This is a genomic window from Rhodococcus sp. MS16, assembly GCF_013277795.1.
Taxonomy (GTDB): domain Bacteria; phylum Actinomycetota; class Actinomycetes; order Mycobacteriales; family Mycobacteriaceae; genus Rhodococcus_F; species Rhodococcus_F globerula.
Genome location: NZ_VBTM01000026.1, coordinates 1 through 57,671 on the forward strand (window position 1 = coordinate 1; position 57,671 = coordinate 57,671).

Here is a 57,671-nt window from a genome sequence, read left to right on the forward strand (position 1 = left end):
CACCACATTCCGCCGGCGAGAGGAGACTGATATCCCCCACTCGGGTTGACGGCGCAGTCACGATGTCCTCGAGGATGCGTACAAATCGATCCGCAAAGCCCTGCACGGTATCCCGGTCGAGAATGTCGACGGCAAAACCGAAGGACGCAGACATCCCGGCGGGAGAACCGTCGCCGGGATCGAAGTCCTCGGCGAGACTCAAGTGCAGGTCGTACCGGGCGACCTCGACGTCCACGTCGAGAAGTTCGACGGTCAATTCCGGGAGCGCCAGTTCCGGTAACGCGGCATTCCTGAACTCGAGCATCACTTGAAACAACGGTGAGTGTGCGGTCGAGCGGACCGGATCGATTGCCTCGACCACTTGCTCGAACGGGGTCTGGGCGTGTGCGAACGCCCCCAGATCGCTCTCTCGAACCGTCGCCAGCACCTCCCCGAACGACGACCCGGATGTTACTGCCGTCCGCAACACCACTGTGTTGACGAACATGCCCACCATATCGTCGAGTGCAGCCTCACCACGCCCGGCTACCGGAGTACCCACCACAATGTCGCCGCTCCCACTCAACCGGCTGAGCAGGATGGCCAGCGCCGCATGCATGGTCATGAATATCGTCGAATCATGCTTGCGCGCAAGCAGTTGCAGCGCGCGATGCAACTGCGCACCGATCTCGAAGTGCACTGCGCTTCCTCGCATCTGCCGCCACGTCGGGCGGGCTCGATCCGTCGGCAACGGCAGGACGGCCGGTAACCCGGACAGCGCCTGTTGCCAGTACGTGAGCTCCTCGCCGGCAAGTGAACCCGGATCGGATTCGACGCCGAGCAGGCGGCGCTGCCACAAGGTGTAATCGGCATAGGTCACCGCAAGCGCCGCCCAATCCGGGATTCGCCGGTTCGCCCGCGCAGTGTACGCGGTCATCACATCGCGGGCCAGCGGCGGCATCGACGAACCGTCGGCAGCGATGTGGTGCACCACAATCACCAATACGTGCTGCTCTGGGCCAACCCTGAACAACGCTATCCGTACTGGAACTTCGTCGGTGACATCAAATCCGGACGACGCAAGCCGCTCGATGCGCCCGAGCAATTCGCTCTCACCTGCCACGTCGACCGGACTGAAATCCCGAAGCACTTGCCCTGTCGGAACAACCACCTGGTGCGGACCGTCCGACGATCCGGGGTACACCGTGCGAAGGGTGTCATGACGCTCGACGACGTCTGTCAGCGCCGCTCGGAAGGCGTCGGTATCCAGTTCTCCGGTCAGGCGGAGCGCGATGGGAATGTTGTACGCGGGCGACGATGTGTCCAATTGATTGACCAGCCACATACGATGCTGGGCAAGGGACACCGGAACTCTCTCGGGTCGCACACCTGCCGTCAAAGCGGGCCCCGCGGACGTCCGTCCGTCGGTGCGCTCGATCCAGCCTGCGAGCGCCGTCACGGTAGGTTCGTCGAACAGGTCCCGCACGCCCACTCCCTCGTTGAGCGCTGAATTGATCCGCGCCACAGCTTTGGTCGCGCTCAAAGAATTGCCGCCGAGGTCGAAGAAGTGTGCATCGGCGCCGAGGTGCTCGATGCCCAGCACCTCGCCGAACACACCGGCGATGGTCTCTTCGATGGGGGTTCGAGGCTGCCGGAACTCGGTTCTTGATGCCCCGACATCGGGTTCTGGCAGGGCACCGCGATCGAGCTTGCCGACCGGGGTCAGAGGGATAGCGTCGAGCACGGTGATTGTTGCCGGCACCATGTAGTCGGGCAGCAATCCCCGGACATGGGTTCGTAATTCAGCCGGGTCGACGTTGTTGTCACCGGTGGGAAGCACATACGATGCCAAGCTGGTGTTTGCAGTGGGTTCGGTGTTTCCAGTGGGTTCGGTGTGTCCGAGTGTAACCGCAAATGCCACGCTCGGATGTTCGGTCAATGCCGCATCGATCTCGCCGAGTTCTATCCGGAAACCGCGGATTTTCACTTGAAAATCGTTGCGGCCCAAGTACTCGATTGTCAGACGTCCCTCCTGATCGTGGCGCCATCGCACCATGTCCCCGGTGCGATACATACGGCGCCCCGGAGGCCCGAACGGATCGGCAACAAACCTCGACGCTGTTGTTCCCGTCTGGTTCCGATAGCCGCGCGCCAAGCCGACGCCGCCCAGATATAACTCCCCGACCACTCCGACCGGCACCGGTCGCAGTCGATCGTCGAGGACTACTTCGGCGAGACCGCGGATCGGACCTCCCAGTGTCAGTAGCTCACTACCCGACTCGATCGCCCCGACATTTGCCATGACCGTCGACTCGGTCGGGCCGTAGGCGTCGAACATCAACCGGCCGGCTGACCACCGACCCGCCAATTCCGGCGAACATGCCTCCCCGGCAACAACAAGGCACTGCAGCGAGGTTCGCCCCCGCGGGTCCAGTGATGCCAGCGCGGAAGGTGTGAGGACGGCATGTGTGATCTTCTCGCGATCGAGCAGCGCCGTGAGTTCGTCACCGCCGTATGTGGTTGGCGGCGTGATCACCAATCGGGCTCCCGACCCCAAGGCCCACATCAATTCGAACACCGACGCGTCGAAACTCGGAGATGCACAGTGCAATATTCGCGCGTGCGGCCCCGTCTCGAATCGTGTGCACTGCTCCGTCATCAGGTCGAGCAACCCTCGGTGCGGCACCACCACCCCTTTCGGAATCCCGGTCGACCCGGATGTGTAGATCACGTATGCCGGGTGGTCGATGTCGAGAGTCGCTGTCCGTTCCCCGTCGGTCACCGGCGCAGCGGAGGAACCCACGATCTCGGTAGCGGTGTCCTGGTCGTCGAGCACCAGCCACGGAACCGTCTGAGGCAGTTTTCGGGCATAGCTGGTGTTCGCCACACCGAGTACCGCCCCGGAATCGACGAGCATGTGTTCGAGTCGCGCCGACGGGTATCCCGGATCCACCGGAACAAACGCCGCACCGCTCTTCGTGACGGCCAATAGCGCCATCACCGAATCGATCGACCGCGGCAGTCCGATAGCCACCACCGACTCGGGTCCTATCTCATGGCCGATCAGATAGTGGGCCAGGCGATTCGATCGGCGATCCAGCTCTTCGTACGTCAGTGTGCAATCGCCGCCCACAAGAGCAATCGCGGTCGGATCGGCAGCGACAGCCTCTGCAAAAAGCAGCGGCAAACTCCGTGGTGGCAGTGCGGCCCCACCCCGTACCGGTGTCAGGTATTCATGCTCCGACGGCAAAAGCAGATCCATCTCGTAGATCCGAACCTCAGGATTCGCGACGCCACACTCGAGCACACGCACCAGACGCTCGGCGAGAATATCGATTGTTTCCGGGTCGTACACGTCGGTGGCAAACCCGAGATCCACCTGTACGCCCGAACGTCGACCGGTATCGGTAAACCTCTCGGCTACTGTGATATTCAGGTCGCAGTTCCAGGATGAACGCCATCCGTCGGGCGCGGTGAGAGCCACATCCGCCGCCGTGGTCGGCTCACAGCCACGGACGCCCAGCATTACGTGGAAGAGAGTCGAACCTACAGCCTCCGCGACCCGTTCCGCTGGTACCTGGGCATGAGCGAATGCATCACGCTCGCATCGGTTTACCTGATCTATCAGGTCGGCAAAGGAGATGTCCGGATCGACTCGAGTCCGCAGGACAACCGCGTCGACGACTGGGTCAGCTGCCTCATTCCGCCTGCGAACCGGCGCTCCCACCGAGATGTCGGCGGCGGCAGCCAGGCGAGCCAGCAGTACAGCCAGACCTGCGTGCATCACCGCAAATACTGTCGAACCGCGCTCGCGGGCAATGGATTCAAGCTGGCGATGCAACTCGGCACCCAGTTCGACCTGGCGCGATTCCAACAGCGGGGACCTGTCGGTCGAGCGACGCCGATCCGTCGGCAGGTCCAACCGCGCCGGGAGACCTGCCAGGCTGCGCCGCCAATAGTCCAGGTGCTGCACTGTTTCCATCCGGCGCTTGCCCACCACCGCGCTAGCAGCATGGATTGTGGAAATCGGTGTCGCCGGGCCTGCCGCGGCGAACTCCTCGACAACTGCGACGCAGCCGCGATGATGGCATTGCAACTCGCCTTCCGTATAGCGACCCGGATTTCCCCGGAACTCGACGAATGTTCTTACTGGAGTGCCACTTTGATAGATATTCACCAGCAGATCGTCGATCGGACCTGACGTCAGCACGTGGAACTCACCGCACACCGATCCGAAGTTGATCTCTTGACGGAACAGCATCACGTTGACGATCGGCCCGGTGGCCATGGAACGCCGCGCACCGGCACTCAAGCCACGGGCGATCTCTTCGAGATTGCCGCGCTGATGGCGCAGTGCACCGGTCAACTCGAGTCGGACACGATCGACCAGTTCGCCAACAGTGTCGCCGGGGCGGATATCAATCCGCAGTGGAACGATGTTGACGAGCATTCCGCCTGATCGGCGGAGCACAGCGGTTGTCCGGCCGGAAACGGGGATCTGCACGCAGACATCGGTGTGCCCCGTCATCCGGGAGAGGTAGCAGGCAAACCCGGCAATGATGGTGGCCGCCGACGTTCCGCTCGCGTGTCTTTCCGAATCCATCAGACGCGCAACAGTATTCTCCTCCAACGACGACGCCACCAGCGTGTCGGTGGCGACCGGAATCGCATACCGCTCGGCGAGACTCGAGCCTTCAGTCATGCCCCCCAGTCGCTCGGTCCAGTAGGCGCGATCGGACTCGAAGCGGCTTGAAGCACGGTAAGCGCAGTCGAGTTCGTACAAGGTGCGCAGGTCTACTGTCGGGTTGGGCGGCGGTTCACGCCCCTCCACAGCAGCTGTGTAGATCACGCCCATGCGATTGACCATCGTCACCGCGGCATAGGCGTCGAGCGCTACATGGTGAGCCCGGCCGTACCAGAGGTAGTGAGCATCGCCGACTTGCAGCAGCGAGGACGCGATCAAACGCTCACGCATGGGATCCGTCGGCGTTGTGTATTCGTCGCGCATCCAGGCTTGTGCTGCCGCTACCGGATCGTGCTCACCACGAAAGTCGACAAATCCCAGTTCCTTGTCCTGACTGGGATCAAGCATTTGGCGGGGCTCGCCATCGACCTCGATCAGTCGGAGGAACGCCCACTGGACCTCTCGTCCAGCGGTTACCGCCACCGAGCGGAACAGCGCAAGATCAAGTTCTCCGTGGAACTCGACGTATTCGGCGATGCAGTGCGGCAGTTCCGGAACGAGTTGCTGCGCAAGCCACACACCGTATTGAGCAGACGACAGCGGAAACGGATCTGAGGGTGGATCGGCGGGAGTAAGTTCGGGATCCGCGTTCGATTCGGGAACGCGGGCGTCGTTGCTACTGAGTCGAATCTCATCCATCAGTTATCTCCACATTCTGTCCATCGCACGCTTCGGCAAGATCCCACGGACTCAGCTCGACCTCGACGCCGACGTTCCCGCCGCCAACCACGACAGTGGAGTGGGCCATCAGAGATGTGTCGATGACAACCACAATGTCGCGCGGCAATCCGAGCGGTGACACTCCGAGACGTTGATATCCACATTTCTTCGAGACGCTGTCCTCACCCGCCACTTCCAGCCGACCCAACCCCAGATGACGGGAAATCGACGCCATGTCGATCCGCCGATCGATCGGGCACACCGCAAGGACAAGACGGGTTCCGGACTTTTGTTGCAACAGGATCGATTTCGTGATCCGACCCAGCGGAATCCCGAGTGTCCTCGAAACATCTTTCGGCGATAAAACTGGAAGATCGAAAGTGGAGTGGTCATGAACAATGACCGGGAATTTGAATTCTTCGACCGCCGCAGCAACTTGATCGTGCAATTCATTCACGGTGCACTCCTGCCCATTGTTCGAACTCCAGCGCGTCGTGCTAAGACTCCAGTTTCGAGACGATGTAGGCGCGGGCAGGCGGCGGAACAGTTGGCGCAAACCGCTTCAAATACGCAGCCATCCATTCGGAACGTTCGGTCAGGAACGGGTAGTCCGTGCTGACCATGTGCCTCACCGCCAGCATCGGAAGCGGTGCATCCAGTGGTTTGAAGTCGTCGTTCCATAAACCGGGCCTGGTACACCCTGGATAGAACTGTCCCAGCATCAGGCCTTTGTTGATGAAAGTGGACTTTCCATACGACTGAACCGCATCAATGATCGAGAAATCAGTCAGATCCGGAAATATCGCCAGAATCGCCTTGAATATTGCATCTTTCCCGTCACTGGGACTCAGCTCCGGAAATATGTCGGCCATGTCCTGCGCGATCTTTGTCATCAAGGAAAAATCTATGTTGTCACCTTGGACGATTCCTGCCCAGAAAAGGCGTCGTTCCAGCGATGGACCGGTAAATGGGCACACCGGACCTGCTCGCCCCAAATCCTGGTGTGGCTCAGTGAGATACCGGCGTGCCCAGTTTCGAAGAATTCCCATAGTCCGATCCGGACTATCGAATTCTTCCTCGTCCAAGATATTGAGGAATTCTATGTGCGATCTGGTACCTACAATCCGTTGATACGCCATTCGATTCGTCATTGTCGCAATCCTTATCACTGGCGAGGCTCCGCTTGTCGATAACGAAACTGTGCCTCCTGAGGAAGAACGTCGCGATCACGAGAGACCAATCTTCCGACCACGACCGTCACGCCTGTCGGTAGTGCGCTGACGGCACAGGTGCTCCTTGCAATGTGGTCATGTTGCCTCCCGAAATTACTTCTGACTCCCAGAATCGTCGGCACACGTACCGATGTCGTCACCGCTGACGCCCATCTGCGCTACCGACTGCCCCCACTGCCGCCATTCCCGCTACCTTCAATGCCATCACCGAGTCGCCCCGGAGCAACATCGCTGTCCTCGCGTATACCTGCAGACCGCAACTCGGTAGGCTCGAAGTTGATCGGCCCGGCGACGTTTGGGTGAACACCCAGTCATGGACCGGGAGTCTCGGAGTCGACGATGACAGATTTCAGTTTCGTTGCACCACATCGAGATAGAGACAGCAACGGCCGCAGCGCAGTCCGGGTGGTGCTGGCCGAGGACGACGTCCTACTCCGCGAAGGTCTCGCAAGCCTGCTGACCCGCTCGGGCGTCGACGTTGTGGGTCAGGCCGGCGATGCGGAGCAATTGCTGGATTCGGTCCGGGAAATGTCGCCGGATCTTGTGGTGGTCGACATCCGAATGCCACCGACTCATACGACCGAAGGACTCGACGCGGCCAAGGTGATCCGCGACGAACTCCCGGAAACCGGCATTCTGGTCCTGTCGGCGCACGCCGACGTCGAGCAGGCAATGGAGTTGCTCGCAAGCGGTCAAGGGATTGGCTACCTGCTCAAGAGCCGCATCACCGACGTGGACGATTTTGTCGAGACCCTCCAGCGAATCGCCAAGGGCGCGGCAGTTATCGACCCTGCCTTGGTTCGGGAGTTGGTGACGGCTCGCCGACGCAACGACCCACTTGCCGCCCTCAGCACGCGCGAACGAGAAGTGCTGGCATTGATGGCTGAAGGACGTTCGAACGTGGGTATCGCCCACAGGCTGTGTGTCACGCCGGGCACCGTCGAGAAACACGTCCGCAGCATTCTCACCAAACTGGAACTCACCGAGACCGGTGAAAACCACCGCCGAGTACTCGCTGTTGTCACCTACCTCCAAGCATGCTGACTGCTCGAGTCTCCAAGCGCACGCGCGATGGCTTAGTCACCTGCCGTCGCCGTAGACTGAAGCAGGAAACCGATGCCTCGTCAGCGCTGGGCGGTATGGCCGCGGCAATTTTTGTCGCAACGGGTTACTCATGGATATTTTTCGGACGAGAATCGCCCCGGGTGAGACGGTCGGATTGTTGGGCCGCCTGACGGAGTTGCTGCGCTCGACTCGTGATCGCAAATCGAGCGATCACGCATCCGCGGTCGGCGTCGACGATCTCGAGAAGTTCTTCGATCTTTCGTCCGATCTGCTCTGCATCGGCGGCATCGACGGTTTCTGCAAGCGAGTGAACCCGGCGTTCGAGAAGGCACTCGGGTACACGTCACAGGAAATGTTGAAGCGACCCTTCCTGGATCTTGTCCATCCTGCCGACAGAGCACGAACCATCGAGGCTCTCGACGATCTGGCCCGAGGTCTTCCAGTTGCACAATTCGAATCCCGACTCGTCTGCCAAGACGGCTCCGCGCGATGGATCGAATGGAACACCGTCCCGGCGCGCGATTCGCTCTATGCGGCCGGCCGCGACGTGACGGAGCGCCGCGTGGCCCAACAGATGATCGAAGCGAGCCATGCGGAGCTCAGGGCTCTCGTAGAGCAACAGGCCGCACTCCGACGCGTTGCGACCCTGATTGCGCACGGCACTTCCCCGTCGGACGTATGCGCTTCCGTCGCAGCGGAATTGACCCGAATACTGGGCAATCGATCGACCGGTTTGTATTGCTTCAGTCCTGACGGTATGTCCATGTTGGTGGCCTCCAACACAGAACCGGTCGGTGGGTCTGCGCGGGGCGCACCCCACCCCGTCGACGGCGAAAGTATTGCGGCACGAGTCTTCCGTTCCGGCCACTGCGCTCGGATCGACTCGGCGCAGAACTCGGAGGTCGGCGTGCCGATCGTCGTCGACGGCAACCTGTGGGGCGCGGCGGTGGTCGGGTCAACCGGCCCCGATCCCCTGCCGCCAGACACCGAAGCACGCGTCGGCGACTTCACTGATCTGTTGGCAACCGCAATCGCCAACGCTCAAGCCCACACACAACTGACCGCGTCGCGCGCCCGGATCGTCGCCGCCGCCGACGACGCACGGCACAGACTCGAACGCGATCTGCACGACGGTGCACAACAGCGCCTCGTCTCGCTTGGACTCGCGCTCCGGTCCGCTGAAGCGTCGGCGGATACCGAACCGGCCGCGCTCAAGGAACAGATCTCCGACATCGTGGCAGGACTCAACGATGTCTCCGCCGATCTCCGAGAAATCTCACGCGGAATCTATCCTGCAATCCGGTCCAAGGGAGGTCTCGGCCCAGCACTGAAAGCCCTTGCCCGCCGCTCCGCGATTCCCGTCGATCTGGATCTGCACCTCGACCCGCGAGTGCCGGAATCCACGGAAGTAGCGGCGTACTACGTCGCAGCGGAAGCCCTGACAAACGCAGCTAAACATGCCCGCGCGTCGGGGGTGCACCTGCAGGCCAGAACAACCGGCACCCACCTCGAACTCTCGGTCCGCGACGACGGGTCCGGAGGTGCCGACCCCGCCAAAGGGTCCGGACTGACCGGAATCAGGGATCGCGTCGAGGCCCTCGGCGGCCAGTTGGAAATCATTTCTCGAGCCGGCAGCGGTACCGCACTTCTTGCCGACATACCGATGGACGCCCCGTGACTGGTCTATACCAATCGTTAACCTGTTGTTCGTTTCGATGATCCTTGCTGGTCTAGACCAAAGGTCATGATCGCTTCATGCAAATTTTGATTGTCGGTGGCGGGATACTCGGAACGACGCACGCCGACGAGGCCATCCGCCGCGGACACGACGTCATCCATCTCGAACGTGAACCCGAAGCCCGTGGTGCAACGGTACGAAACTTCGGATTGGTCTGGGTATCCGGGCGAGCGCCTCACGAACTCGAGGCCACTCTCCGATCGCGAGAACTATGGGCCGATCTAGCCGTTCGCGTCCCGGGAATCGGATACCGCGCGGCCGGCTCCATCACCCTGATGCGCACGGAGGAGGAAGTTGCGGTAGCCGAGGAAGCGTTTGGGCGAGAAGACGCCGAGAACCGCGGCTTTTCGCTTCTCGACGCCGACGCAGTTCGCGTCATCAACCCCGCACTCCAAGGCAAGTTCCTCGGCGGCTTGCACTGCACTCTCGACGCAGCCGTTGAATCGCGCCAAGCGCTCCCGGCAATCCGCGGCTACCTCGGCGCCACCGGAAGATACACATTCCACGCCGGCACGGAAGCCCGCGAGATCACCACCACCGAATCCGGCGTTCACATTCGCGACGACCACGGACGCAGCTACGACGCAGACCTGGTAATCGTCTGCCCCGGAGCCACATTGGGCGGGTTGGCCCGCGACCTGGCCGGAGACCTTCCCCTTCGCCGAGTGCGCCTGCAGATGATGCAGACAGCGCCGCTCGGCGAAAAGCTCACCACCGCAATCGCCGACGGTGACAGCTTCCGGTACTACCCCGGCTTTGCGGGACCCGCACTGGATACCCTCCACAAAGTCCAGCCTCAAGAGCCGACTGCCGAACAGCACCGCATGCAACTCCTGTGCGTCCAGCGCCTGCACGGCGGGCTCACGATCGGCGACACCCACGAGTACGAGGAGCCCTTCAACTTCGACGTGGACGAGGAGCCATATCGTCACCTGTCCGGCGTCGTGGAAACCCTTCTCGGACGCGATCTTCCACCGATCGTCAAGCGTTGGGCCGGCGTGTACAGCCAATGCCTCGATCCCAGACAGCTGGTTCACCGCGCGCAAGCTGCCGACAACATCTGGGTGGTTGCCGGTCCCGGCGGGCGCGGAATGACGCTCGGCCCTGCCCTGGCCGAACAAACTGCTGATCAACTCGGACTCTGAAAACCTGCTGTGCGCCTTTGTCAACCGCCCGCGGTTAACAAAGGCGCACAGTGGGATTACCCCTTACGTAAGATGTACCGCTGGACCTTGCCACTCGGAGTCTTGGGCAGGCTCGGAACGAAGTGCACCGTACGCGGGTAGGCGTGAGCGGCAAACTTCTTCTTCACCAGGGTCTGCAGTTCCTTCTCCAAATCGTCGTCACCATCGACGCCTTCGCGCAGAACGACAAACGCCTCGAGAACTTCTCCGCGCAACTCGTCCGGCATACCCACAACCGCAGCCTCGATGACGTGCTCGTGCATGACCAGCACGCTTTCCACGTCGAAGGGGCCGATGCGGTAGCCCGCCATGATGATGACGTCGTCGTCACGCGAGGAGAAGAAGTAGAAACCCTCCTCGTCCGTCATGCCCGCGTCGCCGGTGATGTACCAGCGTCCGTCTTCGGTGAAGCGCTGCTTCGTCTTCTCCGGTGCGTCGACGTACCCGGTGAACCACATGAGTGGACTGTTGTGGGTATCGATCGCCACCCGGCCCGGTGTCCCGGCCGGAGCAATGTCGTCGGAATTGTCTTCCAGCACAGCGGTGGACCAGCCCGGCAATGGCAGACCCATCGAACCGGGGCGTACGTCCTCACGCAGACCGTCGGCCCACGCGTTGACGATGAACATGCCGTGCTCGGTCTGCCCGTAGTGATCCCGAACCTCGACGCCCAGCGAATCCTTGGACCACGCAACAACATCCGGCGTCAGCGGCTCACCTGCGGACGACGCGCGCCGTAGGGAGATACCGGCGGGGACAGGTGTCTTGTCAGCACGCAGGCTGCGGTACACCGTCGGTGCTGCGGCAAAATTGGTGACACCGAACTTCTCGATGATCTGCCACGTCAACGGCGCGGAGAAACCGGCGTGCAGTAGCAGGCTTCGAGTGCCTGCGGCCAACGGTCCGAGCAACGCGTAGTACAGGCCGTACGCCCAGCCCGGATCAGCGGCGTTCCAGAACACGTCGTCGCCGCGGACGTCGAGACCGAACTCCTGATACGCGTGGAACGACGCCAGCGCACGCACCGGAACCGGCACGCCCTTGGGCGTTCCCGTGGTGCCACTCGTGAACAACTGCACCATCGGGCCGTTGCCGCCGACAGCCTGAGCAGCGCCCTTCGGATCCTCGGCGTCCTGCGCCGCGACCAGGGTGCCGAAGTCCAACTCGTCGCCGACAGCGCCACCCGCAACGATGATCCGCCACGGGGCGTCGGCGGGAATGTCTTCACCCGGTGCCAACTTCTCCAGCTGATTCGCGTCGGAAATGACGACCTTCGCGCCGCTGGCAGTCAAGCGGAACGCAATTGCCGGAGCGGCAAACGCGGTGAACAACGGCACGTGAACTGCGCCGCGGCGCCAGATACCGAGCAGCGCGACCACCAGATCGGCGGACTTGCCCATGAGCGTCGCGACGTGGTCACCCGGTTCGACTCCGAGGTCCGACAGTGCCGCGGCAAACCGGGCGGACTGCTCACGTAGGTACCCGTACGTGAGGTCCACTGAGCTAAGGTCTGCCTCGACAACGGTGAAGGCAACGCCGTCCGCGGGGTGCCGGTCGCAGAGCAGTTCTGCGGCGCTGGCCTCGGGGGTGTCGTACTGATCCAAAAGCTCACGCACCCGCGCCGTGGGATCGGTGCTCATCAACATGCTCCTTTTTCATGGTCGTATTGTGGGTCGGCGGGTTTGATCACCGACTCGTCATACGCAGTGTCCACCACTTATGATCAAGCTCACAAGGAAACTTCACTACCCCCGGAAAGGGGTGCGGCGTGACCCGAAGTTCATCGTCACTTCTACGCCCCCGAGACGGGGACGCCATGCGGAGCGAACTCCGTTCGATCGCCGCTCAGGGCGTTGTTCCCGTGCTGTTCGGCGGTGAAGTACAGGACGAGACCCTGCACCTCACCGAATTTGTCGGCACGCGCACCAACAACCTCAAGGGCCTCGCCATCCCGCCGCGCTCCGGCATGGGTGGCCGCGCCGTCGCGCAGCGAGCACCGATCCTGGTTCACGACTACGGCAACTCCCAATCCATCACTCATCACTTCGATCGACCGGTGCTGAGCGAGGGATTGCACTCCATCATTGCCGTTCCGGTCATGGTTGCCGGCAAATCTCGGGCTGTGCTGTATGCCGCAATCCGTGAGAGCGCCCCACTCGGCGACCGCGCCGGCGACGTCATGGTGTCCGCCTCCCGTCGACTGGGGATGGAATTCGCGATCCGCGACGAAGTCGACCGCCGCCTCCAGCTCCTGCAAGCCGCGTCCGCCGCAAGCAGCGACGGCATGTCCACCGAAGAGATCCGCGACGTGCACGCCGAACTGCGCAGTGTCGCAAACAGCGTCACGGATACCGATCTGCAGATCAAACTCCGCGGACTCTCGCAACGTCTCGCATCGATCCTTAGCCCCGCTGACCGCGACATGGCCTCGGCCGTGACCCTGACGCCACGCGAAATCGACGTCCTCTCACAGGTCGCCCTTGGATGTACCAACATCGAAGCAGCACAGCGTCTCTCAGTCAGCGCGGAAACCGTCAAGAGCTACCTGAGAAGCGCAATGGGCAAGCTCGACGCAAGCTCGCGCCACGAAGCAGTAGTGACGGCACGACGATTGGGCATACTGCCGTAAAACTGGGCGCAGCCCAGGAGCATGTACGGCTGGATGGCCGAGAGCGCTCGCAACGAAGGGTGACGCTGATGTCGGAAACCATGGACAACAGGCAATCCTCGGAACAACCGAGCCTCAAACGCGTCATGGGCCCCGGCCTGCTTCTCCTGTTCATCGTCGGAGACATCCTGGGCACTGGTATCTACGCACTCACCGGGAAGGTCGCCAATCAAGTAGGCGGCGCAGTCTGGGTACCGTTCCTCGTCGCGTTCGTGATCGCGATGATCACCGCGTTCAGCTACCTCGAACTGGTGACCAAGTATCCCAAAGCCGCAGGCGCAGCACTGTATACACACAAAGCATTCGGCATCCACTTCCTGACGTACATGGTTGCCTTTGCCGTCATGTGCTCCGGGATCACATCCGCGTCCACCGCATCGCGGGCATTCGCAGCCAATTTTGTCGAGGCATTCGACCTCGACTTCACCACCGGAATAGGTATCACGCTGTTGGGTATCGCCTTCATGGCGGTAGTGGCGATCGTCAACTTCCGCGGTGTCAGCGAAAGCGTCAAGACAAACGTAGTGCTGACCTGCATCGAATTGTCCGGACTGTTGATCATCATCATGATCGGTCTGTGGGCACTCGGCGTCGGCGACGGCGATTTCGCGCGAGTCACCACATTCGACACCGGCGATCGCAGCACCCTCTCCGCGGTTATCGCCGGCACCGCGCTCGCGTTCTTTGCGATGGTCGGTTTCGAGGACTCGGTGAACATGGCCGAAGAATGCAAGGAACCGACCCGGATCTTCCCGAAGGTTCTCCTCACCGGGCTGGTGATCACCGGAATCATCTATATATTGGTCTCCATCACCGCAATTGCCTTGGTAAGCCCGAGCGAGCTCGGCGAAGGTGACACCCCACTCCTCAAAGTGGTCCAGGCCGGGGCACCCGGATTCCCCATTGGTATCTTCGCGTTCATCACGATGTTCGCCGTGGCAAACACGGCACTGATCAACATGCTGATGGCATCGCGACTCCTGTACGGAATCAGTCGCGAAGGCATACTTCCGTCGGCGTTCGGCAAAGTCCACCGCACCAGGCGCACACCCTATGTCGCCATCATCTTCACGACGCTTGTCGCATTCGGGTTGATCACCTTTGTCGGCGAGGTTCCGGAACTGGGCGGAACCACCGCACTACTGCTGCTGTGCGTCTTCACCATCGTCAACATCGCAGTTCTGGTGCTCCGCAGACATCCCGTGGAACACAAGCACTTCCGGGTTCCGACAATCTTTCCGATCCTCGGCGCCATCACCTCAGGCCTACTGGTCACACCTATCGCCGACCGTCCCGTCGTGCAATATCAGATCGCCGGGATTCTCCTCGGGATCGGAGCAGTTCTCTGGCTCGTCACCTACGCCGTGAACAAGCGATCCGGGCGAGGCGGCCCCGAGATCGACCCGGAGCATCTCGCAGAACGCTGAAAGTCAGTAACCTTCCGGGAGAGCTGCGAACATGTCCCGCGTTACGCCGACGGCATTGTCCGAACTTCCGCCGCGCACAACCAAAGTCGCAAAAGCCAAGTCACCCCGATACCCGACGAACCATGCATGCGAGCCGCCGTCGACCTCGGCCTCACCGGTCTTGCCGTACACCTCACCCTGATCCTCGACGCGCTCAGCCGTACCACTGGTAACCACCAAGCGCATCATGCCGCGCAAACCGTCGACCATCTCCGGACTGATGGGCGTGCGGTCACCGTCGATGACAGTTTCCCGACCCGAAATCAGTTGCGGCACCGGAGTGGACCCGTGGGCCACCGTCGCTGCAGCCAATGCCATACCGAACGGACTCACGACCACCAAACCCTGCCCGAAGCCGTCCTCGGTGCGCTGCACCAGATCCGGCGCGGGCGGGACCGAGCCGGAATCGGTCGGCAATCCCACGATGTTGTAATCGGGGCCGATACCGAACTGCGCTGCCGCAGTGGTCAATGCATCGGGTTCCATCTCACTGGCCAGTTTCGCGAAACTTGTGTTGCACGAACGGGCGAACGCCGTTGCCATCGGTACCGTCCCGAGTGAGAACTCGTTGTAGTTCGGGACACTTCGCTGACCGATCTCGATGCGACCGGGGCACGGTACCATCGTCTCCGGTGTCGCTTGCCCACCGGAAATTGCGGCACCCGCAGTCACGATCTTGAACGTGGAACCGGGCGGGTACAGGCCCGTCGTCGCGACCGGACCGTCGCGGTCCGCCGCCTTGTTCTGGGCTACCGCCAGGATCGCGCCGGTGGAAGCCTCGATCACCACCATCATCGCCTGATCCGCATTCACATTGACGGCACGTTGCGCGGCGATCTGAATATTGCGGTCGAGACTGATAGTGAACGACGGAACCGGTTGCGGCGCAGTCTCCGTCAAGATATCGGTATCGACGCCGTTCTGGTTGACCGTGACGACACTCCACCCGGCCTTGCCGTCCACCTCGTCGATGATCGTCTTCTTGATCTGCCCCAGCAAGTCCGGTGCAAACTCCGGATCGGTGGACACCAGATCCGATTCATCGGAGACGCTCACCCCGGAAATCCCGGCCAACTGCGCCGCTACCCGCTCGTAGTCGTCGCTACGCAAACGAGTGACCAGGTAGTCACCCTTCACAGCCGTCGACGACTCTGCGATCGACTGGCCCGACAGCGTGGAATCGAACTGAGCCAAGGTCGCGGCCAAGGCGTTTGCCGCACCGACGACGTCGGAACTCTTCGAGCGATCGAACTTGACCCGGTACACGATTCCCGGAACCAGAACATCGGTTCCCGAATGCTCGTTGACGCGAGCCCGGGGCGCCGGTTTCGACCGCAACGACATGGTCTGCTTGTCACCGAGTTTCGGGTGGACGTCGGTGGAACTCCAACGGACGGACCAGCCTCCGTCCTTGCGGCCCATCTGCATTTCACCGTCGTACGTCCAGACACGCTCCTTCGGGAGGTGCCAGACGTAGGTGTAGCCAACCGTCGCGGTATCGCCGTCGATCTTGACCTTGGTGGTCTCCGCCGTCATCGACTCGGCCTGCAACTCGTCCCACGTATCGTTCAGCACAGCCCCGGCCGCGTCAGGTCGATCCGTCAACCCCGCTGCTTCCTCGATATCCCGGTCTGCAAACGCACTCAAGAACTGCTGAGCCACAGGTTCCGGCCCCGCCGGCTTCGGAGTGCATGAGCTAACCCCCACCGCCAGCAAAACAGCAGTGCAGGACGCCAGGATTTGGGCGGAGCGGCTACGCGTGAAAGTCCGAGTGTTCATCGGACCCCATACTAAGTCGACACAAACTCGACGCAGCGGAGGCACGACTCAATCGAGGAGAACGGTCGCAAATGTTGCGACCTGCCGGAACCCGACCCGCGCGTACGTGGACCGTGCCACCGTGTTGAAGCTGTTGACGTACAGACTCGCGACCCTGCCGGTTGCCATGATCGATTCGGCGACTGCGGCCGTCCCCGTCACTCCGTATCCACGACCACGGAATTCGGGATTGACCCACACCCCTTGGATCTGACCGCACCGTGACGACACCGAACCCACCTCGGCCTTGAAGACAACCTGGCCGTCGTCGATTCTTGCCCACGCTCGGCCCGATGCGATCAAGCTCGCGACACGATGACGGTATCCACGTCCGCCGTCGTTCGTCCGGGGATCGATGCCCACTTCTTCGATGAACATGGCGACGGCAGCGGGTAGATAGATGTCGAGTTCGTCGGGCCGGACCTGCCGGACCAACGGATCGGACAAACATGAAAGGGGTTCGGACACCGCGAGCAAAGGTTGTTCGGCCCGCACCTCCCGCGCGCTCCCCCAATCCAACTCGAGCATCTCCCACAGCGGCAAGGCCAATTCGGCCCGGCCGACCACCGACGAACACATTCGCGGAATCCGGCACGCCCGATCCGCGAACGCGCGGATGCTGTCGATGTCTCCGCGAAGAGGCACAAGATTGGCGCCGGCAAAACACAACGACGACGACGGGCCGCCGCGGCTCCACAGTTCGCCGTGGATCATGCGAGGATCAACGCCGCATTCCTCGACGCGTGAAGCGATCATGCACGACGCAATGGGGTCGGCGTCGAGGACACGACGAACGTCGTCGAGATCGCGGCCCCCGACCGGCTTGGCTCCGAGGAGTTTCAGCATTGATTGACCCCTCCGCTCTCAGTGCGCCCGCGCCGTGCAGACTTGTGCACCCAGATTGCCACGAACCGGGAACTTGCGGGAAGGTTTCATCCGGCTATTGCTCAACTCACAGTGTCGACAGGTTCATCAGCTCACCGTGACAACCGGTGCGCCGTCGGGAGATTCACCTTCCATGGCTTCCGCGATCTTCATAGCCTCCTCGATGAGAGTCTCGACGATCATGGCTTCGGGCACCGTTTTGATGACCTCACCCTTCACGAAAATCTGGCCCTTGCCATTGCCGGACGCCACTCCGAGATCGGCTTCGCGGGCTTCTCCTGGACCGTTGACAACGCAGCCCATCACAGCCACGCGCAGCGGGATCTCCATGCCTTCGAGACCAGCAGACACCTGATCGGCCAACGTGTAGACGTCAACCTGTGCACGTCCGCAGGACGGGCACGACACGATTTCGAGCTTGCGCGGACGCAGATTCAAGGACTGCAGGATCTGGTTGCCGACCTTGATTTCCTCAGCCGGCGGCGCGGACAGTGACACACGAATGGTGTCGCCGATACCTTCTGCCAGCAAAGCGCCGAACGCCACTGCGGACTTGATGGTGCCCTGGAATGCCGGACCGGCTTCCGTAACACCGAGATGCAGCGGGTAGTCGCATTTTGCAGCGAGTTGACGGTAAGCCTCGACCATCACAACGGGGTCGTTGTGCTTGACGGAGATCTTGATGTCACCGAAACCGTGTTCCTCGAACAGCCCGGCTTCCCACAGCGCGGATTCGACGAGTGCTTCCGGAGTAGCCTTGCCGTACTTCGCCATCAATCGAGGATCCAACGAGCCTGCGTTGACGCCGATACGAATCGGGATTCCCGCGTCACCGGCAGCCTTGGCTACCTCTTTGACACGGCCGTCGAATTCCTTGATGTTGCCGGGGTTGACGCGGACGGCGGCGCATCCGGCGTCGATGGCGGCAAAGATGTAGCGCGGCTGGAAATGAATATCCGCGATGACCGGAATCTGACTCTTCTTCGCGATGGTCGCCAGAGCGTCCGCGTCTTCCTGGCGTGGACAGGCAACGCGCACGATGTCACAACCGGAAGCGGTCAGTTCGGCGATCTGCTGCAGCGTCGCGTTGATGTCGTGCGTCTTCGTGGTGCACATCGACTGCACCGAGATGGGGAAATCGCTACCCACACCCACGTTGCCGACCTTCAACTGACGGGTCTTGCGTCGCGGAGCGAGAATCGCTGCGGGTGCGGAGGGCATTCCCAAACCGATGGGGGTGGTCACGTCTGTGCCTACTTTCATAGCTTCACTGCAAGTTTAGCCGGGCCGTGGTTGTGCGAGCGCCTCGAAACGATTGCGCTGATCACACAGCCTTAGAAAATCTTGATCGGATTGACGATGTCAGCTGTGAGTGTCAGCAACATGAACGCGCCACCGATCACGATGAAGACGTAAGTGATCGGGAGAAGCTTGGTGTAGTCGACCGGTCCCCCGGCAATAAGTCCGCGCCGGGCCCGGAACCAGTCGCGAATCTTCTCGTAGAAAACCACTGCGATGTGTCCACCGTCGAGTGGCAGCAACGGGAGGATGTTGAAAACGCCGAGGAAGAAGTTGATCGACGCGAGCAGCAGGACAAATGTCGGCCACTCAGCGCGGTCCGCAGCTTCACCACCGATCACGCTCGCTCCCACGACACTGATCGGTGTGTCCTGCGCCCGCTCACCACCGGTGACCGACTCCCACAGCGCACCGACCTTGGACGGAATATCCGCCAACGCTTTCACCGACTCGACCATGATCGTGCCGGTGTAGTCGAAGGCCGCGGGAACGGCCGTGAACACGTTGTAGCTCTCCCGCGCCTGCTCGACTCCGACAATCCCGACGGCCCCGACCTTGGTGAGCTCAGGCGTCGTCTTACCTGCGCCCGTGACATAACGTTCGGCAGAGGTCACGGCAACCGGAATCTGAAGTATCTGGCCGTCACGTTCGACGGTGAGATCCACCGTGCCGGAGGTATCCCGGATTGCGGTTGACACTTCCTTGAACGTCTCGACCGGTGTTCCGTCGACCGCGGTTATGCGATCGCCAGGGGCAAGTCCGGCAGCTTCGGCAGGGCCGGTTCCTTCGCACGGCGCCAACGCCCAATTCTGGTCCTGGCCGTACTGCGTCGGCGCGACACACGAGAGCTTCTCGACAACAGCCGGAGCAGGATCCGTGGATTGCGTGCCCCAGCCGAGGAGCAAACCGTAGATCAGCAACAGTCCGAGAATGAAGTTCATCGCGATACCGCCGGACATGACAACGACGCGCTTCCACGCCGCTTTCTTGTACATGGCGTGCGGCTCTTCTTCTGGCGTCATCTCGTCGAGCGCCGTCATTCCGGCGATGTCGCAGAAACCGCCGAGCGGCAAGGCCTTGAGGCCGTACTCCGTCTCACCCCGACGGAAGGAGAAGATCTTGGGACCGAAGCCGATGTAGTAGCGGCGGACCTTCATGCCCAGCGCCTTTGCCGTCCACATGTGGCCGGCTTCGTGCAGGGCGATGGACACGCCGATTCCGAGGGCGAACAGGATGACGCCCAATGCAAAAACCATGGAAGCTCTAGCCCTCCTGCTTCACGAGCTGACGCGCGCGTGTGCGTGCCCAGCCGTCTGCGGCCAGAACGTCGTCTACGGTAGTCGGTTCTGCGGACCACTCCGACGCGTCGTCGAGAACTGCCGACACTGTCCGGACGATTGTGGGGAACGTGATGACGCCGTCGAGAAATGCCTGCGCGGCAACTTCGTTGGCGGCGTTGTAGATCGCGGTGAAACAGCCGCCCGCCTTGCCCGCGCTACGAGCCAACGCGACTGCGGGAAAGACCGTCTCGTCGAGGGGTTCGAACTCCCACGTGGATGCCTTCGTGAAATCGCACGCCGATGCCGCGCCGGCAATCCGATCGGGCCACCCCAGTGCCAGCGCAATGGGGAGTTTCATGTCCGGCGGGCTGGCCTGCGCCAAGGTGGAGCCGTCGAAGAACGTGACCATCGAGTGCACGATCGACTGCGGATGGACAGTGACGTCGATGCGGTCGTAGTCGATCCCGAACAGAAGGTTGGTCTCGATCAATTCGAGCCCCTTGTTCACCAACGTCGCCGAGTTGAGTGTGTTCATCGGGCCCATCGACCACGTGGGATGGGCACCGGCCTGCTCGGGTGTCACGGATTCAAGAGCATCGGCACTCCATCCACGGAACGGACCACCGGATGCGGTGAGAATCAGGCGAGACACCTCGTCTGCGGTGCCACCGCGAAGGCACTGTGCCAGTGCCGAATGTTCGGAGTCCACCGGAACGATCTGACCGGGTGCGGCGGCCTTGGTCACCAGTGCGCCGCCGGCAACCAGCGATTCTTTGTTGGCCAGCGCCAGTCGCGCGCCAGACTCCAAAGCGGCCAGCGTCGGTTCCAGACCTAGTGATCCCACCAACGCGTTGAGGACAACGTCGGCTCCACTGGCGCGAACCAGTTCCGCCGCGGCCGACGGGCCCGATCGAGCAGTTACGCCGTCGAGCGCGGCGGCGGCGTCCGGATTCGCCACCGCAACCTCGGTAACGCCGGTCGCCCTGATCTGCTCGGACAACAACTCGACGTTGTTGCCACCCGCAGCCAAGCCGACCACCTCGAACCGTTCGGGGTTGGCTGCGATGACTTCCAAGGCCTGCGTACCGATGGAACCGGTGCTGCCGAGGAGAAGGACGCGGGTGGGTGTGGTTTCCTGCACGCATCCATTGTTGCCGATAACACCTGAGAACAACCTTATCGACGCCCCACTACGTACGACGGTCGGTCGTATGTCACCATATTGAGCAGTAGTGCAACCTATTGAGCAGGAGGATCGACCGTGGCCGATACCCAGTTGGACGTCAAGTCCAGCGCCCCCGTCGTGGTCTCACATGTCGATGAGGCCGAGGTTCCCTCTGCCGCATGGGGGTGGAGTGGTGAAAGCCTCAAGACTTTCCGTATCGCCGGATGGTTCTTCACGGCATTCCTGCTCCTGATGATCATCGGCAATCACAGTGGCAAGGTCGAAGACCTGTGGCTGATCGGTACCGCCGCTTTGATGGCGATCGTCTTGATCCGTGACGTGATCGTCCGTCGCCACCCGCGATAACCAACGCAGACAAAAAACCTCCACGAACTTCGAGTTCGTGGAGGTTTTTTGTTGCGGTACTTCAGTTTTCAGCAGCCAACTGACCACAGGCGGCAGCGATTTCCTGGCCGCGGGTGTCGCGGACCGTGCAGGACACACCCTGCGCGATGACGCGGCGAACAAACTCCCGCTCGACGTCCTTCGGGCTCGCGTCCCATTCACTTCCCGGAGTCGGGTTCAGCGGAATCAGGTTGACGTGAACCAGTCCTCCGAGTGCCTTCTTGAGTTTCTTGCCGAGCATGTCCGCGCGCCACGGCTGATCATTGACGTTCTTGATCATCGCGTATTCGATCGACACACGGCGGCCGGTCTGATCTGCGTAGTACCGCGCAGCCTGCAGAACCTCAGCCACCGACCACCGGTTGTTGACCGGCACCAAGGTGTCGCGCAGTTCGTCGTCAGGAGTGTGCAAGGACACCGCCAGCGTGACGCTCAGGCCTTCGTCGGCGAGTTTGCGGATTGCCGGGGCCAGGCCGACCGTCGACACGGTGACGGATCGCTGAGACAGTCCGAGTCCGTCCGGTGCCGGTGACGTGATGCGACGCACGGCCGCGACAACACGCTTGTAGTTGGCCAGCGGTTCACCCATTCCCATGAAGACGACATTGGAGAGACGGCCGGGTCCGCCCGCAATTTCACCGTCGCGCATGGCAGCAGCGGCGTCGCGAACCTGGTCGACGATTTCCGCCGTCGACAGGTTGCGATCGAGGCCGCCCTGACCGGTGGCGCAGAACGGGCAGGCCATTCCGCAGCCGGCTTGGCTGGAGATGCACAGCGTCGCGCGATCCGGGTACCGCATGAGGACGCTCTCGAGAAGCGTGCCGTCGTGCGCCTTCCATAGCGTCTTGCGAGTATCGCCGGCATCGCACGCGAGATGCTTGACGGGTGTCAGCAACCTCGGGAAGAGCGAGTCCCCCACCTTCTCGCGCACCGCTGCGGGCAGATCCGTCATCTTCTCGGGATCAGCTTCGAGGCGGGCGTAGTACTGGCGGGCGATCTGATCGGCCCGGAATGCCGGTAACCCGAGCTCCTTGACCGCCTCTTTGCGCTCGTCGGAGTCGAGGTCAGCGAGGTGCCGAGGAGGCATTCCGCGCTTGGGTGCATTGAAAACGAGGGGAAGAGAGGCAGCCATAGTTACACCATTCTCCCATTGATTTGGCGTTCACCCCTACTTCGGCCCGATTGAGCGCCGAGAACCCGTGCATGTTCGTGCTTCTTGCGTGATGATCAACTCATGTCGAGCACACCAGAGGATCCCTCGAACGCACCCGTGTACGGACCCGCCGACGGGTTCGGATCCGACCCACAACTCCCCGCCACCGATGACACGGCGGCCGTGGAGAAACACGACCCGGCGCCGCCAGTAGAACCCACGCCGACTCCCACCGGAACTGCCGTCACCGACCGAACTCGCGCGGCAACAACGTGGGTTGGCCTGGTCATCGGTGCAATTGTGCTGATCCTGCTACTTGTCTTCATCCTGCAGAATCTCGAGAACGTGTCGGTCGAAATCCTGGCGTGGCAACTGGATTTCCCACTCGGGATCACCATCCTGCTGGCGGCGATTGCCGGCGCCCTCATCATGGCCCTTGCCGGCGGTGTCCGGATTGTTCAGATTCGCCGCGCGGCCAAACGTCAGCTGTGACTGAAATCTAGTTACGCAATTGGGTCGATCGGTGGTCTGCCAGGCATCATTGGTGTCGTACAAATCACCGGAAAGGACCTGCTGTGACCACTCACATGGAGAGACCTGTGACCATGCGGATCGCACCTGAACAAGCGCGATCCTGGCTACTTGTCCCCGCGTCCAAACCGGACACCTTCACCGCCGCGCTGAACAGCGCTGCAGATGCCGTGATTCTCGATGTCGAGGACGCGGTCGCCCCGGCACACAAGCCGAAGGCCCGAGAAGACGTCGTCGCGTTCCTGAGCGGGCATGCCCGTGCCTGGGTGCGTATCAACGACGCCACCACACCCTTCTGGGAAGAGGACCTCGCCGCGCTGTCCGGCCTCCAAGGGCTCGAAGGCGTCATGCTCGCGAAGACCGAAAGCGGTCAGCAGGTAGACGCCACCGCCGAACGCCTCCCAGAGGGCACGAAGATTCTTGCTCTCGTCGAATCGGCAGTCGGACTGGAGGCAGCACCGGAAATCGCTCGAACCGAGGGCACGTTCCGACTGGCATTCGGTAGTGGCGACTTCCGCCGCGACACCGGGATGGACGACTCCCCCACATCCATGTCCTATCCCCGCTCACGGCTCACCATCGCGAGCCGTGCCGCCCGGATCGCCGCTCCCATCGACGGCCCGACGTTGGGTACCGACCTTGATCTGCTGTCGCGCGATTGTGCGATCACGCTGTCACTCGGAATGGCAGGCAAGCTCTGCATGACGCCGGCACAAACAGAACCCGTCAACACAGGTTTGAGCCCCTCCGTTGCCGACGCCGCCTGGGCCCAGGACGTCATCGACGATCTCGGTGAGGACGGCTCACGCGTACGTGATGGCAGTGACCTGCCGCGGCTGGCCAAGGCAAAGAAGATTCACGCCCTGGCAACCCTCTTCCACATCCCGACTCAGAACTAATTTCGGCATAGTTCTGAATCGGTGCAGAATGCGTCAGGCGCTCATGCTCATGAAGAGCGCCTGACGTGCGACTTTCTGAAGAGATTCACAGCAATTCCAACGATCGCGGCTTGAATCGGACGTGCACGCGATAGCGCACCGGGAACGACAAACCCGACACCGACGAGAACGCGCGCGCTGCAGTTTTCTCGGTGAATTCGATCCCGAGAACCTTGCGCATATCGTCCCGATTCCGAAATTCCCATCGGGTGTCAGCCCGGCTCAGTGAAAATCCCTGAGCCACGAAGAATGCTTCCACTGCGGCCGGGTCGTACTTGGGCAGATCGGCCCGCATCCAGTCGCCGTACGGCGACGCACCGACATCGAGATCGACAATCACCAATGCGCCCCCGGGCCTGAGGATTCGCATCGCCTCGGCGATGCCCCGGCCACAGCCCTTCCCGAAGAAGTACGCCGTGCGCGCATGAACGACATCGACGGACGAATCCGCCAGACCGGTCGACTCGGCAGACCCGGCAACGACGTCGATCTTCGCGTCGTCGCGAGTTCGATCCTGGGCCAATCGCACCAAAGGCGTGTGCGGCTCGACCCCGACCACCCGGCGCGCAGTGCGCGCGAACTCCGGCAGATGAAAACCGGCCCCACAGCCGACGTCCACGACGTCACGATCCGCCCAGTCCACAGCCGCACACATCGCCGTCCAGATTGCGCCGTCGACGTCCTGCGCACGATTCTCCACCTCGTACACGTCGGGCCAATGCCAGATGTTCGGACTGGGAATCGGTGTCACGCTGCGTTCGATCACACGAGTGCGTACAGGATCAACCAGGTCACGAATGCGGACGGTAACAGCGAGTCCAGACGGTCCATGATGCCGCCGTGACCGGGCAGGAGCGTGCCCATGTCCTTGATTCCGAGTTCGCGCTTGACCTGCGACTCGATGAGGTCACCGACCGTGGCGACGATGACCAGAACAACGCCGAGCAGGACACCGATCATCGAATTGGCGTCGAGAATCAGCGTCACCGACAGCAGGCTGCCGATTACGCAGAAGATCATCGACCCCGCGAAACCCTCCCAGGATTTCTTCGGGCTGACCGCCGGGACCATGGGGTGCTTCCCGAACAGAACGCCTGCGGCGTAGCCACCGACGTCGGAACACACGACGCCGATCATGAGGACGAACACGCGACCGGGTCCGTCGTCTTCGAGAACCATCAGAGCGCCGAACGACGCCAAGAGCGGGATCCACGCCAACACGAACACCGTGATCGACGTGTCCCGCAGGAAGTTCTTCGGAGTGGCTTTGAGTCCGTGATCGAAAAGGCGCCACACCATGCACACCAGAACCGTGGCGGTAAAAGCGCCGATCACGCCAACCGGGCCCCATGGCCAGCCGAGCCAGATCGTTGCCTGACCGCCGACAAGCAACGGGATCCGTGGAACTTCGATGTCCGCTTCCCGAAGCCGTGTCGCAACTTCCCACGTCGCGATGAACATCGCAATCGCCACGACGGCAATCCAGCCCGGTGGCAGGAAGATCAATGTCCCGATGACCAATGCGCCGAGACCAACTCCGACGCCGATGGCGGCAGGAAGATTCCTGCCCGCCTTCGACTTCGGCTGCTGCGCGCCAACAGCGCCCCCCGTCGGCCCGTCCGTGACGGGACCGCCGGCGGTTCCCTCTTGTGCGTGCACCCAAACTCCCTGATCTGCTACCGACCGACAAACACGAAAGCGAGGAGGTCTAGACCTCCATCAACTCCGATTCCTTGTGCTTGACCAGTTCCTCGACAGTGTGCACGTACTTGGCCGTGGTCTTGTCGAGTTCCTTCTCTGCGCGGCCGACTTCGTCCTCGCCTGCATCGCCGTCCTTCTGGATCCGGCTGAGCTCGTCCATCGCCTTGCGACGAATGTTGCGGAGCGTGACCTTGGAATCCTCACCCTTCGACTTGGCCTGCTTCACGAGCTCGCGACGACGCTCTTCCGTGAGCTGCGGAACCGAAATGCGAATGATGCTGCCGTCGTTGGACGGGTTGACGCCGAGGTCCGAGTTGCGGATGGCCGTCTCGATGGCGTTCAGCTGTGAAGACTCGTACGGCTTCACGATCACCATGCGCGCCTCGGGAACGTTGATGCTCGCGAGCTGCGTGATCGGAGTGATCGAACCGTAGTAGTCGATCACGATACGAGAGAACATGCCCGGGTTAGCGCGGCCGGTGCGTACCGAGCCGAGATCGTCCTTGGCTACCGCGACAGCCTTTTCCATCTTTTCTTCGGCTTCGAAGAGCGCTTCATCAATCACGGCTGTTCCTCCATGTCGTTCTGATTCATGTCGTTCACTGTCGAATTTTCGAGCGGATCGTGGGAGTCGCTCACGACTTGACCAGTGTTCCGATCTTCTCACCGGACACCGCACGTGCGATATTGCCCTCGGTAAGAAGGTTGAACACCATGATCGGCATCGAGTTGTCCATGCACAGGCTGAACGCAGTGGCGTCGGCAACCTTGAGTTCCCGCTCGATGACCTCGCGGTGCGTGATCTGGTCGTACATCGTTGCCGTCGGATCGAGACGCGGGTCCGCGGTGAAAACGCCGTCGACGCCCTTTGCCATCAGAACAACCTCGGCACCGATTTCCAGAGCGCGCTGCGCGGCGGTGGTGTCGGTGGAGAAATACGGCATTCCCATACCCGCACCGAAGATGACAACGCGGCCCTTCTCGAGGTGCCTGCGTGCGCGCAGGGGCAGGTACGGCTCGGCAACCTGTCCCATCGTGATCGCGGTCTGCACTCGGGTGTCGACGCCTTCCTTCTCCAGGAAATCCTGCAGAGCCAGGCAGTTCATGACCGTGCCGAGCATGCCCATGTAATCGGAACGCGCGCGGTCGAGTCCGCGCTGCTGCAGTTCGGCGCCGCGGAAGAAGTTACCGCCGCCGATGACCACAGCTACCTGCACGCCTGATCGAACGACCTCCGCGATTTGTTCAGCCACCTTCGTGACCACGTCGGGGTCGAGTCCGACCTTGCCGCCTCCGAACATTTCGCCGCCGAGTTTGAGCAGGACCCGCTTGAATCCTGGACGTTCGTTGGCTGGTTCGGACATTGTTCTCCTCAGTTCGATACAAGACCCGTAGGCCATAAGTCCTTATTCGATCGCCGACTTGATCCGGCGACACAACAATCTTCCGGGACTGCTCCCGAAGGCACTCTTATCCTGCCTCATCGGAGGCCCCAGGTACACGTAGACCCCGCCGGATGAGCATTGCTCTTCTGGCGGGGTCCATGTGCACGGGCTCCGGATTAAGCGGAGGCGCCGACCTCGAAACGCACGAAGCGCTTGATGGTCACGCCGTTCTCGTCGAGGATCGCCTTGACGGTCTTCTTGGAATCCGTAACCGAAGACTGCTCGGTCAGCACGACGTCCTTGAAGAAACCGTTGACGCGGCCTTCGATGATCTTCGGCAGAGCCTGCTCGGGCTTGCCTTCTGCGCGGGCGGTCTCTTCGGCGATGTGACGCTCGGAAGCGACGATCTCCTCGGGAACCTCGTCACGCGTGACGTACTTGGCCTTGAGTGCTGCGACCTGCATTGCAGCGCCGCGAGCAGCCTCAGCAGCAGCGTCGCCTTCACCGGTGTACTCGACGAGAACGCCGACAGCGGGCGGCAAGTCGGAGCTGCGCTTGTGCAGGTACACGGCAACGGGGCCGTCGAATGTTGCGACGCGGCTCAGTTCGAGCTTCTCGCCGATCTTCGCGGACTGCTCGGCGATGACGGTCTCGATGGTCTTGCCGTCGAGCTCGAGTGCCTTGAGGGCTGCGAGGTCAGCAGGCTTACCTGCAGCGGCGACGGTCACGATCTCGTCGGCCAGCTTGATGAACTCTTCGTTCTTGGCAACGAAGTCGGTCTCGCAGTTGATCTCGATCATGACGCCGTCCTTGGCGACAACGAGACCCTCAGCCGTGGTGCGCTCTGCGCGCTTTCCGACATCCTTTGCACCCTTGATGCGCAACTGCTCGACAGCCTTGTCGAAATCGCCATCGGATTCTACGAGTGCGTTCTTGCACGCCATCATTCCGGAGCCGGTGAGCTCACGGAGCCGCTTGACGTCAGCGGCGGTGTAGTTCGCCATGGTTAGCGAGCCTCCTCATATGTCTGTTTCGGACCAGGGACTAAATATGAAGCACGGGCCTAACGGTGAAACGGCCCTGACCACAGGAACTCTGGTCAGGGCCGGTTTCGACGAATCAGGCCTCGGTGGCCGGTGCCTCTGCGGCGGGGGCCTCAGCCTCTGCAGCGGGGGCTTCAGCAGCCGGAGCTGCTTCTGCGGCCGGAGCTGCCTGTGAAAGCAGTTCCTGCTCCCACTCTGCGAGGGGCTCGCCAGCGCCGGTCTCGGGCTTCGCGTCCTTGTCGGCGCTCAGTCCGGCACGCGCCTGCAGGCCTTCGGCCACAGCGGAAGCGACAACCTTGGTGAGCAGCGCTGCGGAGCGAATCGCGTCGTCGTTGCCCGGGATCGGGTAGTCGACGAGGTCAGGATCGCAGTTGGTGTCCAGGATCGCGATGACCGGGATGTTCAGCTTGCGAGCCTCGGCAACTGCCAGGTGCTCCTTGTTGGTGTCGACAACCCACACAGCGGAAGGAACCTTGGCCATGTCGCGGATACCACCGAGGGTGCGATCCAGCTTGGTCATCTCACGCGTGAGCATGAGGATTTCCTTCTTGGTGCGACCTTCGAATCCACCGGTCTGCTCCATTGCCTCGAGCTCCTTGAGGCGGATGAGACGCTTGTGGACGGTGGTGAAGTTGGTGAGCATGCCGCCGAGCCAGCGCTGGTTGACGTAAGGCATCCCGACGCGGGTTGCCTCAGAAGCGATGGATTCCTGCGCCTGCTTCTTGGTGCCGACGAAGAGGACGGTGCCGCCGTGGGCAACGGTCTCCTTGACGAACTCGTACGCCTTGTCGATGTACGTCAGCGTCTGCTGGAGGTCGATGATGTAGATGCCGTTGCGGTCGGTCAAGATGAAACGCTTCATCTTCGGGTTCCAACGACGGGTCTGGTGCCCGAAGTGGGTACCGCTGTCAAGCATCTGTCGCATAGTTACAACAGGCATTGTTGTTCTCTCTTTCACATTCGGTTGCTGCGCGGTGCCGGTGGCACTGCGCCCTGGCGCCCACACGGCCGTCGGACCCGTATCCGGAAATACAGGACCAGCCGAAGGCCGAAAAAACGTGCGCGGGCGCGCGAAGTCGGACTGTGCGAACACAGACCGCTCGACAAGTGTACGTCCTTGCCTCGCAATGCCATAACCAGCACTACAACGCCAGTGCCGAATCAAACCTGTGGATGGAATCCGAACCTGTGGAAAACCATCCTGATCTGCACCTTCACTGCGGACGCGCACTGCAGGCTGAAGTGATGCCCCTAGTGAATTCCATCCGCCGGACAATCCTGGTGCTGTGCGGAGTTACTGCCGTGACGATCGGCGCCGGGCCGACTCTCGCCGACGCCGCAGACCGGTTCGATTGGCCACTCATGCCAAGGCCGCGAGTGGAAAGGACCTTCGACAACCCCGAAAAGAACTGGTTGCCCGGACATCGCGGGGTCGACCTGGCCGGTTCGACCGGACAGGCCGTAGTTGCCGCCGGACCCGGGGTTGTGGTGTTCGCCGGACAGGTTGCCGGCAAACCAGTGGTGTCCATCGACCACATCGGCGGATTGCGCACCACATACGAACCTGTCACCGCAGTGGTATCGGCGGGCGACCGCGTTGGCCTCGGGACGGTGATCGGCACTCTCGAGCCCGGGCACGAAGGCTGCGCTGTTGCCGCCTGTCTCCATTGGGGGCTACGACGCGATCGCACCTACCTGGATCCGCTCGGCCTTATCCATGACCGGCCGCTGCGACTCAAACCGCTGGGACGCTGACTCAAACCGCTGGGACGCTAGGGAACGCTCAGCGCCACTCGGCAACAGCGTGGCGGCCCGCTGCATCGGCAAAATCATCCGCCACCATCGCGGCCAGCTCCATGAAGGCCCGCTTGGTTGCCGGACGGAGCAGTTCCAGGTCCATGACCGACCCCTCGGCGAGATGCTCGTCGAATGGCACAACCGTCACCGCTCGGCACCGTCGCATGAAGTAGTCAGTGAGCGCGTCCATGTCGATGACGCTCGAACCCGGCCGAGCGGCGCTGATGACAACTACGGTTCGTTCCACCAAATGCCCGTATCCGTGTAGTTGCAGCCAGTCCAGAGTGGCGGCAGCACTTCTTGCACCGTCAACTGCGGGCGAGCTGACCAGGACCAGCGAGTTGGCCAGATCGAGCACCCCGGACATGGCCGAATGCATGATGCCGGTGCCGCAATCGGTGAGGATGATGTTGTAGTACACCTGCAGGATGTCGATGACCTGGCGATAGTCGTCCTCACTGAACGCCTCGGAGATCGCCGGATCCTGTTCACTCGCGAGAACTTCGAGCCGACTGGGCGCCTGGGAGGTGTGGGCGCGCACGTCCGAGTAGCTCTTGATATCCGGTCTCGATGCAATCAGATCGCGCACAGTTGAACGGGTTTGGAGCGGCACGCGCTGTCCCAGCGTTCCGAAATCCGGGTTGGCGTCGACGGCAACAACACAATCTCCGCGAAGAGAAGCAAAGGTCGATCCAAGACCCACGGTGACTGTCGTCTTTCCGACGCCGCCCTTGAGAGAAAGGAGTGCAATCCGGTAGTCGTTCCGTATCGGTTGTTCAATTCGCTCGACCAACGCGCGTTGACGCTGGTCCGAGGTGGACTCCCCCAGGTTGACGTATCCGCCGGTCGCGCGGTGAACACCACGTCGCCACCCGCCGCGAGGCGTTCGCCGGGACCGCTTCAGTAATGCTTCAGCTACCAAATCTTGATTGGTAACTTGCTGTTGGCTCATCTGGTTCGAAATCGGGGGCGGGGCCGACCAGGAGTCCTGCGGCCACACTCGCGCTTCGGGCGGCGCGGCGGGCGCAGCTACAACCGGAACTGCTTCGGCAATCCACGCCGGTTCCCCGGTCTGTGGCAGGTGTTCGACATCTGTGCGATTCACAATTCCCCCGGATATTGCGTAGCAACGAGCGGTGCAGCGCGATTGTGCCAACCGTGCCGATGGTCCGCCCTTCCGAGTCTCGACGCTACCAAATGGCTCGGAGGAACTCTCGTTCGACGAGCTTTTCAGGCTCGCGGATGCGCCTGATCGTGGACTGCGCGCAGACGCTCCACCGAGACGTGGGTGTACAACTGAGTAGTCGCCAGACTCGCGTGTCCCAGCAGCTCTTGTACGACACGCAGGTCAGCTCCACCTTCCAGCAAATGTGTCGCTGCCGAATGCCGCAAACCGTGCGGCGATAGATCAGGCGCTCCCGGAACAGCTGAGACGGTTTCGTGCACGACCGACCGCGCCTGGCGTTGATCGAGCCGCCCGCCGCGCTTTCCCAGCAGCAGCGCACTACCCGATTTTTCCGATGCCAACAGTGGCCTGCCAACCCCGAGCCATTGTTCGATGGCCGATTCGGCCGGCACGCCGTAGGGCACCGAACGCTCTTTGTTTCCCTTGCCGAGCACTCGCAACAATCGGCGGTTCGCATCTACCGATTCGATGTCGAGGCCGCACAGTTCTCCGACTCGAATTCCTGTGGAGTACAACAATTCCACGATGAGCCGGTCACGTAGAGCTATCGGATCATGTTGTTGCGCTCCACTTTCCGCCGCTTCCATCGCCTCGATCGCCTGATTCTGACGTAAGACGACTGGCAACGTTCGTCTAGCCGGTGGCGCAGCGAGTCGCACCCCGGGATCAACCTCGATGCGCGCGGTCCGCGCAAGCCACGCGGTGAATCCGCGCGCCGAAGACGCGCGGCGTGCCACCGTTGTCCGCGCGGTCCCGGCAGCGGACTGCTGTGCCAACCAGGAACGAAGCACCCGAAGGTCCAGAGCATCCAGATCGGTTCCAGTCGACTGCGCAGCAAGGTGTTCCAACAGCGAGCGTGCATCGCCGACGTACGCACGGATGGTGTGCTCCGACCGTCCACGCCCCAGCCTCAGATGCTCCGCATACGCGTCGAGGTGGATCGACAGCGCTCGCGGTAATTCGTCACTCATCTTCATAAGGTTGCCTGCCTCGCGTGAAACTTCAAGCACCCTCGCCGATAGGGTTGGCCGGTGAACCGAGCAATTCCCTTGAAAATGCTATGCATCCTTGCCCTGATTTCAGCAATAGCGCCACTGTCGACCGACATGTATCTGCCAGGACTTCCCATCATGGCCGAGTCACTCGATACATCCGCTGCCAGTGTCCAATTGACGCTGACAACATTCATGGCCGGACTGGGAATCGGCCAGCTCATCATCGGACCGATCTCCGACGGAATAGGGCGTCGACGCCTTCTGCTCGGCGCCGCGGCGATCACCACGCTGGCAAGCGCGGCATGCGCTCTAGCACCCAACATCGAATTCCTGATCGGTGCACGTCTGATCCAGGGCCTCAGTGGCGGGGCTGCGATCGTGCTCGCACGCGCGTGCATCGCCGATCGCGCCCGTGGCAACGGAGCGGCAAAACTGTTCAGCATCATGATGATCATCGGCGGCGTCGCTCCAGTCGTTGCCCCACTGCTCGGTGGAGTACTGCTCGGTCCGGTTGGTTGGCGAGGCATCTTCTGGGTGCTGACAGCCGCAGGCGCAGTCATGGTTGCCGGCGTGCTCACACTCGTTCCGGAAACATTGCCGCCAGAGCGTCGACACGGCGGCGGGTTGAAGGCGCTCGTCGCCAACCTAGGCTATGTCACCGGAAACCGTCGTTATCTCGGCTACGCACTGGCCTTCATATTCGGGTTCGGTGCCCTGTTCTCCTACATCGCCGCTTCACCGTTTGTCGTGCAGAACGTCCTGGGCTTGACCCCTTCACAGTTTTCGATGGTGTTTGCGGTGAACGCAGTGGGAATGGTCGCGGCGGCCACAATCACAGCGAGGTTGCTCGGCCGCCTGAGCGCACGCACCCTCTTGAACTTCGGAGTTGCTCTGCTGACAATCTCAGGAGCTGTATTATTTTGTACTGCAGCGCTTTTCAACTCAACCAACCCGGCCGCGTTACTCATTCCGCTGTTCGTTTCGGTATCCAGCATCGGATTTATCATGGGCAACGCGACAGCGCTCGCACAAGGCGAGGTCACTGCTGCAGCCGGAACCGGCTCGGCATTGATGGGCGCGGGTCAGTTCGGATTGGCTGCAGCAGTGTCACCACTAGTCGGTATCGCGGGCCCGGATACCGCCGTACCGATGGCCATCGCAATACCGACATTCGGGTTACTCGCGGCCCTCTCGTTGGCGCTGTTCGCCCGCAAGGCCGATGCTGCGAACTAACGTTCAACCGCTGCCAGTTCCGACTTCCACACCCGGAATCCCTCTTCCGTGCGCCCACGCCGCCAGTAGCCCGAGATCGACGCGGAACCTGCCGGCACTCCACGTTCCTTCCGGACGTAGGCGCGCAGATTATGCATGACAGCCTGCGCTTCGCCGTGAATGAATACCTGCGGATTTCCCGGCAACCATTCGAGGTTTCTCACTGCTGTGACAATCGGCGAATTGTCGCCTGCGGATTCATCGGAAACAGCGTCCGAGGACGCACCTCGATGGACCCACTTCACAGAAACACCATTCGGTGCATTGATAGCAATCTCGTCGTCGGCACTACCAACTTCGACGACTACATACCCGATCGCGTCGCCCGAAAGTCTCTCGACGGAAGCTGATATTGCCGGAATGGCGGTTTCATCGCCTGCATAGAGGTGCCAATCGGCTGATTCTGCCGGCGCGAAGGCACCGCCGGGCCCACGGATTGTTATCTTGGCGCCCGCTTCCACTGATGCGGCCCACGGTCCAGCGATCCCGATGTCCCCGTGAACAACAAAATCAATCGCGATCTCGCGAGCACTACTGTCGTAACTTCGGATGGTATAGGTCCGAAGAGCCTGACCTTCCGGTGTCTCGAATTCGATTTTCACATACGAATCACTGAACTCACTAGGTGCGAAGTTGTCGAATCCCGGACCTCCCAGGAACACGCGGACCATGTGTGGAGTCAGTTTCTGAGTTCGCAAAACTGTCAGGGTTGTCGTCGGCTTGGCCACAGCCACATCCTTCCAAAGTTAGTGTTACCTAAGTAGAGTACAGGATGGCGAGCGTGGCGGCCGAAAGCTGATTCCAAGACAACCCACGCCAGTGAGCGTCGCTCAGCGATACATACCGATTCCGATGACCTAATTAATCGACTGAAAACCGACCAACCCGAATGAAGAATCATTGCCAAAGAAAGGACAATTCCTCACTTCAGCGATCAACTCGCTCATTCGGAGGCACTGCCAGCAAAGAAAGAGTAAAAACAACTCTGGCACTCCACGGAATCCGTGAAGTGCCAGCGAAGGTCAATGTGCTCTAGTGAGCAGCATCGAATGCGTCGATAATCTCTGCCTTGATACGACCGCGCGGTGCGACCTCGTAACCGTTCTTTGCTGCCCAGTCACGAATAGCCTGCAAGGTCTCCTTGGAACGCCCAGAACCCGATGTAGCCTGCGTAGATGGGAGCTGCGCCTTCTTGCCGCGACGTGCAGATACCTTGGCTGCAGCATCAACGAACGGCTTGACTGCTGCGTCGAACTTCTCCGCATTGGTTGCCCGGAGGTCGATCACATAATCGGTTCCCTGGTACGAGAACTCAATTCGATCACCGAAACCATCGTCGATCGGCTTACCATCAAGGTCGTCAATGAGTTGCCGAATCAGCTTCTCAGCCATTGCACTCCTCTTTCAATGATCGATTTGCTTTCGCTTCACAATACACAGAATTCCATAGCAATAACAAAGATGCCCACAGAACCGAAAAACAAACCGAACAGACTCGGCGGTTTGCATTAACGATAAGTTGCGACATCGAGTTACCTCGATCCAGCGCTACAGCATTGGCGCGCAATCTATTTCGACCACCGGGCGCGACATGGAAACCCGCACCTTTCTGGACGATACTGACTAATCGGCAAATCAGCACATCAACCTGAGACATTCCTGAGACACGCGAGCGGCATTCGTAACCTACCGCACAGTCCGACCTGAACTGCCGCCCCTCTCATTCGGTGCAGCGCCCCACCGCACCGCTCTGACGTGCCGATAAACAGTCTTTCGAAGAACCAACCGACACGCTACACAACATTGTGCCAACGATCTGGCAAATGACCGATCACACCATCACGCCGAAAATAGACCCACTGCACAACGCCTATTTCGTACGAAACCACCCGCTTCCGTCAGAGTCGATAAAACCCTCCAACTCGAGCAGTGGAAGTGTTGCACGAACCTGGGAAATCAGCAGCCCAGATGCCTCGGACAACTCATTTGTGCTTCGTGAACCGCTTCCTGGTAATGCCTCGTACACGAGTCGAGAATTACCGGTCAACGAGTCGATGTCGCGAACCGCGGCAGCGTCCTGCTCTGAATTCAGAACACCGAACGGTCCGGAAACTTCTACGACGTCGACCGCGTTCGCAACAAGATATGCCTCTCCCTCACGAATCATTCTGTGACAGCCGGCAGACGACGATGATGTCACCGGTCCGGGCACTGCCATTACCGGGCGACCTAATTTCCGCGCCCAATTAGCCGTGTTCCTCGCACCACTTCGCCATCCCGCTTCAACCACGACCACCCCGTCGGACAGCGCAGCGACCAGTCGATTCCGGGCAAGGAATCTGAACTTGGCCGGAGTAGTCCCCGGCGGGTATTCGCTCACCACCGCTCCGGAACTCACGATCTGGCGCAGTAATCGAGCATGACCGGACGGGTAGGCGCGGTCCACTCCGCACGCCAACACAGCAACCGTGGTGCCACCTACTCCCATTGCTGCTCGATGCGCTGCGCCGTCAATACCAAAAGCTGCGCCCGACGTCACCGTCCATCCGTCCACTGCCAAGTCACCGGCTATCTCAGCGGTCACGTGCTCACCGTACGCCGTCGACGCCCTCGTTCCGACAATCGCGACAGATCTCTCCGTCAGTTCCGTCAGATCACGAGAACCCAAGACCCACAGAACAAATGGTGGGACTTCACCTGCTGCCACGTCGAGATCGTTGAACGGGAGAAGTCGCCATGACGGCCATTCCGGGGAATCCGGAGTTACCAACCTTCCTCCCATCGCCGCCATCAGGTCCAGATCGCGTTGCGCAGTGTCGATATGCGCCCGAGCCCGGGTCTTCTCCTCCAATGACGGCGGCAGATCCCTGGATTTCACGGCCCGTGCCGTCTCCTCGACGCCGAGGTGCTCGACCAACGCGGCCAAGTGAACGCTCGGCCCTTGTGCAACCGCGGACAAGTACGCCCAGGCGAGCTGTCGCGGATCATGTGTGCTCACTGAAATCCCCTGTCTCGGAAATCGAGTGCCGTTGCAACCTGATCGGGGCCCGGCGTTGATTCACCCGCCAAGTCGGAAACTGTCCAGGCAACACGCAGTGCAGCAACTTCACACATAACAGAAGAGACGGCTCCGACGAGGATTGCACTCCTCTAGCCAGAGCCTAAGCACAACCGGAATAGAGGTTCCGATATGCGCCTGACCCATACCTTAAACGCTCACGACAGAGTGGTCCACGAAGGCACGATCTTCATCGTCGACCAGGTTCGCACCGAGGGTATTGACCTCGTAGATGCAGCCACCGAGAAGCTTATAGTTTTCGTTCCCGCATCCGATGTTCACACACTAACGAACTTCGGAAGTCGCGAGGAGCGCCAGGTCCGACGCGGAAGACCCGCCGACTGGTACCTCATTTCAACCGGCACCGGCGACGCACAAGCCTCGCTCGGCGCAACTGAGTCCTACGAAACCGCACTTAGTTGGGTTCGTAACCACGCAGATCGGGCTGGCATTGGCCACGGCACCGTAACCCTGATCGCGTTCGACAGCGGATTCCACGCGGTTTACAGCAGCGGCCTCCAAGCCCTGTATTCGATTGAACCGCACTACGTCTCAAGGTAGCCAAACCTGATCGACGGAAGTCAATCCCCTGCCCGCCGTTCTCTCGAACAGGGCACAACCATCCACGCACCACGTCGTTATCTGCGCGAGCCCGACGTAAACCAGCCGCATCCTGTTGAAGTGCTGACAATCCCCGGAACCAGGTTCGAGGAGCTTCCCGGCTGACTGATCATCGACTAGGAGGTCAACGAACAGCTCCTCACGCTCTCAGGTGTGAGGGGCTACTCGTCGTGGAGCGGAACAACGGTCAGCGGAAATTTGGGAGGTCGTCTTGGGAGGTTCCGAGGCTATGGCGTTCACTCCGTTCGGAATCCCTGGAGATGTAGTAACCACTGTGACCTGCGTCAGGTGGAAATTGCGGCCCGCTCCCGTTCTGTCGCAGTCGTGACTCCTGAATTTCGGATGGCTTTCACGAGCGACTCAAGCGTGGTATGCACCGTAACCGGCTTATTCATCGCCATCTGGTACTGACGCAAATGCGTACCCGTCGCACCCTCCGCAACTACAAAATCGGCATACGCGGCTCCCGCAGAAAGATAAACCATGTCAATCAAATCGCCAGGATCGTTCCACATCCAATTACGGTCGATGTGCCGCACCATGTTGACGTGCGCATACGCATCGATCATCGGCATCGATCTCAGGAATTTCGAGACCGTCTTGGAGTCCGTCATGTTGAAATCCGACGCACTTGCCCCCAGAAGGCCCAAACCGGCCAACATCTCTTCTCGTAGGCTGATCAGCGTCCGCACACGCGAAACTATCTTCTTCTCCGCCTGTGAAGCCGGAGAAGAGGTCAGAGCTTCGGCAAAACTCTTGTTGTCAGCTAGCCATTGTTCAGGCTCGAAGCGCGGATCGGCTTTCGGATCTAGCAACGATTCCATAGTGATGCTGGACGAACTGATGGCCTGAAGGAAGAATGCGGGGTCATCTACTGGCAATGGTCCAGAATCCGGCTCGTTGTCGAGCAAGGCGTTGGGCTCCAGAGTAATCGCCTGTCTGTTCGCGAGCGAAGGAACCTGACGCCCCAACTCTCGCCCCAGCGCCTGCGCAAACTCGAACTTCCGAAGCGCGAGCGGATGTCGCATTTGCCAACCATTCGCGAGGTCCGCCATGACAAGGCCCAGGTTGTACCGCTTGTCGTCATACAACCTGCCTGTCTCCACAAGATGGCCTGCCGATAGTGGCAAAATCACCCCACCGTCGGCTGCCAACTCGATCAACTCTTCAGCCGGTCCAATCTCCGACCTCTTTGTCACACTATCTGGATCAACACGCACGAGAGCTAATGTGCTCCAATGGTTTTGATCTAGGTACACCGTGGTACGACCCTTTTTCGGATCATCTGGGATCGGGCTGTACACCTCAGCCGCCAGCCAATCGCCACGCAGAGTCAAGTTCCAAGTCCACCACTTCTCCCAGTCGAAAACTGTCATCGCCATCTGAGAATCGAGAATCCCGTCATCAGCTGGAATGTCACTCCACTGCTCCTCACCTGACCGAAGCACAACACCCCGTCGCCTTCGCTCCCGATCAATCTTCCAGTACTGGTAAGTCTCGTAGGACAGCTCAAAAGCGGGTCGCGTCTCATCGGCCATCCTGGGAGTATGAGGCACAGCACCGTCAGAATTCCGCATAAACCCCCAGAGCGGCCACTTTGCGAACAGAAGGCGGAGTAGCCCACCAGCAAGCTCGTAGATGCAACTCGACCCGATTACAAAACCGGACAGTCTGGTACAAATCACACATGAACCATAACCAGTCCGCAGTTATCACCGGTCTCTACACAGCAGCCGCCAGCATCATCCTCATCGCCTTGGGACTGCTCGTAGTTGACGGGTCGAATCGACCAGAGGTATGTAGCGGTATCTATTCCAGCCACTGCGAACAAGGACCCATGGATAAGCGCGGCCTCGTCCCACTCGCACTGGGCGGCATCATCCTCCTCAGCACCATCACCGCTCAAGCCCAACTGCCAAAGCGGGATATGTCCCCAACTCCCTAAGCGGGACATGCCCATTCCGCTCCCCAAGAATCCCAACCAGTTATTCTCGACAAATTCTCGACAGAATCTCGACAAATACTTCGACGCAGTGAGACCGGGGACACCGCAGGAATGACGCAGGAATGACGCAGGAATGACGCAGGAATGACGCAGGAATGCGGACAGTTTGTGGACAGTTTGTGGACAGAATGCGGATAGTTGGCCGTCAGAATGCGTCCAGTTTGCGTCCAGTTTGCGTCCAGAATGCGTCCAGGCTCAGGCAGTGGACCATTCACGCACTGATCCGAGAATTCCGTCCCAGGAATACCACTTCGCACAACTCGAGTTCCAGACCGGCAGATGCTAGAATAGATTCCTGACCTGCGAATATCACTTCAGTATCGCCTCCAAAAGGCCTTCCGACATGGCCTTCCCCGGCCCGAAAAATTTGTAGTGGTGTTTGAAATCTTGCGACCCACAGAGCAGTGCGGGGGAAAGAACACACCGGCCAGGGGGCTCCCTCCCCCACCACTCCCGAGCAGTGATGGCCGAGTTTGATCTGAGTTTATGAATCCCCAGCGATTCGAAACCGACGTTTGCGCTGAGCGGTTCGAAGCCCCAGACATATCGAGGTTTTTTGTTTTTCGACCATCCGACAATCGGACTGCAAGTATCAACACATGCAGAATGTGAGCGATCCTGACCTGACAGCCCTGATCGAGCAGGTCAACAATGAACAGGTACCGGCGTTACTCCAGTCCGGTGGACAGAGCGCATGGCTGGTGCCCAACGCCATCTGGAAAAAGATTCAATCGATCAGTTTGCTGGTGAGTGACCCTGAACTCGCCAAGGAACAGCGCGAGAAACGGTGTCAGGAGCTTCGCGACGAAGGTGAGCGACTGGCGAACGACCCCGAGGATCGCGCTGAAATCAAACGAATCCAGGAATACATGCATGGCAGCCGCGAGTAACTCGAGGTATCGGTAGTGCGGAGACAAGTGAACCCCCAACCCTGATGAACATCGCAACATCGGGGTTGGGGGTTTCTTGGAGCTGGGGCGGTCCATCGCCCTCGCTCAGATCATCGGCGCTCGAACATCGAGGGAGAATATGTCTCGATGTAATTGCTGGTGATCGTCACGTCACTTGTCCACCACAGACGATGTGACGTGAAGTTGTACTGATCGGTGCCGGTGAGGGGCTCCCCAGCCCTCGCATCTTGCGTCACCTCGTATCCGAGTCGCAGCAAGGTCGACACCGATCAATCATGTGAGTGTCAGGTACAGGAGATTCATGTCGCGCATAACAGCATGTCAACGCCTTACCTGACGGGATGCGACGGGCGGTGTCACGGGATAGCTTGGAGATGAAATCAGGCGGTCACATCATCGCGACATGTCGCAGATCACGGCGTTCTGCTAACTCGACGTGAACGCTTCACAGGCTCGGGATCGACAGCTTGCTCAGTGTTGTCGTCAACTTCTGGCAGTCGAACCCAGCCATTCCGAATCCAAATATCGACCATCGCCGGATGCACCAGTACTCGCTCTCCTCGACCGACCTGCTGCTTGCGTACTTGATCGTAGATAAGTCGTCCGGGTGCAACCTCTACCTCGATTGCATCACGTGGCTTCACGGGTCGGACGTATCGACTCACGGTGCACTCAACGTGATCTTCGCGATGGCGGCGGTGTGCGGGAAGCCCAGGCCTACGCGCATGATGCCACGAATCGCGGTGCGGTCTGAGGTGAAGAACGCACTGGTGTCACTCTCCACAGCCACATCCTTGCGCATACCAATTACTGCACGATCACCGGCGATTCCCCATACGGTGCCATCGGCAACTGATGGCGAAACATACAGTGGCACACCGGAAATCATGCGACGAGTCGGCATAGTCGGATCAACCGAAAGCAAATTCGAATTCGAACCTGTAGCTGTCTTCAGGACAGCAAGACTGAGCGCAGTGGTCGGGTTGACCACGAAAGCCGTGACGTTTGCACCAACGGTCTCGACCTTGGAGATCGCCGCCTCGAATGGGTCGAGGTTGGTGAACGCGGCACCTGCATCGACTGCCGCAACACCGGACTGCACACCAAGGCCAGCAGGTGAGTTTGCGACGGTTGCACCATCACGGAAGAATGCATCATCAAGTTTGCGTGCGATGTCGCGGGCCAAACCTTCACCTACAAGGGCAGAGGCTTCAGGTGAAGAGTCAGCGATCAGTTCATTGGAGACGACCGACAGACCTGCGAGTTTATGAAAGGCCACATTTACCTGGTCGACAACCATATCCGTGACGCCGATTTCAGTTCCCTCTGCGTACCAGCCCGCCGAAGGATCTTCATTCACGACGGGAAGTCGCAGCGAGGATGACTCGCAGGGAACAATACGGGCGACCTGTAGGGCAACTGACATTGCCATGACAGGCTTTACGAGAAGCTCATCGATCTGAGCAGGGGTAAGAATTGCGCCGCTATTGGCAGTAAACATCGACATGATAAGTCCTTGAAACGACAGAAGTAAAAGGGGATCGCTTTTGTCGTGAAAATCAACCTGGACCTAACACGCGCTCGCCCGGAGCGTCAAAGCTATGGATTAGTGCCGCGACTCCTGGTCGCGCTTCTATGCCACTACTTACATTTTCCCAGATAATTTCGGTTCCGCAAGGTGTTTGCTTTCCCTTGGATCCATTCTTTGCACGCTTGGAAGGACGCTTTCCATCAAAGAAAATTTATCGATATATTCGCAGATCAGACACCATTTCGTTAGCAGACAAAAGTATTTTCCCTCAAAACACCTTGTGCTCCGAGGCGCAGTGATGGATCATATGGAAAGCCGAACATCTCCGAGGCACTCAACCTCACATCCACAGAACGAGATAACAATCTTGAATAGCACCAACCTTATTTCCGCGCTCGAAGCATCACAGATGGCCGGGGTAACCAGGCGAACGATCTACTCCTGGATCGAGAACAAGCAGATTACGGCTTACCGCGTCGGCGGTGGCGAATGGCGCATCGAAGCCGAAACCGTACTCGCAATGTTCACCCGTAACCGCTAACAACAACACCGACATCACGACCTTCAGCTCGAGGCCGCACGTACCAACTGCCCCCGACTGAATTGCATCACCGCTGCCGATCGCTTAACCACTGCACAATCTCACGCCCTCGCTTGCGCCATCAGCCGAGCAGGGCAGTGCCATTGGAACGAATCGCAGTATAGGAACAACCGTGGCCCTCAGCCCCGAGACACTTGCCGCTGCCGAGAAGCTGGTCGCTTCCTCTCCGCCTATGACCCAGGCTCAGTTCGAGACCATCGCATCCGCTCTCTTTGCGGGTAAACCCTTGCACAACAAGGAATCTCAAAACGTCAACGAAGCTTCGTGACGGAACAAATAATGACCACCTTCACGTACGACAACAACGCCGCATCCCGTGCAGCCAAGGCCCGCGAAAAGCTGATGCTGCCCAGCTTTCGAAGGGCTCGGGAGACTTCACCTGACCAGAATCTCGCTACCTGCGAAATCTTCGATCTTATGGGCGAAGGCTTCATCTCGATGCGTGCATTCCAGCTTTACGTCACCTTCCTGAAACTTGTCGATGCCGGGACGTTGCAGGTCAGCGCCCCGCGCAAGGATTTAGCCAAGAAACTGGGGCTGCTCCACACTGCATCTGTCGATCGCTACATCCGCGAGTTGGAATATGTGGGCCTCCTCCGGGTGGAATACCAGTTCGGTAAATACGGCACTGGACACAAGGCCAATCTCTACACCATTGGCTTGGCGCCCTGCCCCGGACGTGATTGGGCGGCATGATGACGCTAGAGGATATTGAGGTTCTCGAATCCGCCATGAAAGATCGAATGCCCGAGTTTCGTGATCAGCTTGGGACGCGGAGAAAGATTCTTCTACAGCTTGAGGTGCTCGACTTGGTTGGATCAGGACAGCTATCAACGCAGGCCTTCTCGCTGTACTGCTGCATCCTTCGGCACGTGAAGGAAGACAGCCTGACTGCGCGGGTACGCCGGAAGACGCTTACCAAGGAAATGCATTTCATGCGAAGCCGCGCCCTGGAAATTCATCTCGATGCACTGGTACAAACTGGTCTGCTGAAAATCCGGGAGACTCGCTACGGCGGCGTACCGGGATTTGAGTACACCCTGGGTTTGATTCCACACCCAGGCCGCTGGGATTGACCCACAAACGCGAGTTGCCTCACCTGCGAACTCGAAAGTCTCGCAGATGAGGCAACTCGGTAATCGATCCCTCTGGAAAGGTCGACAAAGCCACATTCCACACTCGGGTGACAAGCCCGAGAGAGCTGAAGAATGTTGTCCCCACAATACACGGCGGAGAGACCTGCACACGAAAACGCCCCGACACGGTGATCAGATCCATGTCGGGGCAGTCCACAAAACGATTCGAATCATGTTGCCGCATGTATTCGAGGAAAGAACTAAGTGAATACCGACATTCTACCCGAGAATCGAAGCGAAGCGGAATGTGATTCCCGCAACAATATACCAAAACGATCCCTCGGTCATATTATGAAAGCAATTCGCACCGTCGCCCCGAAGATCAAGTCCCGCGAGTTTCATGCTTACGTGACCTGGATCGAAGGCACAGACGAGAATTGGTGCCGCATTGCGAATCTCGACACGCTTGCCAATGAAATCGGTGTGAGCAGATCCGTAGTCGACCGAACGATATCGACATTGAAGTCAACCGGGCTGATATCGGTTCAACCTCGAACTCGGGCCGGTTACGGGAAGATCGGCAACCTATACCAGTTCGCTCTCGATACTTGTCCCGAGTGGGATGCAGCGAACCCGGTGAAAACCTTCGTGAAGCCGAAAGATCGAAGTGAACATATCAACGATTGGACCGTCGACACGGACCACGAACGCAATCACGAGCGTTGGGGAATCGACATTGAGTTCGAAGTCCTGCTCGAAGCACTCCGTTCGGGCGCAGTGGAGAACGGGCAGGAGTTCCGGTCATCGTGGGATCAGACGTTCGGAGCGTTCCTCAAGGCAGTGCGCGATGACACGACAGATGATAATTCGTGGTGGTGGGTCACCATGCCAAACGATGACATTCAATGAAATACCAGTTCAGACCCATAACACCAGAACTGACGTACCCCACACACCAGAACTGACGTCCCCTATACACCAGTTCTGACGTGTATATAAAAGCTTTATCTTTTCGAAGAAGTATCTAGTAAGAGATTAAATACATATCCCTCATCGCTGCGCTAAATGAGGATGTGAGTGTGGCACTGAGAAGTCGATTCGGAGTGAACCGAGTCCAGTGGATCAACTCGAAGCGGAGAACCTTCACCGGGCTTTCCAGCAATTCACACTTCCACCTCATCCCAAGCCATCTTTTCACCACCGAATAGCCGACGGCAGTCCGCTTCGCTCACCGAAGATGAACCCCACCCCCCGCCCCTTTTCGTATCCCTCATCTCAATTCTGAGCTCCGAAACGGGTCAGATGTACACCGATATTCCAATTCCCGTTTACATCGACTCAGATGGCCGTACAGCCGCATATTACTTGCCGGCCACTTGCGGCTACGGCACACGACCACCATCACGCCCTGCGGAACTTCGCAGGACATCGAACACCACAGAAAGCCAATATCACCGCATGATCACAACCCCATCGATGCCCGAAATTCGCCCGAACGATCCTCGAGGTTGGCTCACGTTCAAGAATCCCCTCCCCGAGCCTTTCCAGTCCAGGGAGGACGCAACTCTCGCATGGGACGCTCAACTGCGCTCCCGTCGGCGTCCTGCGACCGAGACCGAACGCGACCTCCTACGCGATCACCTCGGCTTCGAACTTCCCCGCGACCTTCAAACCGTCGTGACTTTCACAACTAAATCGCTGCGCAATCGCACATGGCCGCAATTGGTCGAGCAACTCCCCAACATCGAAATCGAACTCTAGGAAACCCCATGACCACTCTGAATCCCGAAGCCCTCAGCACCGACAATGCTCCCACTGACGACACGGCACCTGATGCCGCCGACCCGGACACTAGCGCCACGGTAAGCGACGAAAACCCCACTTCTGCAACGGAAGTAGACGCGAATGCCGAACATGGCGAGGACGAGGACAAGCCGTCAAGCAACTCCGAAGCGGCGAAGTACCGAATTCAGCTCCGAGCCGCCGAGACTGCACTCACCGAAGCCAACACGCGCATTGAGAGCTACCAGAAGGCTGATGTTCTGCGAGCAGCCAAAGCCCTGGCTCAGCCCTCAGACCTCCTCGATGTCGGCGGACACGACCTCACCGCATTTCTCCACGCCGACGGCACTATCGATACCGATGCAGTCACCGAGAAGGTCGCGGAACTGCTCCAGTTGCGACCGGGACTCGCCAAGGGCGCACGCATTCCAGCGGGCCCCAAGTACCCGAACTTTGGACAAGGCGCACCTGCTACAAGCGGCCACGGAAGGCCTACGACCTGGGCCAATGCCTTGAATCCTCACCGGGCATAGCCACCGGATGAAAAAAGACGGTCGGCGCGCCCAGAATGGGATTGCGCCGACCCTCTCGTCACGAGGAAGCGTCTAGTGAGATTTCCACTCGATGGTCACGTGCTCTGGTCGAAATTCCCGAACCCCAGGACCAACAAGGTGAAGCGTGATCGTCATCATCGAGTCGACAATGGTCCGTTTACGTGCCGTCGAGAGATCCGCCCATGCGAGTTGAACGTTTTCCGACGCAAGCAGCGCTGTGACCGCATCGCTGCGCCCAGCTCTTGCGATCTCCACTTCGCACGCCGCGATCTTCTCCCGAAGACCATTTGTGATTGCCTTGATTTGATCTAGCTCGAGGTCACCTTCGACGAACTCGTTCGCGACACTCTCGAGTCGTTTGCGACAAGCGTTTCGTTGCTCGATGAGTGGCTGGACGTCCGAGGCTGTAACCTTCGCGAATCGTTCCAGCGCGTCAGATTTCAAGAGTCGCTTGAGTGCCACAGTCAGCACGTATTCATCCAGATCGCCTGCCTTACGAGAGACATGAGAACCGGAGCGGCAGCGGTACGCTGACTGCCCCCTACTGGAGGCTGAACCGTGAACAGTCATCCCGCACACGCCGCACAGAGCGACACCAGACAACAACTTCTTGCCACCCTTAACTGGATTCAATCGACTTGGGTCAGTTACCAAATCAACTGCGGCATACCATGTTTCCTCGCTGACGATCGGCTCCCAGATTGCTTTGCCGACAATTCCGAGGCGGGGATTCTGCCGAACCGACTTACGCCCATCTCCCTGCGTGCGATGCCGCATCAGACCAGCACAGCGCGGATTCACGAGCACATCGCGAACGTTGTTGTGGTTCCAGGTGTTGGGAGTGCCGTCACGCTTGAGCTGGGCAGTGTGAAACCCCGCCGCATTCCATGTCCTTGCGATGTCACCAAGGGAATGTCCGGCGAGAAGGTCTGCGTATGCCTGCCTGATTAGATCAGCCTCTCGTGGCCTGAGATCAATGCCGTTCGTTTCATACCCGAAGGCTCGTCTGCCTCCTGTCGGCCTACCCTGCTTTGCTGCCTGAACTTTCGCTGCTCGGTGCCGCGCGCTCTTGCGCTCCACTTCACCTTGCGCCACAGACCCAAGAAGACGAGCGACCAGCCGACCACCATCACTTGAGGTATCGATTCCATCGAGAGCCGAAACCACGGCCGTACCATGAGCCTCTGCCCTCGACAGGACACTCTCAAGGTCCGCCAGCCTGCGAGTCAGGCGGTCCAGATGCCTCACCACGATCACATCGATCTCACCCTGATCCACAGCCTGCATCATTTCTTCGAATTGCGGCCTCCGCTTGCCCGAACTCGCACTGACGTCGTTGTCCACGTACTCGCGAGCGATGACGAGTCCGCGCGTCTTCGCATACGTCTCGACAGCATCACGTTGCCGATCAATACCAAGCTCATCGCCTGATCTGTCTTGACTCTGACGAAGGTATGAGGCTACTGTCTTCATAATCAGTTATTGTACTGCACTACTCACTCTCAAAGCCCGATCAGCACCTCGCGCAGTGATCACGCCTTTGCGGAGCGCACGCTCGACGGGCGCCAGAGCGTCGCGTGAGAGTCGGAACTTCTGTCGCAGCGCTGGGCCCGGAACTTCGGCATTGGTCCGCCATCCGTAGTCACTCCAGCGTTCCGCCGCGGCATCCCGCGCCGCGGATACTCGGGTTCGGACGCTTTCGGTGCTCTCGCCTACTTCGTCGATCAACGCACCCGTTGCAACGGCCTGCATCCGCACCCGAATATCGACTCGATCGAGTAGTGGTCCCGACAGTTTGCCCAGATACCGTCGCCTCGCCGCGGGTGCACACACGCAGTCCGCGTCACGCGGCGGCGCACACGGACACGGATTTGCAGCCAAGATCAACTGGAAACGTGCCGGGTACCGAGCGACTCCGTCACGTCGAGCTATCCGAACTTCGCCGTCTTCCAACGGTGTTCGCAAGGCTTCGAGCACTTTGACGCCGATCTCCGCGCACTCGTCGAGGAAGAGCACCCCGCGGTGCGCCCTACTCACCGCGCCTGGCCTTGCCATGCCACTACCACCACCGACCAACGCACTCACCGACGAACTGTGATGCGGCGCAATGAACGGCGGCATGTCGATCAACGGATGCTCCGCCGTCAACACGCCAGCCACCGAATGAATCGCCGTCACCTCCAGAGCCTCGGACTCCGTCAGCGGCGGCAATATCCCCGGAAGCCGCGAAGCCAACATCGTCTTCCCGATTCCCGGCGGACCCGTCAACATCAAATGATGTGCACCGGCCGCAGCCACTTCGATAGCCCAGCGTGCATCCGCCTGCCCCACCACCTCACTGAGATCACGCACACCCACCTCCACCGCCCGCTCGAAAGGCTCCGGAACAGGCAGGAAAATCTCACCCCGCAACCACGAGAGCACCGAAGCCAGATCACCGGCACCGAGCACCTCGATCCCCTTGACCAACCCCGCCTCAGCCATCGCCTGACGCGGAACCACCACCGTCCCCCAACCCGCACGCTTCGCCGCCAGAACCGCAGGCAACACACCCCGCACCGACCGCAACCGGCCATCCAACGCCAACTCACCCAAAAAGATCGTCTCGCGTAACTCCTTGCGCGGCAATTTCTTTGCCGCATCCAACACCGCCAAGGAAAGAGCAAGATCGTACACACTTCCCACCTTTGGCAACGTCGCAGGAGACAACGCCAAAATTACTTTGCTGTCCGGCCACTCCTCCCCCGAATTCGTCACCGCCGCCCGAATCCGATCCCGCGACTCGTGCAACGCCGTATCCGGCAACCCCACCAACTGCACACCAGGCAAACCACGCCCGATATCCGCCTCGATCTCCACGATCTGACCGTCGACGCCACTGACCGCCACCGAATGCGCCCGCCCCAACGCCATCAGAACGCATCCACAAAATGCTCGACCACCGGATCTTGATCGCGGCGAATCAACACCGCCACCACATCAAAACGCACCTTCGACCACGACCGACCCGAATCACCGAGCCACTGCAACGCCAACACCCGAATCCGGCGGCGCTTCGCAAACGTCACAGCCTCCGCCGGCGACCCGTACCCCACCCCACTACGCGTCTTCACCTCGACAAAAACAATCCGATCATCAACCGTCGCAATAACATCCAACTCGCCGTACCGACACCGCCAATTCCGTTCGACAATCTCCAAACCCGCACCGATCAGGAACTCCGCAGCCACATCCTCGCCGCGCGCCCCCAACGCCATATTCCCCGCCATCACAGCCCCCACCGTTCCGGTCCCGCGCGCCCGCCCATGCAAAACGCGTCCCACCCGTCACAGTGCCCCACTAACCGCGCACCCCAACAAAAGAAAACCCACCTGTTGATAACTCGAGGCCTGTGGAATTCGGCAGAACAACGGGACCCGAGTAGTCAGAGAGCCTCAGGGACGGCGTTTGTAGAGAATCGTGGCCTGAGCTACCGCATCGACGTCGTCTGGCAGGTGCAGTGTGACAAAGCAGAACCGACCCTCACACTGAACCGTCAATTCGTCCCGTGATCTCAACAAGGAACTTATAACCAAACTCTGGATGCCACCATCGATGTCGAGCATAAATGAGCTACCGTCCAGGATCGGATCTGCGATGATTCGCCGACAATCGGCAACTGTGATTCCAAGGTTGGATACAAAGGTAGCCACGGGTCGAACTATAGCTTCCGAAATTGGAAGGTCCGTCTCGATCGAGGCTAATGCTTGTTCGACATTTGACAGCGCTGACGATCGTCGAATGGCAATCGGTGGCCAGCTGATCTGGCACAGGTCGCCCCTCACTGCACTAGTTTGATCCCCATGGTTCGTTACCCACTCATTCTCGCGATTGAGGACAAGCCCTATCGGATGCCGTCACCAGGGATCACGCGCCTCATGCTATCGACTGACCACGGCGAACTGAGTGTCAAAATGCAGGCAGTCGAGCTGAATTGGGGACCGAACATGATCCGTGTCGAAGGACTTGTCGACTACAACAACGAAGTCTGTCGAATCGTTGCGGCCTACCAAGTTGACATCGACCCCGCGCACGAAGCAGTTGGAACAGCGCAGCTTTACACCAGCGAAGAAGTCCCAGACTGATTCACGACTCTCAGCTTCACGACTCTCAGCGCGACCAGAAACGCCAAATCGACGAGAACTGCTGCATGGAATCACGCTAGCTCCGCCTACTCCCGGAGTTCGAAACCGCGAACAATTCATTCGCTCGGACAACAGTGCCTCATGTGCTAGTCACTCGGACAGCAGACTCCAGAGGATGAGCGACTGTATCGACACCGCCACTTCCCCGAGTAGCGATTCCCGACGATTGCGAATCTTCTGAGGGCCCGGCACTACCCATTTGCAGGTGGGCGATTAGCGACAAGTCCGGTTGCATACCGGCAATATTCCGATTCCCACCAAAACTGGACGTCGGTCCAGTAGAACTGGTTATAGTTTTTGCTCGAACCTACAAGACCGCTGCATTTCGCTGAATGGAGTTCTACATGTCACGCCGCTCACTACGCCACGCAGTAGCGACCACTACGTCTCTCGTCCTCCTTGCCGCCGGCGTCACTGTCGGACTCGGAGCATCGGTGGCACAAGCCGCACCCGCATGCGCGCTCAGCCAGTCGGTCACCGACAACTGGCCCGGCTCCGTCTGGACGGACTACACCGTCAGCAAGGAGGTTGTCGGCGACGGCACCGTCGCACCGGGTCAGACAGTCACCTACATCACCAAGGTGTCCGGCTCGGGAGCACTCGTCAACGAGATCCGCGATTTCCACCCGGCAGGATTCCAGTTGGTCAAGGCTCGCCTTAACGTCAAATGGCTTATCGGAAACCAACAGTGGGAAGATGTCACAGGCACAGCCGTCGTCAACGGTACTTCCGTAGTTGCCAAGGGCGGCGGGTGGACGACGGCCGGCGGCGGCGTCATCGCTCTGGAAACCACCTACAAGGTTCCCGATAATGCCACGGTCGGCAGTAAGCTCGACAGCGGCGCAGGCACCAACATCGTGCTCGCGGCCGGCGACTGGAACATCAACCCGATGGGCGTGTGCGTCACAATCCGGCAGCCGAATCCTGTCGAGGCCGGCGCCGGCAGCCTCGAAGACATGGGCTTCGGTTCAGTGAACACCGGATCGGGCCAGGTATTCGGCTCCCTCACCGATCCGCAGGGGTCGATGACCAACGTCATCGGCGGAGTCCTGGGCAATGTGATCGGCAATTTGAGCTAACTCAGTTCGGGGAAGGAAATGGGCAGAGCCGTCAGCGCACGCTGGTAGCTCTGCCCATTTCTACGTTGATGCCCATTTCGACATTGAACTGTGGCCTGGATTCGCCCGGTCATGTGCGGCGTCGCCCCTATTCTCGACAGATGACAAAACCGCGAATGCGCCATTTCGCCCAAGCTGCCGTCGTCGCAGCTTCAGTTGCAGCAGTTACCCTCGGCAGCACGGCGATCGCGCAGGCCCAGGACGAGTGGCCGCCGATTCCTCCGTACCCGAGCCCATCGGTACCGTTCGACAACTCGAATTTCCTCACTCCAGAGAATCCGAATTACTGGAATCCATTTGTTAATCAAGACCGCTCACGTCACCGTTCGGCACCAGCACACGCATTGTGTGCACGGCATTTCACGGAGTTCTGACCGGATGCTGGCAGGCCGATCAGTACGGTAATCCGCACAAATTGATTCGCCTCCAAGCCAATGTGCCCAACGTGTCCGGATCCGGTCTCCCCGGCGGTGGACCGGGCCACTTCGTATACCCGGGCTTCATCCCCGGCAGCTGACGACAAAACTCACCTTCGAATATCTGTTCGAAGAGTGCTAGCCTGGGACCAGGACGTATCGACGAGCACATCGAGGACCGCCATGGACGAAACAACGGACGCAACCTGCGAGTTGGCGCGGCTGGTCGAGGAGCTGGCGGTGCTCGATCAGCGCCGCGTCGACATCGGCGAATGCTTGGTCCATCTCGAGTACGTCTACACGCACGCGGGGGCAGAACATCAAGCTGCAGCGGCCCGAAAAGCCTTCCAGGAGAAGTACGTCGGCCGCATCTACGAGCTTGCCGACGGCCTTCGGACCTGAAAATCGGTTGCACACACCACCTCTCGACGCGCATGGTTGATCCCGCACACCACAAGGACCAGCAGGTCCTCGACGTGCACTATGTGGGAGAAAACTGATGGAGAAGATCACCGAAAGGCTGTGGAACTGGGCATCGATACTCGACGAGAAAACTCGCGAGCAAGCGTTGCGCACGTCCCAGATGCCTTTTGTCCGTCCACATCTGGCATTGATGCCTGATGCGCACCTCGGTGCGGGTGCGACGGTGGGTTCGGTCATCCCGACCGAAGGCGCGATCATGCCTGCCGCCGTCGGCGTGGATATCGGCTGCGGAATGATCGCAGTCAAAACCCACTACAACGCTCAGGATCTGACCGGTCGCGATCTGAGCGCGCTTCGCCACAGTATCGAACGCTCGGTCCCCCTGTCTGCCGGTGTCTACAACAAAACACTGACCGCAACGGCGCAAACCCGTATCGCAGAGCTCGAATCGATGGCCGGTGATCGACTGCCCTTCTACGACAAGTTCAAGAACAACTGGCGTTTCCAGTTGGGAACGCTGGGGTCGGGCAATCACTTCATCGAGGTCACCCTCGACGAAAATGACAACGTGTGGCTGTTCCTGCATTCGGGTAGCCGCGGTGTCGGCAACAAGATCGCACAGCACCACATCAAGGTCGCGCAGGATCTGTGCGCCCGTTGGCACATCGACCTCCCTGACCGGGATCTCGCCTACCTGGTCGAGAAGACACCCGAATTCGACTGTTACATCACCGATCTGAACTGGGCGCAGCATTTTGCTCTGTTGAACCGTGAGGAAATGATGGATCGGGTGGTGAAGGACTTCGCGTACTTCATGGGCGACGGCGGGCCGGCTGTCATCGAGGAACTCGAGAGGATCAACTGCCACCACAACTTCACCCAGAAGGAATTCCACATGGGTCGCGGTGTGTGGTTGAGCAGGAAGGGGGCGATCAAGGCCGACGTTGGCGTGCCAGGACTCATCCCAGGGTCCATGGGAACGGCCAGCTACGTCGTGGTCGGCAAGGGCAACGTGCCGTCGTTCAAGTCCAGCCCGCACGGCGCCGGTCGCGTCTACGCCAGGAACAAGGCAAGGCGGACGTTCACGATCGACGACCTCGACAAGGCCATGGTCGGCATCGAGTACAAGCGTTCGAAGGCGTTTCTCGACGAAATTCCGGGAGCGTACAAGGACATCGACGTCGTGATGGACGATGCCAAGGACTTGGTGGAAATCCGTCATACGCTGCGTCAGATCGTCAATGTGAAGGGCAATTGACCCGAACAAAGAACAATGACGGCCCCGCCGAAAATCGGCGAGGCCGTCATTGTGCGCAAAAGTCCATGTGAGCCAAGCTCAGTCCGGCAGGCGCAGATCCGGCTTGTCCAGCTCTTCGATGTTGACGTCCTTGAACGTCACGACGCGCACGTATTTCACGAATCGCGCGGGGCGGTACATGTCCCACACCCACGCGTCGGACATCCGCAGTTCGAAGTAGATCTCGCCATCCGAATTATGGGGCAGCAACTCGACCGTGTTGGCGAGATAGAAACGTCGTTCGGTCTCCACGACGTAGGAGAACTGTCCGACGATGTCCCGGTATTCGCGGTAGAGCGACAGCTCCATCTCGGTTTCGTACTTCTCGAGATCCTCGGCACTCATCGGTTTAGCCAGTCCTCCCAGTTCGTCTGAACCTTCATCATCCCGTATGCCCCGCGCGCTGCTCCACCCGGAGTCCCGCAGCAACGACATTGGCGTACGTCATCCGGTGCTCCGGGCACGGGCCCAGCTCGTCGAGCGCGTCCATGTGCACGGGTGTGCTGTATCCCTTATGGATCGCAAAGCCGTATCCGGGATGGGTGCCGTCCATCTCTTCCATGACGTGATCGCGCGTCACTTTGGCGAGCACGCTGGCGGCGGCAATGCACGCGGCTGCGGCATCACCACCGATAACGGGCAGCGACGGCGCGGGCAGGCCGGGAACTCGAAACCCGTCGGTGAGCACATATCCGGGTGGCGTCTCGAGGCCGGCGACAGCGCGTCGCATCCCTTCTATGTTGGCGACGTGGATGCCGATTCGATCGATTTCCTCGGCTTCGACAGAAATGACACTCCAGGACAATGCCAGCCGTTTGATCTTCGGAAAGAGTTCTTCGCGGGCGCGTTCGGTGAGCTTCTTCGAATCGTCGAGACGAGCAAGGGCCACATGCGGTTTCGGCGCCAGAACACACGCCGCGATGACCAGTGGGCCGGCGCACGCACCGCGTCCGGCTTCGTCGACACCGGCAACCGGACCCATCCCCGTTCGATACAGCGCAGACTCCATCGTTCGCAAACCTGTTGATCTGCGAATGACCACTCGGGGTGGCCAAGTACTCGAACTACTCACGGTCTTCTGCACTCAATTGCTTTGGGGATCAGGTGAACTGATGCTACCCATCCGTGAAGGCGGGAGAACGATGAAGCGTGCCTGACCGATGATGTTGTCGAGCGGGATCGTCCCCTGGAGCTCGTCCTGCACATGGGCGCGCGAATCGGCGGAATTGCTCCGGTTGTCGCCCATCACCCACACGTGTCCCTCGGGCACGGTGACGGGAGCAAAGCATCGGCCGGATTGAACAGCGGTTTGGCAATCCTGGACGCCGGGAGTGAACGGGTAGTCCATCTTGACGTAGGGCTCGTCGAGCGGTTTGCCGTCCACGAGGACTCGACCCTGTTCGTCACAGCACTCGACGGTTTGTCCGCCGGTGGCGATGACGCGCTTGACCAAGTCGTTCTCGTCGGGCGGGACCAGGCCGACCCACGAGCCGACCTCCTGGATTCCGCGCATCACGACGTTGTCCGACCGCGTGGAGGTGTAGTGGGTGTTCCATGAATCGGGGCCCTTGAAGACGACTACGTCGCCGGGCTGCGGATCGCCGAAGCGGTATCCGATCTTTTCCACCACGATGCGGTCACCGGTACATCCTGCACAGCCGTGCAGGGTCGGCTCCATCGACTCGGACGGAATGAGGAAAACGCGAAAGACGAATGCTTGTAAAACGATGCTGAGAACCAGCGCCACCCCGATCAGTATCGGGAGTTCCCGGAAGAACGATCGTTGTTTCTTGGGTGAGCGGTGAGATGTCTGTGGTCGAGGAGTGTTCTGTTCCTCGGGATTACCTGTTCCATCCTGATTCTCGGGTCCGGACGACAATGCCTGCTCCTTCGAAGAATCTGCCACAGAAACAGATTAGCCCGACACCGCGCGTACGCGGTGCCGGGCCAATAAGAAAGATCAGCGCTTTTCCTTGATCTTTGCCTTCTTGCCGCGCAGCTCGCGCAGGTAGTACAGCTTCGCGCGACGAACGTCACCGCGGGTCAGAACCTCGATGGAGGCCAGCGTGGGGCTGTGAACCGGGAACGTACGCTCGACACCGACGCCGAAGGAAACCTTGCGGACGGTGAAGGTTTCGCGAACGCCGCCACCCTGACGCCGAATAACGACGCCCTTGAAGACCTGCACGCGCTCCTTCGAGCCTTCGATAACCTTGACGTTCACGTTGAGCGTGTCGCCGGGGCGGAAGTCAGGAATGTCGTCGCGCAGCGACTTCTTATCCAGGAAGTCCAAAGTGTTCATGTGTCATCCTTGCATTTCGCAGGAGCAGAGGAACCGAGCGGCGACGCTTCGGTAAGCCCGATACGACGCTCGACTGGTTCGTGCCCAGATCAAGTACTGCTGCCTGGTCCAGGCAACCCGTCCATTGTGCCAGACGCGGACAGTAAGGGCGAAACCGGAGGTGGCGGAGCCGGTTGAATCGTGTGGTCGAGTTCCTCCTCCGCCGCAGCCATCGCATGTTCGACGCTCGGCGACCCGGCGATCAGATCCTGGACGTAGATCTTGGCCCGGATAACGGGGCGTCGCCATTTTCGTTCACGTTCGAGCGCCCGTTTCATTCTTTTCGGTTTGCGGGTGTACCGCCACCGCGCCCACGGCGCACCAGGCCTACTGAGTCTGATCGCTCCGATGATCAGCAGTGGGAGGACAAACAATCCGACGAGACCCGTCCAGATCTTGCCTTTGAGAATCACGATCGCGGCCAGGCCGAAGTTGATCAGAGCGACAAACACGAAGGCCAATCTGATCCAGGGGTTTCTTTCCTCGCGGAAGCCGGCCAAGTCCAGCAGCTCTAGCGGACGGAAGCCGAGCAGAACGAGGCCTGTCACCGCGATGGCGACAAAAACCGCGTCGACCGACGTCCTGCCCTGCTCCGACCAGTAGACGTCCTTCAAATAGAAGATGAGCGCAAACTCGTCGAGCACCAACGCGGCGCCCATCCCGAAGATCGCGGCGAGGACGGCGCCAGTGGTTTGGGAGCCGTCCACGTAGACCGCGATCAGTGCGCCACCCGAGGCGATCATCGCAACAACGCCGAAGACCACGTGGTGAACGTGCTGACCACCTGGAGTGATGTTGCCCGGCCACCACTTCACCTGCGCGCGGATCATTCGCACGCTGAGCCGAATGAACAGGAACGCAGCGAGAAACCCGAGAAGAAAGAACAACAGCGGCAGTCGGCCGTGGGCGACGATCTCGCGGTCGAGCCACTCGCCCATTACTGCCCTCACTCCACGAAGTCCCCCGACCCGGTCTGCTCAATTGTGACAAACCAGGCGGGGTGGATCATTCGAACCCTCTTATTTGCCGAATCCCGCATTGCGCAAGGCATCGGCCATCGACCCGGACGCCGGCGCCCGGTTGTCCGGGCGCTTGTCCCGACCGCCCTGCTGCTGGCCACCGCCGCGGCGCTGCTGCTGCCCGCCCTGACCCTGACCCTGCCCCTGACCCTGACCTTGACGCGGGTTCTGCCCACCGCGAGGACCATCGGACTTTCGCGGCGGCGCACCGACCTCGTCGTCGAGTCGCAGTGTCAGCGCGATGCGCTGGCGAGCCTCGTCGACCTCGAGCACCTTGACCTTGACGACGTCACCCGACTTGACCACTTCTCGCGGGTCCTTGACGAAGCTGTGCGACATTGCGGAGACGTGCACCAGACCGTCCTGGTGCACTCCCACATCGACGAAGGCACCGAAGGCAGCGACGTTGGTGACTACGCCTTCGAGCACCATTCCGGGCTTGAGGTGTGCGACCTTCTCGATGCCTGCGGCAAAGGTGGCCGTCTTGAACTCCGGACGCGGATCACGGCCCGGCTTCTCGAGTTCGGCGATGATGTCCGTGACAGTGGGAAGGCCGAAGCGGTCGTCGACAAAATCTGCGGCGCGCACCGAGCGCAACGCCGTCGCATTGCCGATGACACTACTGACGTCACCACCTGCGCTCGCTACGATCTTGCGGACGACGGGATACGCCTCGGGGTGCACACTCGACGCATCGAGCGGGTCGTCACCGTCGGCGATGCGGAGGAAGCCCGCGCACTGCTCGAACGCCTTGGGTCCCAACCGCGAGACGTCCTTGAGTGCCTTGCGCGTTCGGAACGGACCATTCTGATCTCGATGCGACACAATGCTTTCCGCCAGCGAACCGGCAATACCCGAGACACGGGCCAGCAGCGGGACCGACGCCGTGTTCACGTCGACGCCCACCGAGTTCACAGCATCCTCGACCACGGCGTTGAGTGAACGAGAGAGGAGCGATTCGGTGATGTCGTGCTGATACTGGCCGACGCCGATGGACTTCGGGTCGATCTTCACCAGTTCGGCGAGGGGATCCTGAAGGCGACGCGCGATAGAGACGGCTCCGCGGATGGACACGTCGAGGTCCGGCAGTTCCGCAGATGCGTAGGCCGACGCCGAGTACACGGACGCACCGGCTTCGGAGACAA

At 60.2% G+C, this 57,671-nt stretch carries 56 protein-coding genes and 2 pseudogenes (1 of these 58 running past the window's edge); 25 read left to right on the forward strand and 33 right to left on the reverse strand.

The genetic code is table 11. The features are described 5' to 3' along the window. From FEZ60_RS30790 to FEZ60_RS30800, 3 genes are all read right to left on the reverse strand, one after another. On the reverse strand, positions 1 to 5,362 hold a 5,362-nt coding region (locus tag FEZ60_RS30790; RefSeq protein WP_172937828.1), incomplete at its 3' end, for a non-ribosomal peptide synthetase. After that, entirely contained in the window at positions 5,355 to 5,840 is a 486-nt protein-coding gene (locus FEZ60_RS30795) for a YbaK/EbsC family protein (protein WP_052683510.1), read from the reverse strand. The genes FEZ60_RS30790 and FEZ60_RS30795, both read right to left, overlap by 8 nt. Positions 5,841 to 5,880: 40 nt before the next feature. Next, positions 5,881 to 6,534, reverse strand: coding sequence for a DUF6875 domain-containing protein (locus tag FEZ60_RS30800; protein WP_139053239.1), 654 nt, complete (start codon positions 6,532 to 6,534; stop codon positions 5,881 to 5,883). A gap of 420 nt (positions 6,535 to 6,954) precedes the next feature. On the opposite strand from FEZ60_RS30800, the gene FEZ60_RS30805 reads away from it, so the two are divergent. The 3 genes from FEZ60_RS30805 to FEZ60_RS30815 all read left to right on the forward strand — a co-directional run bounded on the left by FEZ60_RS30805 (position 6,955) and on the right by FEZ60_RS30815 (position 10,563). Beyond that, on the forward strand, positions 6,955 to 7,659 hold the full coding sequence (locus tag FEZ60_RS30805; protein WP_045067232.1) for a response regulator transcription factor: 705 nt from the start codon (positions 6,955 to 6,957) through the stop codon (positions 7,657 to 7,659). 130 nt (positions 7,660 to 7,789) lie between these two features. Continuing rightward, the gene (locus FEZ60_RS30810; protein WP_095885993.1) at positions 7,790 to 9,358 is read left to right on the forward strand and encodes a PAS domain-containing protein; all 1,569 of its coding nucleotides are present in this window, start codon (positions 7,790 to 7,792) and stop codon (positions 9,356 to 9,358) included. Positions 9,359 to 9,435: 77 nt separating this feature from the next. Further along, positions 9,436 to 10,563 (forward strand): TIGR03364 family FAD-dependent oxidoreductase, encoded by a 1,128-nt coding sequence (locus tag FEZ60_RS30815; protein WP_095885992.1) that lies wholly within the window; start codon positions 9,436 to 9,438, stop codon positions 10,561 to 10,563. 56 nt (positions 10,564 to 10,619) lie between these two features. On the opposite strand, the gene FEZ60_RS30820 is transcribed toward FEZ60_RS30815, so the two are convergent. After that, positions 10,620 to 12,242 (reverse strand): AMP-binding protein, encoded by a 1,623-nt coding sequence (locus FEZ60_RS30820; protein WP_095887786.1) that lies wholly within the window; start codon positions 12,240 to 12,242, stop codon positions 10,620 to 10,622. Between the two features lie 176 nt (positions 12,243 to 12,418). Here FEZ60_RS30820 and FEZ60_RS30825 point away from each other — a divergent pair, with 176 nt between their 5' ends. Continuing rightward, positions 12,419 to 13,231 carry a LuxR C-terminal-related transcriptional regulator gene (locus tag FEZ60_RS30825; protein WP_045067230.1) on the forward strand — a complete coding sequence of 271 codons (813 nt, stop codon included), beginning with the start codon at positions 12,419 to 12,421 and terminating at the stop codon, positions 13,229 to 13,231. A gap of 68 nt (positions 13,232 to 13,299) precedes the next feature. After that, entirely contained in the window at positions 13,300 to 14,697 is a 1,398-nt protein-coding gene (locus FEZ60_RS30830; protein ID WP_045067932.1) for an APC family permease, read from the forward strand. A 3-nt stretch (positions 14,698 to 14,700) separates the two neighbouring features. Here the strand turns inward: FEZ60_RS30830 and FEZ60_RS30835 are convergent, their stop codons facing one another. The 5 genes from FEZ60_RS30835 to dxr all read right to left on the reverse strand — a co-directional run bounded on the left by FEZ60_RS30835 (position 14,701) and on the right by dxr (position 21,159). After that, positions 14,701 to 16,515 (reverse strand): penicillin-binding transpeptidase domain-containing protein, encoded by a 1,815-nt coding sequence (locus FEZ60_RS30835; protein ID WP_172937829.1) that lies wholly within the window; start codon positions 16,513 to 16,515, stop codon positions 14,701 to 14,703. 48 nt (positions 16,516 to 16,563) lie between these two features. After that, positions 16,564 to 17,400 (reverse strand): GNAT family N-acetyltransferase, encoded by an 837-nt coding sequence (locus FEZ60_RS30840; RefSeq protein WP_033236513.1) that lies wholly within the window; start codon positions 17,398 to 17,400, stop codon positions 16,564 to 16,566. Between the two features lie 126 nt (positions 17,401 to 17,526). Beyond that, the gene (gene ispG / locus FEZ60_RS30845) at positions 17,527 to 18,684 is read right to left on the reverse strand and encodes a flavodoxin-dependent (E)-4-hydroxy-3-methylbut-2-enyl-diphosphate synthase (protein WP_092808598.1); all 1,158 of its coding nucleotides are present in this window, start codon (positions 18,682 to 18,684) and stop codon (positions 17,527 to 17,529) included. An 89-nt stretch (positions 18,685 to 18,773) separates the two neighbouring features. Further along, entirely contained in the window at positions 18,774 to 19,994 is a 1,221-nt protein-coding gene (locus FEZ60_RS30850) for a site-2 protease family protein (protein ID WP_172937830.1), read from the reverse strand. Positions 19,995 to 20,001: 7 nt separating this feature from the next. After that, positions 20,002 to 21,159, reverse strand: a complete 1,158-nt coding sequence (gene dxr / locus FEZ60_RS30855; RefSeq protein WP_045067931.1) for a 1-deoxy-D-xylulose-5-phosphate reductoisomerase — start codon at positions 21,157 to 21,159, stop codon at positions 20,002 to 20,004. A 120-nt stretch (positions 21,160 to 21,279) separates the two neighbouring features. On the opposite strand from dxr, the gene FEZ60_RS30860 reads away from it, so the two are divergent. Continuing rightward, complete coding sequence (locus FEZ60_RS30860) at positions 21,280 to 21,549, forward strand: DUF2631 domain-containing protein (RefSeq protein WP_033236516.1); 270 nt, start codon at positions 21,280 to 21,282, stop codon at positions 21,547 to 21,549. 61 nt (positions 21,550 to 21,610) lie between these two features. On the opposite strand, the gene rlmN is transcribed toward FEZ60_RS30860, so the two are convergent. Beyond that, entirely contained in the window at positions 21,611 to 22,720 is a 1,110-nt protein-coding gene (gene rlmN / locus FEZ60_RS30865; RefSeq protein WP_033236517.1) for a 23S rRNA (adenine(2503)-C(2))-methyltransferase RlmN, read from the reverse strand. A gap of 102 nt (positions 22,721 to 22,822) precedes the next feature. Here rlmN and FEZ60_RS30870 point away from each other — a divergent pair, with 102 nt between their 5' ends. Together FEZ60_RS30870 and FEZ60_RS30875 are read left to right on the forward strand one after the other, a co-directional pair. Beyond that, on the forward strand, positions 22,823 to 23,233 hold the full coding sequence (locus FEZ60_RS30870; RefSeq protein WP_072782454.1) for a lipopolysaccharide assembly protein LapA domain-containing protein: 411 nt from the start codon (positions 22,823 to 22,825) through the stop codon (positions 23,231 to 23,233). 95 nt (positions 23,234 to 23,328) lie between these two features. Beyond that, positions 23,329 to 24,171: a CoA ester lyase gene (locus FEZ60_RS30875; protein ID WP_095885989.1), complete on the forward strand. Its 843-nt coding sequence runs from the start codon at positions 23,329 to 23,331 to the stop codon at positions 24,169 to 24,171. Between the two features lie 85 nt (positions 24,172 to 24,256). On the opposite strand, the gene FEZ60_RS30880 is transcribed toward FEZ60_RS30875, so the two are convergent. From FEZ60_RS30880 to rpsB, 6 genes are all read right to left on the reverse strand, one after another. After that, on the reverse strand, positions 24,257 to 24,961 hold the full coding sequence (locus tag FEZ60_RS30880; protein ID WP_346343428.1) for a class I SAM-dependent methyltransferase: 705 nt from the start codon (positions 24,959 to 24,961) through the stop codon (positions 24,257 to 24,259). 11 nt (positions 24,962 to 24,972) lie between these two features. Beyond that, entirely contained in the window at positions 24,973 to 25,869 is an 897-nt protein-coding gene (locus FEZ60_RS30885) for a phosphatidate cytidylyltransferase (protein WP_172937832.1), read from the reverse strand. 49 nt (positions 25,870 to 25,918) lie between these two features. After that, positions 25,919 to 26,476 (reverse strand): ribosome recycling factor, encoded by a 558-nt coding sequence (gene frr, locus FEZ60_RS30890; RefSeq protein ID WP_033236520.1) that lies wholly within the window; start codon positions 26,474 to 26,476, stop codon positions 25,919 to 25,921. Positions 26,477 to 26,546: 70 nt separating this feature from the next. Continuing rightward, complete coding sequence (pyrH, locus tag FEZ60_RS30895; protein ID WP_033236521.1) at positions 26,547 to 27,275, reverse strand: UMP kinase; 729 nt, start codon at positions 27,273 to 27,275, stop codon at positions 26,547 to 26,549. A 197-nt stretch (positions 27,276 to 27,472) separates the two neighbouring features. Beyond that, a complete protein-coding gene (gene tsf, locus FEZ60_RS30900; RefSeq protein WP_033236522.1) occupies positions 27,473 to 28,300 on the reverse strand; it encodes a translation elongation factor Ts in 828 nt (275 codons plus the stop codon). A gap of 115 nt (positions 28,301 to 28,415) precedes the next feature. Next, entirely contained in the window at positions 28,416 to 29,279 is an 864-nt protein-coding gene (gene rpsB / locus FEZ60_RS30905; protein WP_033236523.1) for a 30S ribosomal protein S2, read from the reverse strand. A 305-nt stretch (positions 29,280 to 29,584) separates the two neighbouring features. Here rpsB and FEZ60_RS30910 point away from each other — a divergent pair, with 305 nt between their 5' ends. Further along, a complete protein-coding gene (locus FEZ60_RS30910) occupies positions 29,585 to 30,094 on the forward strand; it encodes a peptidoglycan DD-metalloendopeptidase family protein (RefSeq protein WP_033236605.1) in 510 nt (169 codons plus the stop codon). 28 nt (positions 30,095 to 30,122) lie between these two features. On the opposite strand, the gene FEZ60_RS30915 is transcribed toward FEZ60_RS30910, so the two are convergent. Then, positions 30,123 to 31,241, reverse strand: coding sequence for an AAA family ATPase (locus tag FEZ60_RS30915; RefSeq protein ID WP_172937833.1), 1,119 nt, complete (start codon positions 31,239 to 31,241; stop codon positions 30,123 to 30,125). A gap of 125 nt (positions 31,242 to 31,366) precedes the next feature. Then, a complete protein-coding gene (locus FEZ60_RS30920; protein WP_095885986.1) occupies positions 31,367 to 32,299 on the reverse strand; it encodes a tyrosine recombinase XerC in 933 nt (310 codons plus the stop codon). 78 nt (positions 32,300 to 32,377) lie between these two features. Here FEZ60_RS30920 and FEZ60_RS30925 point away from each other — a divergent pair, with 78 nt between their 5' ends. Continuing rightward, the gene (locus FEZ60_RS30925; protein WP_172937865.1) at positions 32,378 to 33,550 is read left to right on the forward strand and encodes a multidrug effflux MFS transporter; all 1,173 of its coding nucleotides are present in this window, start codon (positions 32,378 to 32,380) and stop codon (positions 33,548 to 33,550) included. Here the strand turns inward: FEZ60_RS30925 and FEZ60_RS30930 are convergent. The 3 genes from FEZ60_RS30930 to dprA all read right to left on the reverse strand — a co-directional run bounded on the left by FEZ60_RS30930 (position 33,547) and on the right by dprA (position 36,587). Next, entirely contained in the window at positions 33,547 to 34,317 is a 771-nt protein-coding gene (locus FEZ60_RS30930) for a siderophore-interacting protein (RefSeq protein ID WP_033236527.1), read from the reverse strand. The genes FEZ60_RS30925 and FEZ60_RS30930 overlap by 4 nt on opposite strands. 304 nt (positions 34,318 to 34,621) lie before the next feature. Further along, positions 34,622 to 34,981, reverse strand: a complete 360-nt coding sequence (locus tag FEZ60_RS30935) for an Lsr2 family protein (RefSeq protein ID WP_033236528.1) — start codon at positions 34,979 to 34,981, stop codon at positions 34,622 to 34,624. A 478-nt stretch (positions 34,982 to 35,459) separates the two neighbouring features. Next, a complete protein-coding gene (gene dprA, locus FEZ60_RS30940) occupies positions 35,460 to 36,587 on the reverse strand; it encodes a DNA-processing protein DprA (RefSeq protein ID WP_033236529.1) in 1,128 nt (375 codons plus the stop codon). Positions 36,588 to 36,779: 192 nt separating this feature from the next. Here dprA and FEZ60_RS30950 point away from each other — a divergent pair, with 192 nt between their 5' ends. Next, positions 36,780 to 37,208, forward strand: a complete 429-nt coding sequence (locus FEZ60_RS30950) for a hypothetical protein (protein ID WP_172937835.1) — start codon at positions 36,780 to 36,782, stop codon at positions 37,206 to 37,208. 344 nt (positions 37,209 to 37,552) lie between these two features. On the opposite strand, the gene FEZ60_RS30955 is transcribed toward FEZ60_RS30950, so the two are convergent. After that, positions 37,553 to 38,806, reverse strand: a complete 1,254-nt coding sequence (locus FEZ60_RS30955) for a hypothetical protein (RefSeq protein ID WP_172937836.1) — start codon at positions 38,804 to 38,806, stop codon at positions 37,553 to 37,555. A 149-nt stretch (positions 38,807 to 38,955) separates the two neighbouring features. Here FEZ60_RS30955 and FEZ60_RS30960 point away from each other — a divergent pair, with 149 nt between their 5' ends. Beyond that, on the forward strand, positions 38,956 to 39,213 hold the full coding sequence (locus FEZ60_RS30960; protein ID WP_172937837.1) for a hypothetical protein: 258 nt from the start codon (positions 38,956 to 38,958) through the stop codon (positions 39,211 to 39,213). A 668-nt stretch (positions 39,214 to 39,881) separates the two neighbouring features. Next, positions 39,882 to 40,163, forward strand: a complete 282-nt coding sequence (locus FEZ60_RS30965; protein WP_172937838.1) for a hypothetical protein — start codon at positions 39,882 to 39,884, stop codon at positions 40,161 to 40,163. 110 nt (positions 40,164 to 40,273) lie between these two features. On the opposite strand, the gene FEZ60_RS30970 is transcribed toward FEZ60_RS30965, so the two are convergent. Both FEZ60_RS30970 and FEZ60_RS30975 read right to left on the reverse strand, forming a co-directional pair. After that, positions 40,274 to 40,450: a hypothetical protein gene (locus FEZ60_RS30970; RefSeq protein ID WP_172937839.1), complete on the reverse strand. Its 177-nt coding sequence runs from the start codon at positions 40,448 to 40,450 to the stop codon at positions 40,274 to 40,276. A 395-nt stretch (positions 40,451 to 40,845) separates the two neighbouring features. Next, positions 40,846 to 41,691, reverse strand: coding sequence for a phage major capsid protein (locus tag FEZ60_RS30975; protein ID WP_242484938.1), 846 nt, complete (start codon positions 41,689 to 41,691; stop codon positions 40,846 to 40,848). 391 nt (positions 41,692 to 42,082) lie between these two features. Between FEZ60_RS30975 and FEZ60_RS30980 the strand changes: the two genes are divergently transcribed. From FEZ60_RS30980 to FEZ60_RS31010, 7 genes are all read left to right on the forward strand, one after another. Continuing rightward, positions 42,083 to 42,256, forward strand: a complete 174-nt coding sequence (locus FEZ60_RS30980) for a helix-turn-helix domain-containing protein (RefSeq protein ID WP_172937840.1) — start codon at positions 42,083 to 42,085, stop codon at positions 42,254 to 42,256. Positions 42,257 to 42,428: 172 nt separating this feature from the next. Further along, a complete protein-coding gene (locus tag FEZ60_RS30985) occupies positions 42,429 to 42,584 on the forward strand; it encodes a hypothetical protein (RefSeq protein ID WP_172937841.1) in 156 nt (51 codons plus the stop codon). Between the two features lie 11 nt (positions 42,585 to 42,595). Further along, positions 42,596 to 43,012 carry a hypothetical protein gene (locus FEZ60_RS30990; protein ID WP_172937842.1) on the forward strand — a complete coding sequence of 139 codons (417 nt, stop codon included), beginning with the start codon at positions 42,596 to 42,598 and terminating at the stop codon, positions 43,010 to 43,012. Then, positions 43,012 to 43,392, forward strand: coding sequence for a hypothetical protein (locus tag FEZ60_RS30995; protein ID WP_172937843.1), 381 nt, complete (start codon positions 43,012 to 43,014; stop codon positions 43,390 to 43,392). The genes FEZ60_RS30990 and FEZ60_RS30995 overlap by 1 nt, the downstream gene beginning before the upstream one ends. 351 nt (positions 43,393 to 43,743) lie before the next feature. Continuing rightward, the gene (locus FEZ60_RS31000; protein WP_172937844.1) at positions 43,744 to 44,301 is read left to right on the forward strand and encodes an HTH domain-containing protein; all 558 of its coding nucleotides are present in this window, start codon (positions 43,744 to 43,746) and stop codon (positions 44,299 to 44,301) included. A gap of 549 nt (positions 44,302 to 44,850) precedes the next feature. Next, positions 44,851 to 45,153 carry a hypothetical protein gene (locus tag FEZ60_RS31005; RefSeq protein WP_172937845.1) on the forward strand — a complete coding sequence of 101 codons (303 nt, stop codon included), beginning with the start codon at positions 44,851 to 44,853 and terminating at the stop codon, positions 45,151 to 45,153. Between the two features lie 8 nt (positions 45,154 to 45,161). Continuing rightward, on the forward strand, positions 45,162 to 45,707 hold the full coding sequence (locus FEZ60_RS31010; RefSeq protein WP_172937846.1) for a hypothetical protein: 546 nt from the start codon (positions 45,162 to 45,164) through the stop codon (positions 45,705 to 45,707). A 72-nt stretch (positions 45,708 to 45,779) separates the two neighbouring features. On the opposite strand, the gene FEZ60_RS31015 is transcribed toward FEZ60_RS31010, so the two are convergent. From FEZ60_RS31015 to FEZ60_RS31025, 3 genes and pseudogenes are all read right to left on the reverse strand, one after another. Next, positions 45,780 to 47,201: a recombinase family protein gene (locus tag FEZ60_RS31015; protein WP_172937847.1), complete on the reverse strand. Its 1,422-nt coding sequence runs from the start codon at positions 47,199 to 47,201 to the stop codon at positions 45,780 to 45,782. Between the two features lie 21 nt (positions 47,202 to 47,222). Continuing rightward, positions 47,223 to 48,641 (reverse strand): annotated as a pseudogene (locus FEZ60_RS31020) (YifB family Mg chelatase-like AAA ATPase); the annotation flags it as partial. Beyond that, entirely contained in the window at positions 48,641 to 48,997 is a 357-nt protein-coding gene (locus FEZ60_RS31025) for a YraN family protein (RefSeq protein ID WP_095885984.1), read from the reverse strand. The gene FEZ60_RS31025 and the pseudogene FEZ60_RS31020, both read right to left, overlap by 1 nt. Before the next feature lie 648 nt (positions 48,998 to 49,645). On the opposite strand from FEZ60_RS31025, the gene FEZ60_RS31030 reads away from it, so the two are divergent. The 5 genes and pseudogenes from FEZ60_RS31030 to FEZ60_RS31045 all read left to right on the forward strand — a co-directional run bounded on the left by FEZ60_RS31030 (position 49,646) and on the right by FEZ60_RS31045 (position 53,127). Continuing rightward, on the forward strand, positions 49,646 to 49,852 hold the full coding sequence (locus FEZ60_RS31030) for a hypothetical protein (RefSeq protein WP_172937848.1): 207 nt from the start codon (positions 49,646 to 49,648) through the stop codon (positions 49,850 to 49,852). A gap of 404 nt (positions 49,853 to 50,256) precedes the next feature. Next, positions 50,257 to 50,991 (forward strand): hypothetical protein, encoded by a 735-nt coding sequence (locus tag FEZ60_RS31035; RefSeq protein WP_172937849.1) that lies wholly within the window; start codon positions 50,257 to 50,259, stop codon positions 50,989 to 50,991. A gap of 155 nt (positions 50,992 to 51,146) precedes the next feature. Further along, positions 51,147 to 51,547: pseudogene (locus tag FEZ60_RS32755) on the forward strand (hypothetical protein). A gap of 82 nt (positions 51,548 to 51,629) precedes the next feature. After that, positions 51,630 to 51,848 (forward strand): hypothetical protein, encoded by a 219-nt coding sequence (locus FEZ60_RS31040; RefSeq protein WP_172937850.1) that lies wholly within the window; start codon positions 51,630 to 51,632, stop codon positions 51,846 to 51,848. A 97-nt stretch (positions 51,849 to 51,945) separates the two neighbouring features. Continuing rightward, complete coding sequence (locus tag FEZ60_RS31045; RefSeq protein WP_172937851.1) at positions 51,946 to 53,127, forward strand: RtcB family protein; 1,182 nt, start codon at positions 51,946 to 51,948, stop codon at positions 53,125 to 53,127. 78 nt (positions 53,128 to 53,205) lie between these two features. Here FEZ60_RS31045 and FEZ60_RS31050 read toward each other — a convergent pair whose 3' ends face one another. The 6 genes from FEZ60_RS31050 to FEZ60_RS31075 form a co-directional block, all read right to left on the reverse strand. Continuing rightward, positions 53,206 to 53,511, reverse strand: coding sequence for a DUF2469 domain-containing protein (locus tag FEZ60_RS31050; RefSeq protein WP_003942715.1), 306 nt, complete (start codon positions 53,509 to 53,511; stop codon positions 53,206 to 53,208). Between the two features lie 37 nt (positions 53,512 to 53,548). Continuing rightward, positions 53,549 to 54,238, reverse strand: a complete 690-nt coding sequence (locus FEZ60_RS31055) for a ribonuclease HII (protein WP_095887784.1) — start codon at positions 54,236 to 54,238, stop codon at positions 53,549 to 53,551. A 12-nt stretch (positions 54,239 to 54,250) separates the two neighbouring features. Further along, positions 54,251 to 55,072, reverse strand: coding sequence for a signal peptidase I (lepB, locus tag FEZ60_RS31060; RefSeq protein WP_116103125.1), 822 nt, complete (start codon positions 55,070 to 55,072; stop codon positions 54,251 to 54,253). Between the two features lie 54 nt (positions 55,073 to 55,126). Beyond that, complete coding sequence (gene rplS, locus FEZ60_RS31065) at positions 55,127 to 55,468, reverse strand: 50S ribosomal protein L19 (RefSeq protein ID WP_033236539.1); 342 nt, start codon at positions 55,466 to 55,468, stop codon at positions 55,127 to 55,129. An 89-nt stretch (positions 55,469 to 55,557) separates the two neighbouring features. Further along, positions 55,558 to 56,445 (reverse strand): hypothetical protein, encoded by an 888-nt coding sequence (locus FEZ60_RS31070; RefSeq protein WP_033236540.1) that lies wholly within the window; start codon positions 56,443 to 56,445, stop codon positions 55,558 to 55,560. 81 nt (positions 56,446 to 56,526) lie between these two features. After that, a protein-coding gene (locus tag FEZ60_RS31075; protein ID WP_172937852.1) for a Tex-like N-terminal domain-containing protein crosses the window boundary here: on the reverse strand, positions 56,527 to 57,671 show its 3' portion. The gene runs 1,207 nt beyond the window's last position; the window shows 1,145 of its 2,352 coding nt (coding positions 1,208-2,352); the start codon falls outside the window, past its right edge; it ends in the stop codon at positions 56,527 to 56,529.

Excerpts from the sequence above, each read along its gene's own strand:
- FEZ60_RS30800 (WP_139053239.1), bottom strand. The coding sequence starts at position 6,534 with ATGACGAATCGAATGGCGTATCAACGGATTGTAGGTACCAGATCGCAC.
- FEZ60_RS30805 (WP_045067232.1), top strand. The coding sequence starts at position 6,955 with ATGACAGATTTCAGTTTCGTTGCACCACATCGAGATAGAGACAGCAAC.
- FEZ60_RS30810 (WP_095885993.1), top strand. The coding sequence starts at position 7,790 with ATGGATATTTTTCGGACGAGAATCGCCCCGGGTGAGACGGTCGGATTG.
- FEZ60_RS30815 (WP_095885992.1), top strand. The coding sequence starts at position 9,436 with ATGCAAATTTTGATTGTCGGTGGCGGGATACTCGGAACGACGCACGCC.
- FEZ60_RS30820 (WP_095887786.1), bottom strand. The coding sequence starts at position 12,242 with ATGAGCACCGATCCCACGGCGCGGGTGCGTGAGCTTTTGGATCAGTAC.
- FEZ60_RS30825 (WP_045067230.1), top strand. The coding sequence starts at position 12,419 with ATGCGGAGCGAACTCCGTTCGATCGCCGCTCAGGGCGTTGTTCCCGTG.
- FEZ60_RS30830 (WP_045067932.1), top strand. The coding sequence starts at position 13,300 with ATGTCGGAAACCATGGACAACAGGCAATCCTCGGAACAACCGAGCCTC.
- FEZ60_RS30835 (WP_172937829.1), bottom strand. The coding sequence starts at position 16,515 with ATGAACACTCGGACTTTCACGCGTAGCCGCTCCGCCCAAATCCTGGCG.
- FEZ60_RS30840 (WP_033236513.1), bottom strand. The coding sequence starts at position 17,400 with ATGCTGAAACTCCTCGGAGCCAAGCCGGTCGGGGGCCGCGATCTCGAC.
- FEZ60_RS30850 (WP_172937830.1), bottom strand. The coding sequence starts at position 19,994 with ATGGTTTTTGCATTGGGCGTCATCCTGTTCGCCCTCGGAATCGGCGTG.
- rlmN (WP_033236517.1), bottom strand. The coding sequence starts at position 22,720 with ATGGCTGCCTCTCTTCCCCTCGTTTTCAATGCACCCAAGCGCGGAATG.
- FEZ60_RS30870 (WP_072782454.1), top strand. The coding sequence starts at position 22,823 with ATGTCGAGCACACCAGAGGATCCCTCGAACGCACCCGTGTACGGACCC.
- FEZ60_RS30875 (WP_095885989.1), top strand. The coding sequence starts at position 23,329 with ATGGAGAGACCTGTGACCATGCGGATCGCACCTGAACAAGCGCGATCC.
- pyrH (WP_033236521.1), bottom strand. The coding sequence starts at position 27,275 with ATGTCCGAACCAGCCAACGAACGTCCAGGATTCAAGCGGGTCCTGCTC.
- tsf (WP_033236522.1), bottom strand. The coding sequence starts at position 28,300 with ATGGCGAACTACACCGCCGCTGACGTCAAGCGGCTCCGTGAGCTCACC.
- rpsB (WP_033236523.1), bottom strand. The coding sequence starts at position 29,279 with ATGCCTGTTGTAACTATGCGACAGATGCTTGACAGCGGTACCCACTTC.
- FEZ60_RS30910 (WP_033236605.1), top strand. The coding sequence starts at position 29,585 with ATGCCCCTAGTGAATTCCATCCGCCGGACAATCCTGGTGCTGTGCGGA.
- FEZ60_RS30920 (WP_095885986.1), bottom strand. The coding sequence starts at position 32,299 with ATGAAGATGAGTGACGAATTACCGCGAGCGCTGTCGATCCACCTCGAC.
- FEZ60_RS30925 (WP_172937865.1), top strand. The coding sequence starts at position 32,378 with ATGCTATGCATCCTTGCCCTGATTTCAGCAATAGCGCCACTGTCGACC.
- FEZ60_RS30935 (WP_033236528.1), bottom strand. The coding sequence starts at position 34,981 with ATGGCTGAGAAGCTGATTCGGCAACTCATTGACGACCTTGATGGTAAG.
- FEZ60_RS30950 (WP_172937835.1), top strand. The coding sequence starts at position 36,780 with ATGCGCCTGACCCATACCTTAAACGCTCACGACAGAGTGGTCCACGAA.
- FEZ60_RS30955 (WP_172937836.1), bottom strand. The coding sequence starts at position 38,806 with ATGGCCGATGAGACGCGACCCGCTTTTGAGCTGTCCTACGAGACTTAC.
- FEZ60_RS30960 (WP_172937837.1), top strand. The coding sequence starts at position 38,956 with ATGAACCATAACCAGTCCGCAGTTATCACCGGTCTCTACACAGCAGCC.
- FEZ60_RS30975 (WP_242484938.1), bottom strand. The coding sequence starts at position 41,691 with ATGTCGATGTTTACTGCCAATAGCGGCGCAATTCTTACCCCTGCTCAG.
- FEZ60_RS30990 (WP_172937842.1), top strand. The coding sequence starts at position 42,596 with ATGACCACCTTCACGTACGACAACAACGCCGCATCCCGTGCAGCCAAG.
- FEZ60_RS30995 (WP_172937843.1), top strand. The coding sequence starts at position 43,012 with ATGACGCTAGAGGATATTGAGGTTCTCGAATCCGCCATGAAAGATCGA.
- FEZ60_RS31000 (WP_172937844.1), top strand. The coding sequence starts at position 43,744 with ATGAAAGCAATTCGCACCGTCGCCCCGAAGATCAAGTCCCGCGAGTTT.
- FEZ60_RS31005 (WP_172937845.1), top strand. The coding sequence starts at position 44,851 with ATGATCACAACCCCATCGATGCCCGAAATTCGCCCGAACGATCCTCGA.
- FEZ60_RS31010 (WP_172937846.1), top strand. The coding sequence starts at position 45,162 with ATGACCACTCTGAATCCCGAAGCCCTCAGCACCGACAATGCTCCCACT.
- FEZ60_RS31015 (WP_172937847.1), bottom strand. The coding sequence starts at position 47,201 with ATGAAGACAGTAGCCTCATACCTTCGTCAGAGTCAAGACAGATCAGGC.
- FEZ60_RS31025 (WP_095885984.1), bottom strand. The coding sequence starts at position 48,997 with ATGGCGGGGAATATGGCGTTGGGGGCGCGCGGCGAGGATGTGGCTGCG.
- FEZ60_RS31030 (WP_172937848.1), top strand. The coding sequence starts at position 49,646 with ATGCTATCGACTGACCACGGCGAACTGAGTGTCAAAATGCAGGCAGTC.
- FEZ60_RS31035 (WP_172937849.1), top strand. The coding sequence starts at position 50,257 with ATGTCACGCCGCTCACTACGCCACGCAGTAGCGACCACTACGTCTCTC.
- FEZ60_RS31040 (WP_172937850.1), top strand. The coding sequence starts at position 51,630 with ATGGACGAAACAACGGACGCAACCTGCGAGTTGGCGCGGCTGGTCGAG.
- FEZ60_RS31045 (WP_172937851.1), top strand. The coding sequence starts at position 51,946 with ATGGAGAAGATCACCGAAAGGCTGTGGAACTGGGCATCGATACTCGAC.
- FEZ60_RS31050 (WP_003942715.1), bottom strand. The coding sequence starts at position 53,511 with ATGAGTGCCGAGGATCTCGAGAAGTACGAAACCGAGATGGAGCTGTCG.
- rplS (WP_033236539.1), bottom strand. The coding sequence starts at position 55,468 with ATGAACACTTTGGACTTCCTGGATAAGAAGTCGCTGCGCGACGACATT.
- FEZ60_RS31070 (WP_033236540.1), bottom strand. The coding sequence starts at position 56,445 with ATGGGCGAGTGGCTCGACCGCGAGATCGTCGCCCACGGCCGACTGCCG.